Raw genomic sequence first — 57,671 nt, 5'->3', positions numbered from 1 at the left:
CGTTAAAAATTATCTGGATATGTTTGTTGGTAGGTTCTAAGCGCGGGGGACGGGGATAATCCCATACTGATTCTTGTCCGGGTGCAGGTTCGATGCGTTGAGGGAAAACCATACAGGTAGGTAAAAATAAATATGCGATCGCCTCTACTTTAGCGTAAATGCGATCGCCTATCACCCAATACGCAAAAATTGCGGATTTAGCGGACTTCTTTTAAACTGTCAATTTGCTTAGTAAACATCTCAGTAAATAGACTCATCACTGTTCTTTCTTCGCGCACCTTAATATTAACTGTGGTTGACATCCCTGACTGCAATGGTAGTTGTTTACCGTTGAAATTTAGTGCTTGTTTATCTAAAGATATTCGGGCTGGGAAACGATAAAATTTATGGGTTTCATCTGGTGGTAAAGCATCAGATCCAATGGAAATTAGCTCTCCTTTAATATCACCAAATTCGCTGAATGGAAAGGAATCGATTCTCACATCAGCTTTCATCCCTTCCCGCACAAACCCAATATCCTTATTCGTGATAAATACCTCAGCAATATAGTTATCGTTAGGGACTATTTGCAGGAGTTTTTGTGTAGCATTAGCAACAAAACCCGGATTTTTAACTTGTGAATCAAAAACTACACCGCTGACTGGGGCGCGTAGTTCTTGATATCTGAGATTGAGTTGAGCTTGCGAAATTTTGCTGTTAATATCTGCCAATCGCTGTTCGTTTTCCAGGACAATTTTGATAAACTGGCTATCGATATCAGCAATGCGTTGTTTATTTTCCGAAACTTTTTCTAAAACATTTTTCCCAGAAACCGCCACAGTATTAGTTAATTCTTGTCGTCCTTTTTCTATATCATATTTGAGACGTTTGTCTTCTTCTTGTAATTGAGCGACTTCGGCTTGCAGTGTTTGTACTTGTTGTTGTTGATTGAGATATTGTAGCTGAGAAATACCACCTTGTTCAGCTAGTATTTTCAGTTTATCGAAAATTTGCTGTTGAATAGCTAAACTAGATTGTGTATCGGCGATTTTAACTTGATTTTGTGTGAGTTGTTTTTTAGTTTTCTCAACTTCTAATTGTGCTGCATTTGCACGAGTTGCTAATTCTAATTTAGACACTTGTAAACGTTGTTGTTCGTCGACTCCCAGTCCTTGAGTATTGGTTGAATTTCTTAATTCTTTCCGCAACAATTCATTTTCACCAACTAATGCTGCGCGACTTTTCAACAAAAAGACTGCATCTGTTGGTAATCTACTCCGTAAAAATTCCAGTTCCGAGCCGACAGTATAGCTAGAACTCATCAAACGGCGATAAATTTGGTTTTCCCTAATTAGACTATTACGAACTTGAATTAATGAATTAAATTCTGCTAAAGTTGCCACAGTTTCAAAGGTTAGTAGTAAGTCTCCTTTGTTAACTTTTTGACCATCTTTGACATAAACTTCTTTGACTACGCCATTCACTGGTGCTTGCACATCTTTGACAGTTCCTTGGGGTTTTAATTGACCTGTAGCAGGTACAACTTGTTCAATTTTGGCAACATAAGCCCAAACAATGCCAAAACAAGCTAATACGATTAAGGTCAACATAATTGTGCGTGACCAAACCGGAGATTGGCGTAAAACAACAGACTGTTCAAAGTTATCAAATTTTTGATTAATTAAAGGCTGTTGTGAAACTTTATTTGACGATGTTAATACGGGTGATTCTGTTGTAGTTTCTGAAGGATGTTTACCGTTACCATTATTGCCATTGAGACGATTACCATTAATTTGAGTCATAGTAGTTTTACCTTTAATGAATAATTAGCGATTGACTATTGACCAATTACAAATTAACTTCTTGCTGTTGATAAAGGTAATAATAATGACCTTTAGCAGCCATTAATTCTTGATGACTTCCTTGTTCTATGACTCGGCTTGCATCCATGACAACGATAGTATCTGCATGGCTGACGGTGTTTAGGCGATGAGTAATGAAAAATACTGTGCTACCTTGAAAGGCTTTGGCTAAGTTTAAACAAACTTGGCGTTCTGTAGGGTAATCTAAGGCACTGGTAGCCTCATCTAAGACTAACAGTTTTGGTCGTTGGAGTACAGAACGAGCGATCGCAATTCTTTGGCGCTGTCCCCCAGAAAGTCCCGCACCTCTTTCGCCAACGCGGGTATTGTAACCGTTGGGTAAGCCCATAATAAATTCATGGGCGCAAGCTACACGCGCTGCTTCGATAATTTCTTCTGTAGTTGCTTCCGGGTTAGTTAAAGCAATATTTTCTTGTACTGTTCCATCAAACAACAATGTTTCTTGGGGGACTACGCCTATCTGTCTCCTTAAAGAGTAAAGTTCAACTTTGGCAATATCATAACCATCAATTAAAATTCTGCCTGACTCCACATCATAAAGTCTCAGCAGCAATTTCATCATCGTACTTTTACCTGAGCCACTCTGCCCAACAATACCGACAAATTGTCCGGCGGTAAATTCAATATTGATATTAGAAAGTTGCAGTGGCCCACTAGGTGTAAATCGGAAGGAAACGTTGTCAAATTTAATTGCACCGTCAATTGCTGGTAGAGGAATATTACCTCTGTCAGCTTCGCCTTCTTCTGGCGTATCAACAATATCACTTAATCGTTCTAAAGATAAGGCAGTTTCTTGGAAGTTTTGCCAGAGTTGTGCTAACCGTAAAATTGGGCCAGTAACATAACCAGAAATAATCCGAAAAGCGATTAATTCCCCTAATGTCAGTTCGCCTTGTAAAACTAAATAAGCACCTACCCATAAAACTAGTAAACTACTGAGTTTATTCAGAAAGCTACTAGTAGAATTTGCCAAGGTAGAGGTGACAACAGTTTTAAATCCAGCCCCCACATAACGAGCATAACGCTCTTGCCAAGAAAAGCGCGATCGCAATTCAATATTTTGGGCTTTCACTGTCTGAATACCAGACATTACCTCAACTAAATAAGATTGAGTTTCGGCGTTGCGTTCGGCTTTGTTGCGTAATTGTTTACTGATGGTGGGCGAGGCAATTAAAGTAATAACAACAAATATCGGAATTGTCCCTAAACCGACTAAAGTCAGTTGCCAACTGTAAAACAGCATGACAACAATATAAACTACTGAAAATAACGCATCTAACCCTACAGTTAACGCTGTCCCTGTGAGAAACTGCCGAATATTTTCTAACTCATTAATTCTAGTTGACAATTCCCCTACTGGTCGCCGTTCAAAATAGCGCAGTGGTAGCCGTAGTAAATGATCAATAATCTGCGAACCCAAACCCATATCGATGCGGTTTGTTGTATCAACAAATAAGTAAGTCCGCAAAGTACTAATTACAGCTTCAAATAGTCCCACTACTAACAGTAGCACTCCCAAAACATTCAAAGTGCTAATACTGTTTTGGACAATTACTTTGTCGATAATCAGCTGAATGACGAGGGGGTTAGCCAGTTGTGCTAATTGGACAAAGAAGGAAGCAATAAAGACTTCAATTAGCACTCGACGGTAGCGCGACAAATAAGGTAAAAACCACGATACACCAAATCGTTCTTGGGGTGTTTCTTTGGTAGCACTCAGCAGTAATACCCGCATTTGTGGCTGATAGTTACCTTCTTCAAGTTCTAAATGCGCCAGCAATTCTTTTGGTTTACAGCGTACTATACCTTGGGATGGCACACCAACCACAACATGATGTGCATCTGCGGCGTACAAAACGGCGAAATTTCCTCGATAGCGAATTAGTGCTGGTGTAGGAAGACGTTCAAGGGTGTTAGCAGGTAAATCTACTAACTGCGCTTTTAAACCAATTAATTCTGCTAAATAAGCACAAGCTGGAAAAGATATACTACCTTGACGTTTAATTTGCTCAGATAAAATGCGCCGGACAACTTCTCGACGCAAAGGAATTTGTAAATGCTGGGACAACATTTGAAAACAAGCAAAAGTCGCATTTACTTCTCCATTACCGCGAACGAAGGGATATTTTAAATATTTTTGTTGTTTTGGTGCTGAATAGTTTGCTGGAGTAATTTCGTCAGGAGCATAGGGAATATCTAACTCGTCTGTAATAGTTAGTTGAGTGTCATTAATAGCAAGTTCTTCAGACGGAGTATTATAGTTATCTAAAAATGATAAATCTTCTGGAGCGAACCCAATTAACCTTGCGGGAGTTCTTCCCAAAACTTCAATTGAACTATTATCACTTAATTCGACGCGATCGCCTGGAGCCAAATTCTTAATTTCGCCGCCACTAACAAACCAAATACTGTTGCTATCTAGTTTGTTATAGGCAGTTTTACCAGGAGATAAGTAATTTATTTTAGCGCTGAATAAAGCCTGTTCGGATAGTTCCTGAAAATTAGCAACAGCATTAGCTTGCTTGGCTATTTGTACACCTAAAACACTAAAAACTTCGGAGATGTTGCTGTGATTTTGGCGAGTTTTCGCAAATTCTGGATATTGTGATAATAGGCGCGAATATTCGTCAAGGTTTAAAGCTAAACATATCACTTCTGTGGAGGCGATCGCAATTTCACAAGGAACCTGACGCAAGAAACTAATTTCCCCAATTATTGCGCCTGGTTTGAGCAATTTTAAAGTAATTGCTGTTTGTGTTTGCGGTTCGTATCCCAAGAGGCGGACTTGTCCTTCATAAAGAAAGATGACTTTTTGCGGTATGCTTTCGTTACCAATAATTTTCTGTCCAATACGATAGCGCCAAGCTTCAAGTTTTTCCGAGATACTCACAATTACTTCTAACGGTAATTGGTCAAATCCTTCTAAAGTGGCGATAAATTCTTGAAACGCACTTTTAATATATGTCATACTTTAAATTTGATTTATTTCACCCTTTATTGATATTAAGAACTGCTTAAATCTTGACCTTAATCAAGATAATCAAAAAACAATTAATTTATATTATGGTTAGGTTAAATAGCTATATTAGCTAGGAATTAGCTGTACCTCTAACTCCTTTACGCTCTGACTTTCTGATTGCAAATCGGGGGTTCATATTAATTTATATTCTCTCGACAATAAATAATATAATTGCCAACTATACTAAGGAAGGTAGTGTTTTTATAAAATATAAAATATCACAACCTTATATATAAAAATCGTAAATTATTGGTTAAAAATTTTAAGTATTGATTCACTGCAAATGCTGCGTTGCAAGTAGGGAGTGGTGGAGCTTGTTTTATCAGGACTGTGTTCTGTTACAAAACCTGTAGACTGACGATAAAATCGGTTATCCGTTGATGAAGAGAGATTGAGTAACTTTTTCTAATACTTTTAACCCTTGTAAAGAGCCACGAATTAACCGAGTAGCGGCTATAGGTTGACGAATCAAACCCCATGCTAAAGGCAAAGTTTGCAGTGAACCATCAGCACTAATAGCATCTGTAAGGTTAGGAATATCATGTTGACAGTCATCACTAACCACACGTAACACGGTAACAGCTACCCCCATTTGCTGAAAAAATTGCACCGCGGCGAAACTTTCCATATCAACAACATCACTATCGGATGTTTGACCTAAATGAGATTTTTCTGTAGCAGACCAGATGACGCGATCGCTTGTCAATCCTTTCACCAGAGATAGTTGTTGATGTAAAGGAGAATACAACTGAGTAGTGAAACTGCGATCGCATTCTTGCACCTGTCCTTGATAAGTGCAATGTTGATACAACACTACATCCCCAACAGTGTAGCGCTGGCGCAAGCTTCCACACAAACCCATTACCAACACCTTTGATGGCGACACCTGCTGTTTATCCCATTGTTGCAAGTATTTAGTCAAAGGCTGCATCCCTACTGGTATCGATAAAACCTTTGGCATCAACTCTGTATTTTTACGTAAGCTGCGGCACACAGCTTTATACTCCGCACCCTGCGGCACTAAAATCACACTGTTCGTCATCATCTTTGTGTTGAGTATGAGGGAATGAAAGGGGTATAGAGGTGTAAGGGTATAGGGTAGAGAAATTCAAAAATCATAATTGAGCCTTGGAGCTAGTTCTTACCCCCACACCCCATACCTTACAACCTGATACTCTTACATACCTACACCCCCATACCCCCACACCCTTACACCCTTACACCCTCCGCAAAAGTTTTACGTTTTGGTAGTAACTGGAGCATACTCAAAGCTATGCTGGCGAGTCGAGGTAGCAGTTGCGGTTGCAATATTCGCGAGTCAAACTTACTCATTCGCCGTTGGTTTTCTTGAATGCACACTTTGAGAAATTTTTCAAGTGTTAAATCTTGACTAAACACACTAGCTCCGCTGGCGGTGAACCCAGCACCATTGGGGTCAGCTTCACCAAATGCCTTAATTACACTGCTCAAGGCTCTGCCGTAGTACCAGAGAGTTTTCACACTCCGCAGTGGTAAAAACCCATAACCACGTTGAATTTGCAAATCAGTGAACCAGTTGACAAAAAATACAATATGCCGTATCTCTTCATCAACAATTGAGTCAAAAATTGTGAAGATTTGCTCAGGAAGAACTCTGGCTTCACGGGCAATTTCAAATAAGCCAAAGGCAAAAAAAGAATCTAGACACTCTTCAAAACCAAATTCAATGAATGTCTGCTCAAGGTTGGTGGGAATTTCGATGGGTGGACAAGCAGGCATAGGGATGTCATAACGCTCAATAAACACTTTCAGTAACCGAGCGTGGCGAGATTCTTCTTCACCTTGGAGAGCGATCGCCTCTTGTAAAATGCCCCTGTCTAAAGTTTTGGCATATTCACTGACGATAACGCCCGCTTGGCGTTCTTTATTCAAAGCCTGACCCCAAAAAGGAATGCTTCGCAAAAGTTCCAAAGCTGCATTATCCAAATCAGGCCAAGGGAGATGTTCAGGCTCATATTCCCTGTAACTCTCCATAAAACTACGACAGAATAATTCCCTATGGTCAACAGAACCAATTTTCATAAGTAAAATTATGTGTGCTTAAAATTGCCGTTAGAACCAGGATGATGTAGTGAGTAACACAAGTTTGCTCTCAGCATAGAGTAATACATTACTGATTACCTAGTGCAGTTCGGCGTAAATAAACAGACCATCTGGAATTGCGAAAAGGCTTAGTATCACTATTCTTTCTTTTTCCTTTTGACTTTTTACTTTTGCCTTGTTGTACTAGTGCTGATTGCTCAGTATTAATTATTAAGTGTTTAAGTAGAAGAAATTTTTTGACCGTTTATCCTTTATGCTTTTTTAAGAAACTAATTAAGTAAAATTGCCCACCCCAAGAAACTAAACCACCCAAACTTGAGACGATTAATGTAGCATGACAATTAATTGGGACACCAGCAAAATTTTCCAAGATGGTAAAGGTTAGTAGCGCAAAATCTGCACGAGAACGCTTCAATATTTCCAAATTGGCCATTGACTTCTCGTGGTTGACAGTGAGTTTCTGGATTGCTGTAACGGTAGCTGGGCTTTTGGCGTTCAGTTCCCTCAAGTATGCTTTATTTCCAGATATTACTTTTCCGGTGGTGGTAGTCAACGCCACAGCACCACTGACAACAGCAATCGATACAGAAGCCAAGCTCACCAAACCAATTGAAGAGCGCCTACGCTCTGTGGAAGGACTAGATGATCTGCGTTCATCTGCCTATCCTGGTCAAACGGCCGTTAGTTTAGCTTTTGCAGTTGGCACTGATTTAGAAAAATCCACCAGCAAGGTAGAAACTGCGCTTAAGCAGTTAAGTCTACCGCAGGGTGCAAATTACAAAATTATTCCCCTGAACCTGAACGAATCAGCCGCCGTTAGCTACACCATAGAGAGTGCCTCGCAGAATCTCACAGAATTGACCAAGGTAGCACAAGACAAAATTATCCCAGTCATTACCAAAGTACCGGGAGTCTTGAAAGTCAATTTGTTAGGAGCGCCTAGCCCTACACCCGCATTACCAAGCGCCCAAAATGCAACTCCGGCACTTCCCCAAAGCGGAGCCACATTAGTCAGGTTTAATGGGCAAAATGCACTGGCTTTTCAAGTCATCAAACGAGGTAACGCCAACACCTTAGAAGTGGTGAGTCGGGTAGAAAAAGAAGTGCAGAAGTTGAGAACCAACCTCAAGGATGTCAAACTCACCTTAGCTGCGACCCAAGCCGAGTATATTCGTCATGCCACCAAGTCAACCATAGACGCGCTCATCGAAGCCATAGTGTTGTCAATTGTGGTGATCTTTCCTTTCTTGTGGAGTTGGCGAGCCACTCTCATTTCGGCACTGGCGATTCCAACTTCGTTGTTGGCGACATTTATCGTTATGGCGATTTTTGGCTTCAACTTAGAGACAATTACCCTACTGGCTTTGGCCTTGGTAATTGGCAGTATTATTGACGATGCGATCGTTGATGTCGAAAACATCATGCGCCATGTTGAAGATGGTGCAACTCCTCGTCAAGCGGCATTATTAGCTACTAATGAAATTGGTTTGACTGTGACTGCGGCCACATTGACAGCTGTGGCAGTATTCCTGCCTATAGGTTTAATGGGTGGGGTAGTTGGACAATTCTTCAAACCCTTTGGCATCACCGTTTCAGCTGCAATGTTAGCTTCTATGCTGGTGGCGCGGACTTTATCACCAGTGCTGGCTATTTACTGGCTAAAACCTGTATCTGCTAAACCCCGTAAAAAAGAAGCCAAGACATGGTTAGGGTTTAACCATGCTTACCGCAACTTACTGCACTGGTCTTTACTACACCGTAAGCTAGTCGTAGCATTAGCAGTCCTCAGTTTTGTAGGTGGGATAGCCTTGATTCCCCTAATTCCCAAAGGATTTATCCCTAAACTCGATCGTGGTGAGTTTAACATCACTTATACTGCTCCTTTACCACAAATACCAGATTTAGCAGCTTTACAAAAACAGGCGGCTGCCCAAGGTCTTCCCCCCTCTGGACAAGCTTTCCAGTTGCCTAACCCCCTCAACGACTCTCTAGACGTTGCTAAGAAATTAGAAGAAGTTGTGAGGAAATCGCCAGCCGTGGAAACAGTATTTACTACTGTTGGTTCCCGTGAAGGCGAGCCAAATAAAGGCACACTCTACATCAAACTCAAAGAAGACCGCAATATTACCACCGCCGAACTGCAAGACCAATTCCGCACCAGCTTGCCCACATTAAAGGGAGTAACAACCAGTGTCGAAGATATTCAATTTGTTGATACAGGTGGACAAAAACCTTTACAAGTGGCGTTGCGAGGTGATGATTTACAAGCTTTAGCCAAGGCCAGCAAAGCCATTAAAGAACGCTTAGTCAACATTCCCGGATTGGCTGATATTACAGTGACCGGTGAAGCTAATCAACAAGGCCAATTCTTGCAAATTCAGCGTTTGAATAATCAACGAGTCGCCTATATCAGTGCCAACCTTGGTCAAAATTTATCATTGGGTGATGCAACTGACAAAGTTGTGGCAGAAGCAAAAGCTGTCTTACCTCCTGGTGTGACTCTTGATTTAGGTGGCGATTCTGCCAGCTTGGCAGAGGTATTTGGCAGTTTTGCCTCGACTTTGTTGTTGTCAGCCCTGTGTATTGTTGTAGTGCTAATTTTACTCTTCAAAAGTTGGGTAGACCCGGTAGTGATTGGTGTTTCCTTACCTTTGGCCTTGGTAGGGGCATTACTGGCGCTATTGTTTACTAAGAGCGACTTCGGGATGATTTCGCTGATTGGCTTTGTCTTTTTATTAGGACTGGCCAATAAAAATGCGATTTTGCTGGTGGATTATATTAACCAACTACGTGAATCAGGCTTAGATCGCACCGACGCTATCTTAAAAGCTGGGCCAGTGCGTTTGCGACCAATTATGATGACGACTGCTTCCACAATTTTAGGGATGTTACCCATTGCTTTGGGTTTAGGTGCTGGTTCAGAATTGCGATCGCCTATGGCTGTTGCTATTGCTGGTGGCTTAGTTAGTTCCACAATCCTCAGCTTAATTGTCGTACCCGTAGTTTACGCCATCTTAGATGACTGGTTCCCGCGCTTTAGTCAGGAGGCAAAAAATTAATGCAGGCCTTTGTCACAGGGGGAACTGGTTTTGTCGGTTCCCACTTAGTGCGGTTACTACTGCAACAAGGATACAAAGTCACAGCTTTGGTACGTCCTAGCAGCAATTTAGCCAATTTACGCGGCTTGGATGTAGAACTAGTCAAAGGCGATTTGACAGAGCCTGAGATTTGGCAACAAATGCGGGGTTGTCAATATTTATTCCATGTTGCCGCCCATTATTCATTGTGGCAAGTAGACAAACAACTACTATATCGCCACAACGTTATCGGCACACGCAATATTCTTGAAGCCGCCCACAAAGCCGGAATTGAGCGCACTGTTTATACCAGTTCAGTATCAGCCATAGGAGTCGGGCCAGGCGGTAAACCTGTCGATGAAACTTATCAAAGTCCAGTAGAAAAACTGATTGGCAGTTACAAACAGTCAAAATTTCTCGCCGAACAAGAAGCGAAACAAGCTGCCGCTAGAGGGCAAAATGTCGTAATTGTCAACCCTAGTAGCCCAATTGGTTCTTTAGATATTAAGCCTACACCCACCGGAGATATTATCCTGCGGTTTTTGCGGCGAGAAATGCCCTTTTATCTAGATACTGGCCTAAATTTCATTGATGTGCGGGATGTGGCTTGGGGACATTTACTGGCGTTACAAAAAGGTAAGTCAGGCGATCGCTATATCTTGGGACACCAAAACCTCAGCCTCAAGCAACTACTAGAACAACTTGCCGAAATTACCAATTTACCAGCACCCCAGCGCACCATCCCGGCTTGGATACCCTTGAGTGTGGCTTGGATTGATGAGACAATTCTGGCACCTTTAGGAAAAACGCCTTCAGTCCCCATCGATGGTGTCCGGATGGCTCAACAACACATGTATTACGACGCTAGTAAAGCTGTCCGCGAGTTGGGACTACCCCAGTCTCCCTTAAAAGCAGCCTTAAAAGATGCTGTCGATTGGTTTATCGCTGAAGGCTATGTCAAATGAAAGGCAGAAGTCAAGAAAGGGGCTAGAGGCTAGTATTTTTACTCAGCACTCAGCACTCAGCACTTTTTACTTATATAGAGAGGAGTAATAAAAAAGTGGGAATTAATCTACAACAAGCGATGGATATTGGGAAGTATCTGGTAACTCAGCGTTTTTTAGGGCGCAAACGCTTCCCCTTAGTATTGATGCTAGAACCATTATTTCGTTGTAATTTAGCTTGTTCTGGTTGTGGCAAAATTCAGCACCCCGTGGAAATTCTCAAACGTAATCTCACACCAGAAGAGTGCTTCGCCGCAGTGGAAGAGTGTGGCGCACCTGTAGTTTCCATTCCTGGGGGAGAACCACTACTCCATCCCCAAATTGATGAAATTGTACGCGGGTTAGTAGAACGCAAGAAATATGTTTACTTGTGTACCAATGGGTTGTTACTAGAAAAAAGCCTCGACAAATTTCAACCTTCACCTTACTTTACCTTCAGCGTTCATTTAGATGGAATGCGAGAATGGCATGATAAATGTGTCGATCGCAAAGGCGTGTTTGATACTGCCGTACAAGCCATTCGTGCAGCCAAAGCCAAAGGTTTTCGCGTCACCACCAACACCACTATCTTTGAAGGTGCAGATATCAAAGAAATGCAAGAATTCTTTGATTTTCTCGATAGCCTAAACATTGATGGGATGATGATTTCCCCTGGCTATAGCTATGAATGGGCCCCAGATCAAGATCATTTCCTCCAGCGTGAACAAACCCGCGCCCTCTTCCGGGAAATTCTTACTCCCTACACATCGGGTAAGAAAAACTGGAACTTCAACCATAATCCTTTGTTCCTAGACTTTCTGATTGGCGAAAAAGACTATGAATGTACACCTTGGGGAAGTCCTAGTTATAGCGTCCTCGGTTGGCAAAAACCCTGTTATTTGTTAAACGAAGGCCATTACACCAGTTTTAAAGAATTGTTAGACAAAACAGACTGGAGTCAATACGGCCGCGCCAGTGGTAATCCCCAGTGTGCCGATTGTATGGTTCACTGCGGCTACGAACCAACCGCCGCGATGGATGCAATGCAACCGCAAAACATTGCCCGTTCTCTAGGAACAGTGTTTGGTAGAAGTTAAATAAGTAGTCAGCAGTAAAGCTTAAATTATGGGTGCGTTACAGCAAAACGTAACGCACCTTATGGTTCATTGACCTGAGAAAAATAGGTTTTTTATGATAGCTATTTTCATCTAGCAGATTGCATCATCAAACTAGACTATGAAAAAACAGAAGGAATAGAAAATGGCAGAAGCTAAAAATGTACTCGGCACAGATTTACAAATTTGCTGTACTTCGCCTATGACTGGATTTTACCGAAATGGTTACTGTAACACTGGTGGGCAAGATTTGGGAATGCACGTTGTTTGCGCTCAAGTAACCGCAGAATTTTTGGAGTTTACCAAATCACGAGGTAATGATTTGAGTACACCAATGCCCCAATATAATTTTCCTGGATTACGGCCTGGCGATCGCTGGTGTTTGTGTGCCGCACGTTGGCAAGAAGCAATGGATGCTGGTGTTGCACCACCCGTAGTTTTGGAAGCCACTCACGCAAGAGCCTTGGAAGCCTGTTCGTTGACCGATTTAAAACAATACGCTCTTTCTGCGTCCTAAAACGGCAAGTTTTCGATGAATTATATAGCTGTCGGAACTGCGGAATTGCTAAATTTTTACCCTACTGTAATTGATTTTGAAATACAGACGTGCATTAATCACGTCTGTATTTTCTGGTTACTTGCTTTTTAGATTTACGACGTAGTTAAAAATTTGGGTTAACAAACAAAAGACACCACAATCTAAAATCAGCACTATTAAACTTAATCAATTGTACTGAATCAAAGTTATTAACTGGCTTTGACATTTACAGCATTTAATTGCTCAAGCAAGGCAATGACATCGCTGCGACTGAGTTTTTCTTTACCATTGGCTAGAGCATCAATCGTACCATGTGCCAAAGTTAAGGGAATTTGACAAAAGTTTAAAGCAGGGCCAGTAGGCAAAGCTTGAGTATAAGCATCTGCTAAAGCTAAGTTGCGTAAGGCATACTCTTGCATTTCTGTTACTGTCCAACCTTCTGGAAAGAAGTCTACACCACGTCCCATATCTTCAATATGGTTGCGGAGAATGTTCACAGATTGTAAGCCACGACCAAAGCCAATTGCTAGAGTGCGGTTGGTTTGTGTACCATCGTACCAAGTCCATAAATCAGAAAGTAACAATCCAACTGCACCTGCAACCCCAAAGGTGTAACGATCTAAATCAGACTCTGTTTCAATTTTCCAGTTTCTGTCTGCCCAATGAGCCATCCGATCAGCCATTGCTGCGGTTGCATCCCAAATTCGTGGTGCAATAGTCTCAGGGGCTAATAATGACCATTCCCTTACTCTCAGAGTTACTTCTGCTAAGACATCCTCATAGCCACTAAATCCTACTGAGAAAGCATCAACTGCAAAGCCATCAACTCCTGCTTGTAATGTCAAACTAATCTTGTGTAACAGTTGTGCCTTTGTAGAATTATCCAGTTCTGGATGATCTTCAATTTCATCAATGGCACGCATACACAAATATGCTGATGCAACGGCTTCTTGCAATCCTGACGGTAAAATACTAATTGGAATATAAAAAGTTCGACTAGTTTCTTTAAGGATTTGCAAGGCATCACCACGTAAATCCATGTTGTCACTCCCCTCTGAGTTTTTACACCACATGCAGTTGAAAGTTGTTTGATGATCCGGGATATACTTTTTACTCAATCTGAGAATCTTGAGATGCGTTAGTATTTCATCTAAAGATTAATAGTCTTTGTATCATAATTAACGAAAAATTCAAACCTATTAAATTCATGTCTAGTATATAGGACTTTGGTTACTGAAATTTGTTCTGTGTGATTTGATATATTGAGCAAGCATAATTTTTTGCTGTAAATATAAACAACTATGCTAAAATTCGGCAAATTATATAACTTAGTTGTTCAGTAGCGATGCGCCAATTGATACGACCAGATACACCCAGTCTGAAGACATCATAGAGTGCCAGATCAGGTTTCTGCATTGTAAAAATATTCTGAAAAACTGAATAAAATCTCTCAAAAAATGCGTATGCCTGTAGATGTCAACAAATGGCTGACTGTAAACTGCCGAAAAACTTTAACTCCCGACTAAATAGCTTTGCAAAATGCAATATTGCTACTAGACAAAAAATTTTAAAATCAAATTTAGAAGATGAATCTGACTAGTAACGCAAGGTAAAAGTCAAAAGAATTGTATTTCAGACTTCTGCACCATGTTGGATAGTCTATTGATTTACGACGTGGTGTACTAAGTAGAGGAAAATACTTTCAACGAACTTCCCAGCTTCAAGATAATTGGTACTTACAGCAGATTGTAAATAATTGAAGTACACCATTTAAATCTCAAACCTAGGTATCTAGCTTGCTCTGATTCAAAAGTCAGAACTATGAATTTTGCTATTAATATTTTTTGAATCTTTTTACACTAAAACCCCTAGTATACTATAGTGTATTAGGGGTTTTGATAATTAAAATCTGAGGTCACTTATTAAAGTGGCACAGAAACTAATGTTTCAGATTGATATGAGATCCCAGCTTGCTTAAACCGAAGTAAGGCTTCACCCAAGCGATCGCAATCTGCAATCAAACTGATTCGCACATACCCTTCACCTGCAACCCCAAAGGCATTACCGGGAGTCACCACCACGCCTGTTTGTTGTAATACATTCAAGGCAAAATCTGTAGAACTAGTACCCACAGGGCATTTCACCCAGAGATACATAGTAGCCTTGGTTGTGGGAATGTCCCAACCCAACTCACCTAACCCTTTAATCAAAAAGTCGCGGCGGGTGCGGTAACGCTGTTGGACTTCGTGCAAATATACATCTGGCAGTTGCAAAGCCGTCTCAGCAGCCGTTTGCAATGCTGCAAAAATCCCATAATCCAAATTAGTTTTAAGTGTCCGTAAACCTTGGATAATTTGACTGTTGCCGACGACAAAACCCACTCGCCAACCAGCCATGTTGTAAGTTTTGGATAAAGTATGAAACTCCACACCAATTTCTTTTGCACCCGGAATTTCTAACAAACTGGTGGGTTGATAGCCATCAAAAGCTAACTCGGCATAACACAAGTCATGCACCAGCATAATTTCGTATTTCCGGGCAAAGGCGACAATTTCCTCAAAAAATTCTCTCGGTGCAGTGGCCGCGGTGGGATTACTGGGATAATTGAAATAAAGAATCTTGGCTTTTTGGGCTACTTCTTCGGGAATCGCCGCTAAATCTATCAACCAATCGTTCTCTGGTTTGAGAATTAAGTTATGGACTTGCGCCCCAGCAATTACAGGCCCACGAAAATGAGCGGGATAAGCCGGTGAAGGCACTAAAACTACATCACCAGGGTTGATATAGGCCATTGCCAAATGTCCTAATCCCTCTTTAGAACCGAGTAGCGGTAAGGCTTCGCTATCAGGATCAAGTACTACACCATAGCGGCGATTGTACCAATTGGTGATGGCACGACGAAAACTAGCAGTACCTTCAAAGGGCGGATAACCGTGATTTGCCGGATTTTGCAAAGCGGCGATCGCTGCTTCTACCACTGGTTGTGGTGTGGGGCCATCGGGGTTCCCCATACCCAAATCAATTAAATCCAGTCCTTGTTCCCGTGCCTTTGCTTTCAGTTCATCTAAACGAGCAAATACATAAGCGGGCAGTTTCTGTATGCGTTCTGCTGGGGCAATCCAATTCAGTGTCATTGATGTACCACTTCTTGATACAGTTGATTTGTGAGTGAAATTTCTCTCAGATACTACAGTTGACGGCTGTGGATAAATTTGAGAAAACCATGAGTTAGCAAAATCCGACTTTGATAAAAATTTTGGGTCTGGGTAATATATTTGGCAAAAAATCAAGCATAAAATTTCATCCTGCAAGCTGGAAGTTATTTACTCCTGAATTTGCTCTTCCATTGCCCTAGCAGCAACCCGATTGCTACATTCTCTACTGTCGGTTGGTGCCGTGGTAGAAACCATTGCGGCCATCAGCTGTTCTATCCCTACCTTGAAAGGTAAGCGATGAATGTCCGAATTAGGTGCGAGAGAAATTTCCGCCGCTGTTTTTAACTCGCTTAATTTGACATTGCCTAAGCCCAAATCATCTAATTTTTGAGGCAAGCCAATCTCTGCATAAAATTTCAACAACTGTTGGCGTGCAGTGGTGGCTAACTGATTACCCAAAATCATTTCTTCTAAACGTAGTTGCACCAAGATACCAAATGCGACTTTTTCTCCGTGAATGCTGCTGTGTCCGGCAATGTGAGTTAAGCCGTTGTGTACAGCATGGGCGGCAACAGTCCGACACTGCGCCCCACCCAGTCCGCCAATGACTCCCGCTAGTAGAACGGTCGCATCGACAACTTCTTGCCAAACTTCACTGCCTGGTTTTTGTAGCGCAGCGGCTGACTTTTGAAATAAAATATCCCGCAAAACTCTGGCTTGTTGGACTGCGGCAATAATTAAAGTCTGCTGCAAGTGTCCACTACTCACAGAGGCTTCATACCATTTAGCGATCGCATCACCAATCCCGGCGACTAATGTATGTTGTGGTGCTGTTTGAATCAAGTCGTAGTCCAGAATTAATAAATCGGGACAGCGAGACAACGCCACATCATACAAAAAAGCCCCTGTCTCAGAATACACATTAGAAAGGGCTGTCCAAGCTGCACAGGTAGCTGCGGAAGTGGGAATTGTCACCACTGGTAACTGTAACTGATGGGCAACTAATTTAGCTGTATCCAAGGCTTTCCCGCCCCCAACACCGATAATTAGATCAGCTTTGTGTTCTTTCGCTGCCTTCCTTAAAGATTTCAAACTCGCTTCCGAACAATCGGCACCATAGGATGCTTGAGCAGTATGCAACTGTTGTTGTTCTAAAATTGGTTGTAAAGTATCTTGAGTGAGGGCTAGAGTTTGATTGCCAGCAATGATTAAAGGACGACTGCCTAAAAGGGCAATCTCTGCTGGTGATGCTGACAAGACTCCAGATCCACGGATGACTTTTGCCGGAGCGATCGCCAGTGCCGATAATGAATTAGATGTTTGAGTAGACAAGGTAGTAGTTGATTGATGGGGCATATAACTAGTTAGGCAAAACCTGAATTTGTATTGATGCTAGTAGGATTACATAATATTTCCAGAAGGCTGCCGCCTATCAACAAAACTCACCATCACTTACGACCAGCACCTACTAAAAATTCTTCCATTGATGGAATTGGTAAGTATTATCTTAATCTAAAAATAATCCTTATTGTATAGTCAAATACAAAAAAAATTAATGTCTTCTTGAACACAAAATTATGACTTTGCTAATAGAGAATATACTTATAAATTTGATTAAAACGGAAACAATCTCAAAAACGCGATGCTTTTGGGTATAGGGGTGTAAATGAACAACCAACACGTATTATCGAGAGCCGAGCTAGTTAGCACATTATCTATAACCCCTACACCTTTCTACATCTGCGTAAATCTTGAGCTTGGTTAAGCGGTAGGTTTTGGCAATTGAGCAAATTTATCTGTATAAATCTCAACCGATATCTCAGTATCTTCCCTTGATTCTAGAGATTGTTTGAGTTGACCAAGATAAAGTGGTACAGAAAGCCCAGGTTCTGGGTGTATAACAGTACGGGCGCGAACCGTCAGATAATTGTCACTTCGCTTACCCAAGCGACCATAAGTATATAAATTACTAGCGGCTTGACGCAGGGTAGCCTCTAACTGTGAGGGGGAAATGGTTGGTGAAATAGCAATTACGGCTTGTGTCGCACCGTTATCATAAACCAGCGTAAATTTTCCGGCTCCGGGAATCACTGTCCGACTTAGCGGTACTACAGAAAGTGCAAATAACCCGCCTGTTAGTACCAGCATAAAGCCAGTTGTACCTACCAGCCGAAAGCGGATGCCCCACTTAAAAACAAAAGACAGTATTGCTAAGGCAGCAAATACTAATGTGGCAATACCCGACCATTGGGTGAATTGAAGAAAATCAGCTGTTGAGAACATACAGATTGGCTACTTGGGTATCTTCACATTTTACAGACACACCCATTTTACCGAGTACTTATACCATTTCACTTTAAGTTTGATACAAATAGGCCGCAGGGGAGCAGGGAGCAGGGGGAAAGAATTAAAAACCAATGAATTTGCATCAAGATTTTCGTGAAATGGTATTACACTTATGCTGTTGTTTCTTCTCTAGTTATTGTGCAACTCTACTCGGCAGAATCTTAGGAGGGTGTACAAGTAATAGAGACAACACCTTTATCGGAAACTGCGAACTTTACTCTATATTCTGCTAGACAAGTCTCGACTAAATTACCGTTTCTAATTTGAATTTTTTCTGAAAGTTCACAGCTAGTAAACTGTCCTTTTTCATCAAACACAATATAACTTTTGGCTTTGCAAGGAAAATTAGATGTTCCAGCAACAGGACTAGAAACTTGAACATTCATCTTCTGAGCAAGCAAACAAGTTGCCAAGGAATTATTTGGATAATAAACCACAGTACCTGGTTCACAAGCAATTGCAGCTTGAGCAGGTAAAGAAATACCAAAATTAATCGTTAGTAAACTTGATGCAATCGTTAATAATGCAAATCCCTGAAAAGGTAATTTCATATAATATTGTCCATCTTGAATGAAATTAAAAAATAGTGCTTAACTGATAAAAAATAAAACATACAAAAGGGCATCTAAAGATTAGATGCCCGTCATGTAGGAAACCCCCAAAAGGGTTGTCCTTACACCTTCCCAACTATCAGCAACAGTGATTAATTTATGAGTGATCACAAACTAATCACACTTACCTGTAATTTTATTAACTAATAGTTACTAATGCCGACAGTGTAACTACGTAAAATAATGCAAGCAATTAAATGCTATTTTTGAGCAAAATTGCTTATATAGATAGTACAAGCGTAAATCAAGCATCCAACACAAATAGACTAGACAAGTGCATTCATTTAACCCTTCAGACTTGTTGTACTAGTTTTCATTTGGCGAAAGCTTGTAATTTTGATGAGAATGAAATACAACTCCACAAATAGCTGATAAAAATAACCAGGAGAGTGTATTAACTCGAAAATCAAATAAAGTGACATCCACTGTATTAAATAGTATCCATTGCCCAAATACCAAAAGATAACTGAAGAATATTAACTTATCGGTTTTAGGTAAATAATTGGATTGGCGCAAAAATTGAATGCCTGCAATTAATATCCAAGCTAGTAAAGCACAAAACACAAGAGTAGTAGGAAATCCCGTTTCCGCCGATAGCATTAAAAACAAGTTATGAGGATGACCTAAATCAATGTGCATCTTGGCTTTGTAGAGTGCGGAGAAACTACGTAAACCCCAACCAGTGAAAGGATGCTGTTGTGCTAAAGACCAAGCAAACTCCCACTGAGTTTTTCGCATTAAAGCCACTGGTCGATCTGGATACATTTCATCGTTTAACCGCGCCCAAAAGAAAGCCGGGACAACTCGGCGAAAAATTTGGGCAATGGGGGAAGGGGCAAAAGCTGCTAAAAGAGTAGTAGTTACAACAGCAACAACGCTACCAACCAAGATGCGCCAACCTTGATATAGTGCGTAAGCTAAACAGGCAATTATGGCGATCGCCCATCCGTTGCGCGAGTTGGTTAAAATTAAGGCGGCAAAACTGGCAATTACAGTCAGGGCAAGAAAATAGAGTTGAGAATTTTTTTTCTTTTTTAATTGCCATTGTTCTAGCAATAGCCCCAACCCTACAGTAAAGACGATCGCTAGATAAGCAGCCAAGAGGTTGGCGTGCATAAATAAAGCCGCCATTCGCCCTGGCGGTTCTCCTCCAGGTGCGATCGCCCAATCTAAAACAATCCACAAAAACTGTAATTTTAAAGCCCAAGCTAAAAACAATTGTCCAAAGCCCATAATGATTACTGGTACAGCACCAATTACCAAAATCCAAGCTATGTGGCGCAATTGAGCAATAGTCTGAATTAAACTATTTAAGCCGGCAAAAACAAAAAAGTAAGGTACTAAATTAAATAAACCTAAAAAAGCATCGGTTTGATTCGTTGCAAATCCTGCTGTAATTATCAGGAATAAAGTAAACAGGGCAAATCCCCGGTTGATCGGGCGGCGAATAATTGTGCGGGATTTTTGCAGCCAAGTGATTAAAGCTGCCAAAGCCATCGCCACAAACCCTAAAAACGGCGCAAGGGGAAAAATTAATAGCCCAATTTGGCAAGAATTCCAAGCAAATTGGCTTTTAGGGTTGGGATGATCAAAAGCAAGTTTCAAGCTGGCTCCCAACATTCTGTGCGAGTGAGACGAATTTGTGCTAGGGCAAAAATAGTCGGGATAATGCGACCATAATTAGTGGCGATCGCTCTCCAACCTAAATCTGCTAAAAACCAAGTCCACATAGCTGGCCCGACAAAGGCAAACATTGTGCGAACTGCTCCATAACGCGCTGCACTCAACGTCATACCTCGTCGCGCCATTTGCAAGGCGAAGTATGTTTCAAACTGAGTTTTTGCTACTGTTGAACCTGTAATTGCGGCTTGTTTCGCTACTTGATAGGTAGCAAAATGCAGCGCAAATTGTTGAGCAATTTGTTTGAGAATAAATGGTTGAATTACAGAAGTCACAGCTAAAGCACTACCACCCTTAAAAATTAATCCCAAGGGGTCACGTTGCAACATGATTGGTAGAGGTTCTTTAAGTTCTGTTTTCACCAAATGACGCTGTACTTTGACTGTCAATTTTTGTTTTTCTTTTTCCGGCAGTTTTTTCCATACTTGCCCAAGCAGATGTAAAAATACTTCTGCTTCTAAATCAACAGTTGTTAACTGATGGGAATAAGGAATTTTTAAATATTTACAAACTTGAATTAGCGCTTGGCGGTAAGTTACTTGGTTTGTACGTCCGCGCAATACTGTTACCCCATCTGCTGCCAAAAACCGAAAACGCTCTTCTAGTGAGTCTAACCAAGCTTGGCGGCTCTGGCTTTGAATTTCGATAGGTTCAGGTGTCTGAACATAATCTAGGGGATTGAACTTTCGACTAAATAAAATTGCTGTTAAATCTTGCAATTCATCATCGGTTGCTAGTTCTAAGGCCGCCCTGAGTTCATCCAATGTTCCTTCCTCCCTTCCGTGCAGCTTATCTGTACTTTATTCTACTATTAGCGTTTGGCGGTCTTTAGTAGTCTTTTTATCCTTCACCATCTGTAATTTGTCATTGGATAATAACCAAAGACTCAAGACTCAGGACTATTAACTAATGATAGATGTTGCAGTGATTGGTGCTGGCATGGCGGGTTTAGTTTGCGCCCAGCAGTTAAAGCAAGCGGGATATTCGGTGTTAGTTGTAGAAAAGTCCCGTGGTTTGGGGGGACGAGTCGCTACACGCCGTTTACATGAAACTTGGGCAGATCATGGGGCGTGTTATCTGAAACCCCAGGGTGAATTTTTCCAAGAGTTTGTCGATTTATTGCGCGATCGCCAAATTATCACAGTGTGGAATCATCATGAACTCCCCAACGCTGCACCGCGTTATATTGCACCTGCGGGGATGAGTGCGATCGCTAAATTTTTGGCTCAAGGTTTGGATGTGTTCTTGAATCAACGGGTGATGGCGATTCATCCAACTCCCGAAAATGCTTGGCAGTTAATTCTCGAATCTAGTCATGAAGAAATCACGGCCAAAGCTATTGTGCTGGCGATTCCTGCACCCCAAGCTGTGATGTTGTTAGAACCCTTGGGAGAAAATTTATTAGGAACAGACTTTTTAAATAACCTGCGGGCGGTAGAATTTGCGCCTTGTATCAGTGCGATCGCCGGCTATCCTGCTGATTCCCTACTCCTACCAGATTGGCAAGCCCAAAGTTTTACCAATGATCCCATTTTGGGATGGATTGGTTTAGATAGTAGCAAGCGTCCCCAGCCGCCACAACCTGTATTTGTCGTCCAAAGCAGTGCCAAGTTTGCCCAACAGCATCTAGAAACTTCAGACTTGCAACCTGTAGGACAGGAAATGTTGCAGCAAGCCGCCCAAACTCTAGCTCTTCCTTGGTTAGAAACACCCTTATGGCTGCAAGTACATCGTTGGCGTTATGCCTTTCCCAGTCATCCTTGGACAGAAACTGTTTTATCTGCCAATACTTCCCTACCTTTGGTTTGTTGTGGTGATTGGTGCGGCGGTAATCTTGTTGAAGGCGCAATGCTTTCTGGACTGGCCGCGTCCGTTGCAATTAATCATCATTTGCATCAATTAACTCTCACTAGTGTGAACTTTTTCAAAATTTTTACCTTTTAATTACATCTATCGTTAGACTGGTTGCTCTGCGTAGCCAGGTCTTTTTTTTCAGGATTTGCTACACTTCTACCTCAATAATTTGTTTTTTTTAATACATAGAGTTAAATAAAAAATTATTTAGAGACAATAGGTAATCAATCAATAAGTAATGTAAATTACTTAGCAAGGTTTACTTTCTTGAATATTTCCGTCTTAAGGATGTTGTTAATAAAAAATTAAAATTGATCCCCTAATGATTATGATGCGTTTTGTGTAGATTTTCGCCAGAAAAATAGAAATTTGAAATAATTAGCATTGTGGATATAAAGTTTCGGTACTGTACTATTTAGTGGGAATTTATAGACATAGGCTAGAAGTTTAAAGTATAAAATTTAACTTAAACAACTCTAGCTAAATGTCGAATTTTGTACCGATATAAAAGTAAAAAGTTGGGTATAAAAACCAATTTAGGCTAAGTAGTTTTGGCTGATGAGCAAAATTCAGTGAGTCTTTCAAGAATCAATTCTTTCAAAGAAGACTCAACCGTATTTAAAAGGAGATAAAAACTTATGAAAACAGTAGTCAATTTAACACGCGAATCAGTAGTCAGAGAAATTGGCAGTGTATTAGACACATATTCATATCATCCTTATCAAGAAACCTTTGTAATTCCTGAATTACGTCAAGAACTGATTAATTTCGTGATTAGCCGCATTCCCTGTTTTTATAACGAGGAATTTGACCGAGAATTTCCGCTACAAAACATCATCAAAGATTGTCCAATAGAGCAAAAATTTCCCCGTAGTCCATTAGAGCATAAACTACATTTACAAAACTTAATTCATCAAGGCATTTTTGCAATTATGCAAGATAAATCCGCTTGGATTAATCATCATTTAAGTGGCACAGTTGAGCCTGGTTGTGAACCTTCTCAATGGTTTGGTTAAATTATGAATCTTACACTTTATCTTAGCTGTTAAGCTTGGGTCGTAAGTTTTGATAATCTATAACTAGTTAAAAGGCTAAAAGTAAGGAGTTATTGCTACTCCTCGCTTTTAGCTTTTAGCTTTTCACGGATATAACCTTTCTGGATCTATCCATCGGGAGTTAATTTTTCTGGCAATCAGGGAACCGCTATAAGCTAAATTTATAAAGGGTGAAGTGCGATTAGTAAACTTAACCAATGAAAACTATAACTACACTGTTTAACGCAGAACGTAACCAACTACAGATAGAGATTGATAATATAACTAGTGTTGAACAAATAGTTAAGCTAGTTCAAAATCGACTTGATAATTTAGAAAGAATTTATATTAGCGAGCTAAATTTAACTCAAGTACGTTTAGCATCATTTTTTTTAGATATGCTACGACAGTCAATCGCTACTTTGACTGTGGTTAACCAGTCTCAAGTTATTTTAAAAGAGCAAAAGCCAATTACTAACCTAGCAGCAAATTTTGACCCCAACAGAGTCATCCTAAAACTGCTCAAAGCACTTATTTATATAGGTATTTTCGGCTCTTTATTTTCTTTAACGAAAATTACCCTGAGTGCGTGGATGGGTATATTACTAACTTCACTGCTTCTCGGTTTAGAAGTTGTGCTGCAACTGGACAAGAGTAATGTTACCTCTACGGAATCATTAGAGATACCCCAACCTGTGCTGCGAGTGGATAGCAAACTGCTTTTAGATAACTTAGCTGATGCGCTGAATACTATTGATCTAGCAGTGGCTAGATTTGCCGAAGGAAACAAACTAGAAGACGATCGCACTTTAGAAGAACTACCAGAGTTACTGAATTTTCTTCAAAGGCTGATGGGTGCATCATTTCTCGAACAACCGCAAATGGCGATCGCTTTAACAAAACTCCTCCCGCAAATTCTCATGTCTCAAGGAATTCGCGCTCAACTTTACCAACAGCAAGCACCCCAAAGTGAACGGGAGTATTTTGATTTTGAGCCGAGCATCGACCCAAACACCAAAGATTACGTTACCATCACACCTGCCTTGTTAAAAGGCGATCGCTTACTCCGGCGTGGTCGAGTGATTGAGCCAGCATACTCTGAGGCGAGAGAATAGCAGACAATAAAAGTATGAGAATTTTAGAAACAATCGGTTTTGATTTGGGACATGGTGAGACAGCCGTAGCCAAAGCCATAGTCGAAAGCATCGAACCGCCCCAAATGCTAGAAATTAATAACAAGAAAAATCAAATTACTGCTTTAGGTTGGCATCCCAAACTCGGTTATTTGGTAGGGGAACAAGCCTTAATTCAAGCTGGCGTTACCCAACTAAGTATATCTTTTAAGCAAAAACCCAACCACGATCCCAATTACAAAAAAACAATCTCAACTTTTCTCGCTACTTACTACCAAAAACTCCAAGAAAGCAAACAAATAGAAGGCGAGGAAAGTAGTTATTTTTACATTGGTTGTCCTTCAGGATGGTCAATGAGCGATCGCCAAGCATATCAAAAACTACTTCAAGAGGCTGGTATTCCCCACCTCAACGTCATACCCGAATCCCGTGCGGCTTTTATGCAGGCCAAAGAAGCCGGAAAGTTGGAGTATGAGAAACTCCTAGCATCGGTGCTAATTGTGGATATTGGCTCTTCAACCACAGATTTTACCTTGGTAAAAAGCTTACATGAAATTCCGTTAGATTTTGGTAGTAATACTTTAGGTGCATCCTTAATTGACAAAGCAATTTTTGCCCGGACTCTTGATAAACATGAGCAAAAACCATTACTCGAAAAAGTATTTCAAGAATATCCCCATCACCAAGCACGTTGTGAATTAGCCTGTCGCAAAGCCAAAGAAGATTATTTTTCTAATGAACAGCTATATAACGACCCGCAATCTTTTGCCCGTGGCTTTGAATCCATCAACGAACAAATTTATTTTATCCCCCAAGTCAACAAATTGATGATGGAGGAAATTCTACACCAACCTTTACCCGAACTAGGAAATAAAAGTTGGATTCAAGCATTTCATGATGCTGTCAGCGAAGCCAAAACCAAGCTACAACAACTTGAGACAATCCCAAAATTAGTGCTGATGACTGGTGGTGCATCGCGGATGAAATTTACCCATCAAATTTGTCAGCAAATGTTTCCCGAACCTGAAAGCCAACTCCGCCCCGATCCTGAACCAGAACGCTGCATTGCACTGGGTTTAGCGCGAGTTGGAAGATGGGATCTGCGGGCGGCGGCTTTCCAACAAGAAGTGAATCAACTTTTGGATTCTCAAAAACTCACAGAATTAATTAGTAGGCATATCCCAGAGTTAGTTGAATTGTTAACTCAGCCATTAGCAGAAAACTTGATTGATCACGCCGTCAGACCAGGAGTAAAAGACTGGCAAAAAAATAAAATTCGCACTCTAGCTGATCTGGAAACATCAATGAAAAATCGCGCAGAAGAGTGGTTAAAAGGTAATGTCGCCCAGCAAATAATTAATAATCAATGTATTCGTTGGTTTAACAACAAAATTCAACCAGACTTAGCAGCCGTTACCGACCCCATCTGCCGAAAATTTCAGATACCTAGAAGTAGTTTAAGGTTTGAAGATAGCATCGAACCAGCTTTTGTCAACCCCGAACTACGAATTGGTGATGCTATTTTGGCTGACACAGTGGCGTTTATCGTCAACGTCGTCATTGGTGGTGGTACTGTTGCTAGTATCATTACTCTGATTCTTACAGGACACTTAACCTGGCCGATCGCATTAGTCTACGGTGCTTCGGTCATGGCCGCAGGTATGGAACTCAATCGCAAAACTGTCCAAGAAACAATTAAGAAAAATATCGATATCCCCAGTTGGATTCGTTCTAGTTTAATGAACGATCAGAAAATTGCAGATATGTGCGTCCAAATCAAACCGGAATTAGAAAATGTCTTTCGAGAACAATTAACTAATAATCAAGCAGCTTTTGAACAACTCACTCAAAAAGTTGAACAAGGTCTACAAAAAGCACTTTCTATGAAAGTTCAAGAGGCGGTTATTTTAATTCAATAAGAAAGTAAAAATACGGGATGAATTTGTTTCACGCAGAGGCGCATAGGGGAGAAGGAGTTGAACATTTAATTACCTGAGATTTTATTTCTTACAGGACTTACGCAAAATTATGAAAAAACGAACCGCAAAGGGCGCAAAGGACACAAAGTTATAAGAGTTTGAGAGAGTTCTTGAGTAAGTCCTATCTTAATTCATCAACGCCTCATAAAAATGCCTATCTGCGTACCCTCTGGGAAGCCGCTATCGCGTCTATATCCGCGTGCATCTGCGGTTAATTTTATTGCATTTTTTTAAGTAGAGCGTGATGATTGATAGTTCAGGAATCAAATCGTATTACCATATCAAAGACTAGAATCTCAGTTATCAAAAGCATCTATGCCGAAACGCCTTCTAGTTGTTGAATCTCCTGGGAAAGTCAAAAAGCTCAGTCAGATTTTGGGTGCTGATTGGATTGTGCGGGCTAGTTGTGGACACATCCGCGAACTGAGTGATACGGGGGAAGATTCTTTAGGTTTCGTCATTAATGATGGTAGTGTTAAGTGCAACTATGTACCCCGTGACCAACGCTCTAAAGAAACTATCCAGCAGCTAAAGGCAGTTAGTAAGCAGGTTGATGAAGTTGTTCTCGCCACTGACCCAGACCGAGAAGGTGAAACAATTGCTTGGCATTTAAAAGAAGTGCTGGGATTGCGAGAACCGAAACGAGTTATTTATAGTGAAATTACAGCATCGGCGGTACGAAGTGCGATCGCTAATCCTCGTAAACTGGATTTTAACTTAGTTGGTGCTGGGTTATGCCGCGATTGTCTTGATAAGCTTGTAGGCTACAAAGGTAGTCCCTTGGTTTGGGCGTTAAACAACGGTGCGAAGAGTGTCGGGCGAGTGCAAAGTGCGACGTTGCACCTAATATGTCAGCGAGAACGGGAGATTGTCACCTTTGTACCCCAAGACTATTGGAGTGTTTGGGTAGACTACGCTGAAGGGTTCCGAGCTTTTTATAAAGGTACAGCCAATTCTCTCAGTGATGCACCAGAAACAGAAACAGAAGCCCACGATGATGCAGCGGGTAATAATAACACTCAAGCGCCAGAATCTAAGCGGGTTCTTTCAGAAGCAGAAGCCATACGATTAGTTGAGGAAGCACGTCAGCATCCCCATCAAGTAGTTCATGTTGAAGGTAAAACTGTTTATCGTCAACCACCACCACCATTTATTACTTCCACCTTGCAACAAGCAGCAGGTTCCAAGCTGAAATTAGCTCCTGATAAAACGATGGTTTTAGCTCAAAAGCTGTATGAGGCGGGGCTAATTACATATATGCGAACAGATTCAGTAATGTTAAGTCCTGAGTTCTGCGCTGCGGCTCGTCAGTGGTTGGAAGAACATGATCCGCAGAATGTACCGCAGCAAGTTGCCAAGCATCGCAGCGCTAAAACAGCCCAAGAAGCCCATGAAGCGATTCGCCCTACCGATGTGTTTCGTCCATCAGTCCAGCTACGTCAAGAATTACCTGCTGAGGAATTTGATTTATATGTGATGATTTGGAAAAGAGCGATCGCATCTCAATGTCGGGCTGCTCAACTCTGCAAGACTCAGATTATCACACACTCTGGTTCCTTGTTATGGCAAGCCAGAGGCCAAGTAGTCGAATTTTACGGTTACGCTCGCTACTGGAATAACCTCAGCAAAGATTTTGTTTTACCTGTTGTGCAGCAGGGACAAGCATTAACTCTAGAGAATGCGAATTCGGAGAAAAAACAGACTCAGCCGCCACCTCGTTACAGTGAACCGAAATTAGTACAACTCATGGAGCGCAAAGGCATTGGTCGTCCTAGTACATTCGCTCCTACTGTCGCTACTTTAAAAAAGCGGGGTTATGTGGAGTTAACCAAGGGTAATCTTCAACCCACAACTTTAGGGCTAGAAGTGGATGATTTTTTGCAGAAAGCTTTGCCAGATTTACTAGAAGCAGAGTTCACAGCCAAAATGGAAAGCGCCCTCGATGCGATCGCCGCAGGCAAACAAAGCTGGCAGCAATACTTAACAACTTGGAATCAAAATTACTTCGCCCCGGCTTTAGTAAAAGCCAAAACTGTTGTTATAACTCCATCAAGTGCCAAAACATCATTAGCTAAACGCAAATATGATACATCTAAAACACGCTGTCCTGAATGTAATAATTTTCTCGCTAAAATTCCCAGCAGCAAGGTCAAGAAAAAATATTTCCTCAAATGCACCAGTGGCTGTGCAAATATAGTCCTATTTTGGAGTGACTTCAGCAAATCTTGGCAACCACCACGCACCCAAGAAACCAAACCAGAAAATCACTCCCAACCGCCTGCTAAGTTAAGCTCATATCCCTGTCCAGTCTGTAAAAAACCACTAGAAGAGTATAGCTACACCAAAGATGGACAAAATAAAACCATGCTGCGTTGTTCTGCTGCATCTCGTCAAGATAAGAAGCATAAAGATGTGGCTTATTTTAGTACAGCCAAAGGTTGGTGGAGTCCGAAGTTTGGCGAGTTGAATTCAGAGGGAAAATAAGTCCCTTATACTCCTACACCCTTACACCCAAAATTCTAGAGCTAGACTAGGGGAAGCTACAAAAAAAATTGGTAATGCAGTTTGCTCCCTTTTTCCCTTTTATTTATCGGATTCTTCAACCGAGTTTTCCTGATTGTCTTTGGTGTGGCGATCGCAACTCCAAAGCGATCGCCCTGACTTTTGACGATGGCCCCCATCCCCAATACACCCGCCAAGTATTGCAAGTTTTAGACCGCTACAATATTACCGCCAGTTTTTTTTGGTTGGGTGCTTGTGTTAACCGTTCACCAGAGGTTGCTAAAGCCGTGTGCGATCGCGGCCATTGGATTGGATTGCATGGTTACGATCATCGTTCCTTTCCTTTACTTACCCCCAATGAACTCAAGGAAAGTTTAGCAAAAACCCAAGCGGCTATTTACGATAGTTGTAACCTCCTACCTGAACAAGTACGCGATGTTCGGCCTCCCAATGGTTTATTTACACCAAAAACTTTAAATTTATTCCGTCAATGGAATTACCGTCCGGTAATGTGGAGTGTTGTACCAGAAGATTGGGTCAGTCCGGGAATTACCACTGTAGTGCAGCGAGTCAACCAACAAGTACAAAATGGTTCACTCATTGTTTTACATGATGGTGTTTGTGGCGGACAAGACGTAGCTGCAACAATAGAAGTCTTGATTCCCCAATTACTACAACAAGGCTACCAGTTTGTAACAGTAGATAATTTATGGAGATACAATCAAACTAATTAAAATTGAATACTTGAAAATTACCGACAGATTATCTCTTGCCAAATACTTTTGAGAGATTATCTATCGGTTAGTCCAGGGAATTTACTTAAGGGCTACGTTAGCTACTCGTGGCTTGACGCTTTTGAGTAACTTCACTTTCAGAATTTATGGTTGAAGCTGCTGCTTCAGTTCCCAATATCTGATGTATTTCGTTTATAGAACTTGGTTTCGCTACAGGTTCTTCTAATGGTTCATTCACATATTCTATTAGGTCTTCTACTTGGCAATCTAAGGCCTTGCAGAACCTAATGATTCTTTCAATGTGGTCTGTCCCAGTTCTGCCGCTTTCCCAGTTTTGAATAGTGCTTTCAGTTACGCCAACAAGACGCGACAATTCAAGCTGGGTCAGCCCTGCTCTCTCACGAAGCAAAGCAATCCTCGGTTTTGGCTTTTGTTTCACAGCTACAGCACTTTTATCTCAATATATAGTGCTAGATCCTAGCACCAAAAAAAACCTGCGCCTAGAAAATCCCTAAAAAAACTTTATTTTCAACCATCTTCCTGAAAAATTTGGACTATAAAGAGGTCAGGGTGTCAGGATACAGGGGAGATATGCTCTACTCAGTACTATTGACCATTGACTATGAACCAATCAAAGACACTTTTGTAACTGTCTTTCTAAATCGGCTCGCAACCACAAGTCGCCTACAGACCAAACCCATAGCTGATTTGGTGCTTCCACAAAATTCTCTGGTGTATGGGTAACGATCGCATCTAGCAATTGATCACTGACACAAACTAACTCTACAGCAGATTCAAAATCTCTCAAGGGTAACGAGCGTGCTAGTTGCAAAATTTGCTGGTCAACAATACAAATGTGAATTTTTTCGCGCAACCAATCAATAACTATCTCCGCAATTTGACTGTTTTGCAAGCGACTAGTGTAAGCGGCTATTTTTTGCCAGCCAATATCTGTTAAATACAACTTAATTGATGGATGCACCCCATCGAGTAATTCTCTGACATCTTCTGTCAATTTGTGGCGATTTATCAAAGCATCTAAGATTAAATCGGCATCAACTAAAATCCTGAACACTTTCAACTCCCAATGATGGACTGAATAAATGCAGCTAAGAAGTGGTTAGTAACCATTCAATATGCTCCCCTAACAGTGAAGCGTAGTCAGCACTGAGTTTTTGTAGTTAACCCGCGATCGCTAAAATTCAGAATAAAGGTGCTGCTAATATAAACGAGCATTAGTCGTAGTAACTGGAACTTAAACTTACATCATCAAATACAAGGGAATTAATCATTATTTCAGATTTGATTTTCCTTTTGTTTTGGCAAAATATTAAGATAAGTAACTTATCTGTGATAAAACTATAAAAAAAGAAAAGCGATCCATTTCACATCACAATCAACTTAAATACGCATAAAATAAAAGCAAGCTTTAACATTGCTCTGTCTAAATATTGACTATTAGCAAGAATGACGGCAGATGATTTGATGAGTTCCAAGTTGAAAATTTTTTTGCTATTTATAGCAAAATGCTGCTGAATCCCCACAGTTTGATCAACACAAGTTCTCGCTGAGTGCTGAGTAGGAACCCAATAATTTTAATGCTTTGGCTATAGTGTCTAGTTTTTTAAGGCTTGAGTAACAAGTAATACAATTGTCCATTGCTAACAGTAACACCAGCGCGATCGCCTGCAACTTTCCCAGTACCCAAAAAATAATCCACTCTACCTGCACCTTTAATGGCTCCACCTGTATCTTGATCAAGCACATAACGGCTAACAATCTGATGTTCCATCTCACCGTTACTCGTGGCAAAAGGAAAAGCCGCGCGAATTAAACCTAAAGCACCAGGAGGCATGAGAGACTTATCTGTAGCGATTGAGCGTTCTGGTGTGAGTGGGACATTAATCGAACCTTGGGCTGGTGCGCCGTGGTTTTCTTGAAAAAACACAAAACTGGGATCACGGGGGATATATATATTTAATTCTGGGGGATGCTGTTGAAAATAGTCGAGGATGATAGGCATTGTCATCCCCTGTAAAGGCAATTTGCCATCATTGGCTAGTTCTCTGCCAATACTTTTATAGTTATAAGCTGTATTACCTGCGTAACCTATAGTTGTTTTAGTTCCATCGGTCAATTGTAGCTGCGCCGAACCTTGAATTTGAATCATATATGGTTCCAGGCGATCGCGGAACCAAAATAACTCTAATCCGCGCAATTTTCCTGACGCTCCTTGTAAGCCATCAGCACCTTCTAATTCTAAGCGGGTAGGATGAGGCTGCGGCCAGGAGTTGAAATCAGCAGGTAATCGATAAACCGGATAGCGAAATTCCGCTGTGGGAGAGCGACTAGCCTGATACAGTGGTTCATAATAAGCGGTAAATAAAACTGTGCCTTTTTCGTCTTTACCAACAGACTGGTAATAAACAAACTCGCGTTCGATGGCTTGATGTAATTCTTGAGCAGATTGAGATGTGAGGAGGAGTTGGCGGAATCTGGTTAAGCTTTTGATGATGCGATCGCGGGTAATTCCCGTGACTGGATATTTTTGATAAGCTGCGATCGCTCGTGATGTTTGCAAATATTGTAAACTGCGATCAATAGAAGTAATTAGGGCTTGTTTATCTGCTAATTGATTGTTTTCTGGTTGATATAAAACTTGATCGAGACATGAGAGATCATCTTGACAACAACTAACAGGCGATCGTTGAATCAGAACTCGCTGGGTATTTTGTAAAGACTCTGGGATCTCCCATTTTTTCACTCTACATCCTGGTGAACTCAGTTCTCGATATCCCAATGGCTGCATCCCCACCAGAAAAATCAACATAATGATTGGTAGACTGAGGATAGTTTCTAATCTATATTTCATTGATGACAAAGTGCTGAGTATTCAATAATTTCCTTATTTCTTTGTCCCAACTTCTAACTCCCCCACCTACTCATTCATATTGCGGTAAGTTGCAACAGCCGAAGGCGAAATCCGGTTAAGGTAACGGAATATCCAGTATTTAAAAATCGTATCTAAAATTACTGGAAATGTCGCAATAAACAAAAAGATAAAATCTCGATTAGCAGGTAAACCCCAATGACGAGATATCCCTTCTAAAATTACTTCCCAGCCGTGGGGAGAGTGGAATCCTACAAATACATCGGTAAACAAAATAATAATAAATGCCTTGGCACTATCACTCAAGCCATAAACAAGATTATCAAAAAAATCTTTTAGTACGGAAATAGATTGCTTACTAACCAGCAGCAACCACACAAAAGCAACTACCGAGAAAATATCTGCAAAAACATTTTTAATCGCATTAGCACTTTCGCCTCGAAATTCTTCAGCAATTTCTGCTGCTTTTTCTTTCAGTTTATCTTCTATTGCTTCTGGATTCAGCGTTGGTGTCAGTCCAATTAAATTTTCAAATTTAAGTCTTTCCTCAAATCTTTGTAATTCTGCCAGTGCTTCTTCTTCCATTTCAAAATTGATGAAGACATTTGCTGTTTCATCTTGTCTAAAATGGCTAATTAATGGCCCAACAATCAAAGTTTTTGATAGTTGATGTGCTAAAAGAGGTACAATAATTAGTAATAATATAAATCTGATCGATATAATGGTTCTTCTTTGAGCCTGACGAAAACTTTGAACAACATCTTGCTCTGAATTAGGGTCTAATTCAACTTGTAAACGACTAATTGTACCTAAAATTGAGCGCGGCAATACACCTGTTGTATCAGCTTTTCGCCGTGGTTTTAGTTTTTGTTCTATATTTTTATTGGCTGATGGTGTCGTCAATGGAGCAGGTGATTTTTGTGTAGCGACCTCATCAACTTTGACTATTTGTGGTTGGGTAACTATTGCAGAATTAATCTCAGGATCAGCTACAGTATATTTTGATATGACTTCATCAATAAATCTTAACTTTTCTAAAATGATGTCAGCACTGGGATATTCTATCCCGGTTTTTCGGGCTGCTTTTTGATTAGATTCGTTAGAAAACCAACGGCTGGCTCGAAATTCCGTCAAGCGCATCCTGGCAATTTTTAATTGTTTTTTTAGATCTAACTCAAAATAATCCATCATGCTGCTGCTGTAGCTGCTTGAGTCAACGTCTATCTTCTGTCCGTTGAAATGCTCATCTTCTATGGATTTAATTTGTAACGCTGCTTGATAAGCCTCATCAAGAGAACGCTGTGGCGTTAATAAGTACCAACGGTAAGCAGCTAGTAAGTAAGAGTAAATTTTTTGAGTAAAAACAAAATTATTCATTTTAGGCAATTATCCAGCCTTTTCTAGTGATTCTTAACCCTAAGTTAACGCACAAGATATACTAACCAAATCTAGAAGGAGAAAGTTTGTGATTTCGCATTCTGTTTGGATTGTCGGCAATAGCCGCAGTGGTAAGACAACTCGTTTAGTAGAACATTTTTGTCGTTGGCTGCAAATAGAAAATCATAACTTTGAATTATTTTATACTAAAAAAGCCGGAAAAAAATCAGACAATTCCATCTCGAAACCTTTAGGTTTGAAGCAAACAGAACCGGGAGTTTTGGTCTTAGCTGCCAATGATGATAATCGTCGAGAATTATCTGACAAAATTGTTACAAAAACTTTAGGAAAATACCCTATTCGTGCTAAAACTCCATTAGGTTTTTTTCAGGATGAAGTTATTTTATTTTGGCCTTTACTAATTGAGTTGTTGCATCTCAAGGCACAATTTCCGGTAAGATTACGCCCAGAAACGGAACAGGAATTAGCAACAAAACTCTGGCGTGAGCAATTAGATGCAGAAGTATTGCGTCGGGTGGGAGTGAATGAATACCGTTTAGTGCGGCGGATTTTGGATTTATTGCAACTAGCTGCTTATAGTGGCACACCCTGTGAAGGAATTGCAGAGGTTTTGCAAAAAGGTTTAGAGGAAAATGGCATAAATCTAGAGCCGGAATTTCTGGCATCTTTGCTGCTAGATTGGCGTAACTGGTGTTTAGAGCGAGGCTTACTCACTTATGGGATTATAACTGAACTATACTCTCAGCATTTGTTAAGCGATCGCCATTACCAAGAGCGCCTGACCCAAAGGTATCAAGCCATACTAGCTGATGATGTTGATGATTATCCAGCTGTAGCCCGTCAGTTATGTGAAACACTTTTAGAACGTGGCGCAATTGGTGCATTTACTTATAATCCTGATGGAGCTATCCGCTGGGGATTAGGCGCAGATCCTAACTATTTGGAAGGTTTAGCCAGGCATTGTCGCTTAGAAACTTTGTTTGCACCCGTGGAAGAGTCTTTGGCAGAGCAACTAGCTACACCAATAGTAGAATTTATTACACAACCACTGGTAATGTTAGAGTTACCAGCAACAGTACAATCAATTCAAACTACATCTCGTGCTGAACTACTGCGAACTACAGCCGAGGTCATTGGCAAAGCTATCAAATCAGGACGAATACAACCAGAAGAAATTGCCATCATTGCACCTGGTTTAGATGCGATCGCTCGTTATACTATCACCGAAATTCTCACTAAGCAAAACATCCCCGTTGAATCACTCAACGACCAACGCCCCTTGATTAGTTCACCAATGATTAGGGCATTGTTAACCATGTTGGCATTAATTTATCCAGGTTTGGGGCGCTTGGTAGACCGAGATGCAGTTGCTGAGATGTTGGTAGTGTTGAGTAGGAGGCAGGAGGCAGGGGGAGAAGTAGAATCTTTAACTCCGCAACGCCACTTGCTTCAAGTCGGGGAACCCGCCCAACGCAGTGGCTCCTCAGTACTCAGCACTCACATCGACCCAGTACGTGCGGGTTTAATCGCTGATTATTGCTTTGTACCTCATCCTGACCGACCTAATTTATTACCAGTCACATCTTTTGAGCGCTGGGATAGAATTGGCTATGCCGCAACCACAGCTTATAGTCAGATATTACAGTGGATTGAAAAACAGCGATCGCAACAAGAACAGCGTTTAATACCTAGCCCCATTTCTCTGTTGTATCTAGCAATTCAAGACTTTTTTTGTAAAGACAATAACCCCCCCTACGACCAAATGGCCGCATTGCGAGAACTGCTAGAAACTGCCCAACATTATTGGGAAATTGATACTAGGTTGAGGCAGGGGGCAGGAGGCAGGGGGCAGGAGGCAGGGGGCAGGAGGCAGGGGGCAGAAGAAGTATTAATAAATACTCAGCACTCAGCACTCAGCACTCAGCACTCAATACTCAGCACTCCCTTGGCTGAATTTATTCAACTCTTACGACGTGGTACTATCACCGCCAATCCTTATCCCTTGCGTCCTATTGGCTTGTCAAGAAAAGCCGTCACCTTAGCAACTATTTTCCAATATCGTTCGAGTCGGCGATCGCACCGTTGGCATTTTTGGCTAGATGCGGGTTCACCATTATGGGCAAAAGGTGGTGCAGCTACCTTATTCGGTGCGCCGTTATTCTTACGAGATAGATTAGGCGAAGCTTGGACAGCCCAAGATGAAAAAAATACAGAACAAGAAAGATTACGCAGAATTTTGACAGATTTACTCTCGCGTGTATCTGAAAAAGTGTATTTGTGTCACAGCGATTTAGCCGTAAACGGCCAAGAACAATTAGGGCCTTTGTTACCCTTAGTGCATACTTGTGTATCTGTTATTTCTGAGGTGGCTTGATGAGCTTCTCTAACTCTTCTTTCTCCGAGTCTCTAAAGATATCAGCTTCGAGTCAAAATGCGATCGCAGGCTTTAGCAGAATATCAGTAGCGATCGCCAGAATCGTTAGAATATTAACTACAGTGAAAATGTATATCAAACCTTAGAGTTAGAACCAATGGTATTGTTTGGATTCGGTAAAAAAAAGCTGGCTCTCCCTACTGCTGAAGAAGCTTTGCCAGGACGAGCAAAAGAAATGCCAGTACCTGCTCATCACTATGTAAATAACAATCCCCTAAAACCACCTTTCCCCACAGGTATGGAACAAGCTGTGTTTGGACTGGGCTGTTTTTGGGGTGCAGAACGTAAATTTTGGCAACTTCCAGGCGTTTATACCACTGCTGTAGGTTATGCAGCGGGAATCACACCCAACCCTACCTACGAAGAAGTCTGTACAGGGATGACTGGCCACAATGAAGTGGTATTAGTTGTGTTTGATCCTCAAGTTATTAGTTACGCGCAAATACTCAAAGTTTTTTGGGAAAGCCACAACCCCACTCAAGGAATGCGCCAAGGTAACGACGCTGGTACACAATACCGTTCGGGGATTTACGTCTATTCTGAAAGTCAAAAACAACAAGCTGAAGCATCCCGCGAAGCTTATCAACAAGAACTAACCAAGGCGCGTTATGGCGAAATCACCACAGAAATCTTAGATGCGCCAGAATTTTACTACGCTGAAGCTTATCATCAGCAATACCTAGCCAAAAACCCCAACGGCTATTGTGGTTTAGGCGGGACAAACGTTGCTTGTCCTGTAGGTGTATTTGAAGCAGAAGTGAAGTAAGCAGTCAGACAGTAGTCCCAAGGAAAAAATGGCGTTGCTGAATCAGGAGATAAAGCCTAATATACTTAATTCTCTCTGCTCCTCTGGGTGAGGCAAAATCCTTCAACTAATTAGCAACGCCATTTATTTATGCAACTTCTATGCAAGTTTTGACCTGTAGGCTGAGTATTGATGAAATCTAAAAGTAATTTAGACTATGTACTACAAACTATTGACTATTCAGTGTTTTTAAAGCCCGTGACGAGGATTGAACTCGTGACCTCACCCTTACCAAGGGTGTGCTCTACCACTGAGCCACACGGGCGAAATTTTGACAAATTCTAGATTTTGAATTTGAATAAACTCAAAATCTAAAATTGCAGGTGGGCCGGGCTGGATTTGAACCAGCGTAGGCGTAAACCAACGGATTTACAGTCCGTCTCCATTAACCACTCGGACACCGACCCGTATGTCCCACGATTTACAATCTTAGCAGCAGATTTAAAAAATAGCAAGGGGAGTAGGAAAAATTTTAGTAAGTTCTTTAGAGATGTCTGTAGGGTGAGGATAATTATATCCACCCCACAAACAGATTGACTTGCGTTGAAATTGCCTACTTAGCTCAAAAGTTCGCCAGTTTCTTGCAAAGAGTGCAAGCGTTGGTAAATACCTTCGTGGCGCAAAAGTTCTTCGTGGCTACCAACTTCGGCGATTCTGCCTTGTTCTAACACTACAATCTTGTCAGCTTCGCGGACTGTACTCAGACGGTGAGCAATCACAATTGTGGTACAAGTTCCCTGAATCGATCGCATCGCCAATTGAATGGAACGTTCTGACTCATAATCTAAGCTGGAGGTAGCTTCATCAAAAATTAGCACGTCTGGTTTAACTAACAACGCTCTGGCAATTCCGAGGCGCTGTCTTTGTCCGCCAGATAATCTTACGCCACGTTCCCCAACAACAGTGTAATAGCCTTGGGGTAACACCTGTACTACCTCATCAACTCTAGCAATCTGACAGGCTTCTTGAACCTCTTCAAAGGTTGCGTTTGGTCTACCGTAGGTGAGGTTATCCAAAATTGTGCCGTTAAAAACGTCTACCTCTTGGTGAACGATCGCCAATCTGCGTCTATACTTACCTACATCCAAGCTGCGAATATCTTGGCCATCAATCAAAATTTGACCATCTTGGGGTTGAAAATACCGCAATAGCAGTTTGACTAAAGTCGATTTACCAGAACCAGAACGTCCTACTAAGGCAACTGTTTGGTAAGGTTCAATCAGCAAGTTAATATCTTGCAAAACTTGTCGATTGGCAAGATATCCAAAACTGATATGAGAAAATTCTACTTTGCCAGTAAATTTATAAGATGATTCGGTGTCATTGTCTGATATTGAAAAACTAGATATATCAGAGCCTGTTGGCTCTTGCAGAAATTCATGAAACCTCAACATAGAAGAATAGCGTCGCGCAAAAACTTCTGCTAAGGTGCTAATTGGTTCTAATTCGGCATAAGCCATACTCGAAAGTGTCAAGGTCATGACAAAATGACCAAGAGAAATTCTCCCGTCTACCGTAGCGGCTAAGGTTAAACCTAAAATCGTAAACACACAAAATTGAATGACTGTCTTTTGCCAAGCTACTAGTTTTGTATAATTTTTGTGGATACGATAATCAACTACTGTTAGTTCACGATTTAAACGTTGTTGTTGCCGTTTTAATTCCCTAGCTTCTGTAGCAAATGCTTTCACCGTTTTGATGTTAGTGATAATTTCAGAAGTTCGACTTTCGGTATTTTCCATGTATTTATCCAAGCGTCCTTCGTGCCAAATTATTTGCCGTAGTTCTTTCAAACTAAAGACGAGGATAATAACAAAAGAAATCAGATATAAAATAGCAATTCGCCATTCAATCAATAAAATAAATCCAAAAATTCCGATTACACGCAGCAGTTTAGGAATTAACTGTCCGGCAATTTCTGGATATGTCCAAGTATGGTTAGAAACACCTCTAGCAACTCTACCAGCAATACGTCCGGGGTTATTTACATCATAAAATTCTAGGGGAAGAGAAAGGATTTTTTCTAAGGCTGTTTGACTTTTATCTCGGCGTGACCTTAAAGCAATATCCCAGTGAAACCAAACCGTTAACCACGGTTGTGTAGGCGCTCTCACTACCGTTACGATAAAAATTAAACCTAGTAAAACCGCTAAAGATAGTGTTTTACCAACTGGGTAATTGGTAACTTCGGAGATAGATGCGATCGCACTTTGCAGAGGTTTATCTAACGGTTGGCTAGACACAACATTTAATATCTGACCAATCGCATAGGGGACAACCAAATCAATAATTTCGTAAATGCTCGATGCGGTAATACTGAGAACACTCTGTTTCCAGTAAGGACGAAAATAAGTGAGAATATCTCGAAATTTTGCCATGATCTATTCTGTCCAAGAGCGCGATCTTGAGCTTGGACAAATATACTACATAATGTATTACGCAATAGTCAAGAGCTAATCTAAAAAATCATTCTTCTGGATGAGGTGAAAGTTCTACAGAAAAAAATTCGAGGCGATAGCGATACAGCGCCACAGGTCGAGAACCCGCCTGAAAGTAATCTGGATCTTGGGGTGAAAGATAGACCGCAGTAACTTGATCTGCCTCAATTGTGGGATTATTTGTTGGCAATTTATGGTAAGCAGTTGTCGACTCTACAGAATTCAAATAAGGGCGAGAAGCACCTTTAAATATTTGTTGAAATACTTCCGCAGTGATGTATATATGCTCAGAAATACTTTCTGTAGCGCGTGCTGTCACAATAGAGACTAATTGCCGTTCCCCGCGTAACAATGTAATTTGCCGATTCGGAGACTCTGGATCTACTTTGACTGATAATACTGCTTGCTCACCTAAATATGCTTTCGCTAAATTCAAGCTATTAAAGGCTCTATCTGCTACTAAAATCGGTGAAAAATTATTGATTTGGGGAATAAATTTTAACCCACTAATAGCTGTTGGTTTTTGTTGAATAAATCTGACAATAAAACTGATAGGTTGATTAAGTTGTTGACGGTTACTTTCAAAACCGGGTGTAACAATATCTGGCGCTAAAGGTGCCGCTAAATCGACCAATGTACTTGTAACTTTCCAAGTACCAGCCATCCATTCAGGGTAAGCTAAATCGCCGGAAGCTGGCTGTACAGAAGTTAATTTTTCCCATTGGGGAAAGTTAGTCAAGCGTTCTGATAACTCACCTGCGGCTGCATTTCCACACCATCCCAGCAAAAATAAAACAATTAAGCAAAAACTGCAAATTGCCTTCATTTTAATTCGTAATTAAATATTATGTAATCTGTCTATTCTAGGACTGACGCAACACCGATAATATTATTGTGACCGGAACGAAGTGTAGGGAAGCAATCCCAGCATTAAGGGAGATTACTTCGCTATCGCTCGTAATGACGAAATTACGTTATTTTTGCGTAAGTCCTGTATTCATTACACCAATAACAATGTTGAGTTTTGCTGTCGCTCTACCCCACCTAGAACAAATGACAAATGACTTATAACTCTATTGGTAAAGGCTGCCAAATTTCGCCATATTTCTCTTTTAAATCGTGCCAAGCTTCTATTTGACCAGGTTCATACTCTCCTGGTTTTCCCCATTGCAGAAATAGGCTTAAAGCAGGTTCTTGTTTATCATCTAAAAAGCGAATTGCATAAGTTGTAAAGTTACCTCTTTTCGCTTCACCTGTTTCAAACTTCACCTGAGTAATTTTGTCCATATTGAGATGAAATTCAAAGCCTTCGGTGTGCATATTGGCATATTTACCTTTAGGCAATTCAGCATAAAAGAGTTTTTCGATTTTACCACGCGCTTCTAATACAGCAGCACTGCTGGTAACAATTAAACGCAAAGTTCCCAAAGCTTCACAAGCTTCTAAAAATTCTTTTAAATCTGCACTCATAATTAATTGTCCTTTGTCATTTGTCAGTTGAAAATTTTTGACCATTGACCATTGACTAATAACTATTTTTCGTATTTTTCATAAGCAGCTACAATTCGCTGAACTAGGGGATGACGCACTACATCTTTTTGGGTGAATTCGCAAAAACCAATGCCTTCCACGTGTTTTAAAATGTCTAAAGCAACTGATAGACCTGATTGTTGATTATGAGGCAAATCTGTTTGTGTAGTATCGCCTGTAATCACCATCCGCGAACGAAAACCCAACCGCGTCAAAACCATTTTGATTTGTGCAGGTGTAGTATTTTGGGCTTCATCCACTATTATGAAAGCATGATTTAGGGTACGTCCGCGCATGTATGCGAGTGGTGCAACTTCAATGATGCCGCGTTCCATTAAATTGGGGACTTTTTCAGCATCAATAAATTCGTAAATTGCATCGTAAAGTGGACGGAGATAAGGGTTAATTTTTTGCTGTAAGTCTCCTGGTAAAAAACCCAATCTTTCACCGGCTTCTACAGCTGGACGAGTTAAAATCAGTTTTTCTACTTGGTTGGCGAGGAGTGCTTGAACGGCGACAACAACAGCCAGATAAGTTTTACCTGTACCTGCTGGCCCTGTACAGAAGGTAACGTCACGTTTGCGGATAGTCTCAATGTACTGTCGCTGACGAAATGTTTTGGCGCGGACTTCATCACCGCGACGGGTTTTAGCAAGAACATCTCGACGTAATTCTTGTAATTCGTCTTCGCGATCGCTATCTAAGGCTTGACGGGCTGTTAAAATATCGGCATTGGAAATATTGTTGCCTTTAATCCAAAGGTCTTCTAGCGATCGCACTAACCGCGATGCTAAATTAATTTGTGCATCTGTACCAGTAATCTGTAATTCCTGTCCGCGTAGTACTAACACTGCGCCTGTTTGCCGAGACAGGATTTTGAGATTTTCTTCACCATCACCTGCAAGAGCGATCGCACTGGGAATATTTGGCAGCTGAATTTTTAAAGCATCTGCCATAGTTATTTCTTAAATATGTGGGGAGTTATTTTTAACAACGGTCTCAGTATTTTTCAGATTTTTAATTAACTTTATTTTTACATTATTTTCTAATGATTCGTCATTTTTACTAGCTAATGACTATCTCAGATAGTTATTTTTTGCTGTTTTTTCTCGCAGAAGTAGAGACGCGATCGCGTCTCTACTAGGTTGAGGTTGAAATTAATTAAGCTTTCAAACCCTTATTACCGAACACCTTTACGTGCAGCCTCTGCTTTACGCTTGCGGCGCAAACTGGGTTTTTCGTATCTTTCCCGGCGTTTAACTTCAGATAATATCCCGGCTCTTTGAATTTTCTTTTTAAAACGTCTTAGTGCCGAGTCAATTGTTTCATTTTCACCTAGACGAACTTCAGCCACTCCCTATTTTCACCCCCTGACAGAGATATTTAGAAGTTGCATTCAAAAATAGCATTTAGAAATTAGGTCAATGAGAGGAGGCACAATGCAGAAGGATTAAGTTTCAGACTTCATCTTTCATACTTCATACTTTTTCTCCCTCATCTTCCTTTCTTTTTAGTTTAAACCTAGCGGAAACGAGGTTTAGCAATAGGTCTAGGCCCGTTGTTCCCGCCTCTTTCCCTAGTTTTTGGGAGTGGCGGTCGCTCTTCGCGGTCTTCATCAAAAGACATACCGTCTCGCCCCATAGCACTGCTGCCATAGATATCCAGGTAGACTGATTGTCCAGCAAGTTCCGCAGCGGCGGCAATTACTGTCCGAATCGCCTGAATATTGCGTCCGCCTCGACCAAATACTTTGCCTTTATCTTCACTGTCAAAGGCAATGCGAATCCAAGCCTTTTTCAGGGTGTGAGAAATTTCACAATCAACGCTTAAAGTCTTTGGAGATTCTAAAAACGGCTGCATCAAAAATTTAACTAATCCAACGTAGTTGGGATTAGTTGTCAGAAGAAATTGTGTGTTTTCGTTATGATGCGGGTTTTGCACTGACCTGTTCAAGAACATTAGCTTTTACTAGGATGCGACGTACTGTGTCAGTGGGTTGTGCGCCTTGTTGTAGTCGCTTGACGATGCTGGGAACGTCTAGTCTTACTTCATCGGTTCTGGGGTTGTAAAAGCCCAGTTCTTCCAAAGGACGACCATCGCGGCGAGAGAGGCTATTCATGGCGACAATACGGTAGCTCGCTTCCCGCTTTTTTCCGTATCGCTTCAAGCGCAGTTTGATCATGTTGAAGAATCGTTCTCCTGTTTATATGGATTTTTGGCAGCGGATAGATGAGGGAAATAACTGGGCGAAAGTGCCTTTGTTAATAAATTCCCATACTGAAATGCCTATTTTAACACTTGATTAGTGTTTACGGCTATTGACTAATAGTCAAGGGTCAAGAGTCAATAGTCCAAAGTGGTTTGACAATTGACTCTTCCTTAAAGATTGCCAAAACCTTTTTTCTTTTTATCTTTGGGTTTTTTCTTTTTGGTGCCGCCACCGCCACCACCAGTGTAACCGCGCCATCCAGGTGCGGAGGGACGGTTGCCTGCGCCGGCGAAGGGATTGCCCATACCACCACCGCCAAACATACCTCCGGGCATACCGGGGAAGTTACCTTTACCCATTTGCTGCATGAGCGATCGCATTTTTTGGAAGTCTGACACCAGCTTGCTGACATCGGCTTCTTTGTAACCAGAACCACTCGCTACCCGTCGTCGTCGGCTGGGAGAACTTGCCAATAAATCTGGGTCTTGGCGTTCTTGCTTGGTCATGGAGTTAATCATCGATTCGCAGCGTTTTAGCTGGGTTTCTCCCTGCTTGAGTTGATCATCAGAAAGCTTGCCCATACCAGGGATCATCTTGAGAATGCCTCCCAAGGAACCCATATTTTTTAACAAACGCAGCTGTTTGAGAAAGTCGGTAAAGTCAAACTTTGCTGACAGAATTTTCTCCTGCATTTGCTCGGCATCTGCCAAGTCAATTTCTTCTTGGGCTTTTTCTACCAAGGTCAGCACATCGCCCATACCCAGAATCCGTGATGCCATCCGGTCAGGGTAGAAAGGTTGTAGGGCTTCGACTTTTTCCCCAATACCAACAAATTTGATTGGTGCGCCAGAAATCTGCCGGACTGACAACGCCGCACCACCTCGGCTATCACCATCTAACTTGGTGAGAATTGCGCCTGTAATTCCGATTTGTTCGTGGAAGGTGCGGGTGAGGTTGGCAGCTTCTTGACCAGTCATTGCGTCCACCACTAACAAAGTTTCGTGGGGTTGGACTGTGGCTTTGATGCGGGCTAATTCTGCCATCATATCTTCGTCGATTTGCAGACGACCTGCGGTATCGATGATGACTGTGTTTACACCTTCGGCTTTGGCGCGTTCTAAACCTTGGCGGGCGATTTCTACTGGGTCAGCGTCACTGCCCAAATCAAATACTGGTACGTCAATTTGTTTACCCAAGGTGATCAACTGATCGATCGCAGCTGGGCGATATACGTCTGTGGCGACTAATAAACAGCTACGATCTAATTTACGCAAATGTAAAGCTAATTTGGCGGTGGCGGTGGTTTTACCAGTACCTTGCAACCCAGCCATCAGCACAACGGTAGGCTTTTGTTCAGCTTCCTCTAGGGGAATGTTTTCTTCCCCCATCACTTGCACTAGTTCATCGTAGACAATTTTGATGAACTGCTGGTCAGGGCGCACGCCAGAAATTACCTCGGCTCCCTGCGCCTTGGCTTCAACTTCGCTAATAAAATCTTTGACTACCTGGAGGTTGACATCTGCTTCCAACAAAGCGCGGCGGACTTCTCGCAAAGCGTCTTGAATGTTGGATTCCGAAATTTTATCTTGACCTCGTAGTTTTTTCCAGGCGGATTCTAAACGGTCTGCTAATGCGTCAAACATATCTTAGTTACAAGTAGTTAGCCAATAGGGAAGCCTGAATCGCCAAACAGCGATGCAGAATTTCCGGTAGAATTTGAACGTGCTATCTACCAGCTTAGTAGTTTTCACTCCGACTTGAACAACTGGATACCTACTGATGTTGGGGTGGTCAACCGTATTTTGTGTAGAAATTCTGATTTGGGCGGTATGTGGCAGTGTGTGCGATCGCTGTTATTAAACAAGACTTGCTTGCTCAAAGTCGTTTAATTCTAAGGCTTTTTTAACTATTTCTATTAGTGAATTCATGTCAACAGGCTTGCGGATAATGCCTGCTACTCTGGCTTGGCACTTCTTTCGGATTTCATCTTCTTCATGGCCACTCAGTAACAAAATCGGTAAACACTTTAAACTGCGATTTTGCTGGATGTGGTGAGCCACTTCATAACCATCCATCCCAGGCATTGTGACATCCAGAACTAGTAAATCAAATACTTGCGTTTCTATTTTTGCTAGTACTTCTGTTCCGCTAAATACTGTTTCAACTTTATAACCATTGGTTTCTAAAATTGTTTTTAATAGCAAACAAGTTATAGGGCAATCATCACATATAAGAATATATTTATTTGTCTTGTTCATTTGTTCATGTAAAAAGTCTAAATTTTTTACTCTATTTATTAGAAATAATTTGTATTTTTTTCAACAATCAGTACATTTTAATATATTATTTCCTATTGCTTCTTGTCTATTGTCTATTTACACCCATAGTTTCACAAAGCATATTCTGATTTTTATTCATAAAAACTTCATGTTTTTTATCATAAAATTCTTCGCAATAAAATATATCCGCAGAAGGGAATTCACTTATTACCAAAGGCGTAAATTTGACTAAAAGCTATAAATAAATAAAAACTTTCTCAGAAGAATATAAAATAAAAACTTTTAATTGGAGACATTTGTCACTAAATTTTCTACTGTATTAGCATCATTTGGTAATGCGGCTGTTAAAACTTCGCTACCGTCACTAGTAACTAAAACATCATCTTCGATGCGGATACCGCGAACATCAGCGAACTGAGATAAACGCTCCCAATTCAAGACATTTTGATATTTGGCGCGATTTTGAGGATCATTTAAAATCGCTGGAACTTGATAAAATCCCGGTTCAATTGTGACTAACATTCCTGGATGTAGGGGACGATTGAGACGCAGATAGCTGAAGCCAAAGCGATCGCTCCTTTTCCTACCATCTTCATATCCGGCTAAATCTCCCAAGTCTTCCATATCATGCACATCTAAACCAAGTAAATGCCCAATTCCGTGGGGGAAAAACAGTGCATGGGCATCTATTTCTACTAAATCTTCCGGTTTGCCTTGTAAAATGCCTAAATCAACTAAACCTTCAGCAATGGTAGTTGCAGCTAATAAATGAATATCCCCATACTCCACCCCTGGGCGAATTTTGGCAATGCAAGCATCATGAGCCGCTAAAACAACATCATAAATATCTCGTTGCGTGGCGGAAAACTTACCAGAAACAGGCCAAGTCCGGGTGATATCAGCCGCCCACCCCATTTCTGTTTCTGCACCCACATCAGCAAGTAATAAATCACCCGATTGCAGTGGGTGATGATATGCTTCGTTATGCAAAACTTCGCCGTGAACGGTAACAATACTGTTGTAAGAAGTTGTCATATTCTGGGCAATAATTACCCCTTCCATTGCCGCGCGGACTTCTGCTTCTTGTTTGGCTTTGGGGGTGGCTACCATACCTGCTTTGTGTGCAGCCACACTCACAGCCGCAGCTTTACGTAATTCGGCTAACGCCCCAGCATCGTGGGTGAGGCGTAAGGTAACAATTGCCTTGGCTAATTCTAAATCTAGTCCTGCCAAATCGGATGGTGAAGCAATATCCCTATGCAAAACTTGGGACTGCACAAGACTGGTGCGATAGTTCTGCACCGGAATTGAGGCTGCATTACTCCCCCGATGTTTCAACTCGGACAGGGTTCTCGCTACATCTGCGCCTATTTTCTCGGCAATTTCTGCACGTTTGGGTGTTTCACCGTGCCATAAGGCGCTACCTGGTTCGGGATCATCGATGAATAACTCTAGTTTGCCTGCTTCTAGACGAATAGCGGCGTTGGGCAAAGGCAAGCCGGCAAAGTACAGAAAATGACTGCTGGCGCGAAATGTATAGGTATTAGCTTTAAAGTTGCGGGGGCTGTTGCTTCCTGACCAGAGAATTACCGGGAAATCAATTAACTGGGCGAGTTTTTGCCGTCTGTGGCGTAGGGTATCGGCAAAGGAACTAGAAATATTGTATGCAACCATAAATAATTAAAAATAAGGATAAATTCTGTTATTTAGTCTTTATCATCCTGATCATGATTTTTATCGTCATCTTGATCATGATCATCATCTTTGTCCTGTTTTATAGCTTGCTCAGGCTGTGGTTGAGGTTGATTGTTAGATTGCTCTTTTGGTGTTGCAGTTTGTTCTGGTGGGCTGTGTACTTGGATCACGCAGCCAACTAATCCTGAAGCAAGGAACGCTAAATGGATGGTAGCAAAGATACCTCTAATAATGGTGATTCTCAAGTTTTTATCTTGATTTAACATTACTCGCGCTGTGAGATACGTTATCTAAGTATCTACGTTACAGCGTAAACACATAACGTTTATCTTTGATAATCCGTAAATATCTCATACAGTTTTGATAAATATATATAGCTGCCATTTCTAGAGTAACTCTATGAGACAAATCATTACTCAGGTTGATGCTTTTACCAATAAACCTTTTGCGGGTAATCCTGCGGCTGTCTGTGTTTTGCCTGCACCAAAAGACACTGGCTGGATGCAGCAGGTAGCGCAGGAGATGAATTTGTCGGAAACGGCTTTTTTAGTCAAACAAGAGGATGGCTTTAATCTGCGTTGGTTTACGCCAGCAGTAGAAGTCCCGCTTTGTGGTCATGCAACTTTAGCCAGCGCCCATGTACTGTGGTCTGAGGGACATTTATCAAAGGATGAAGCGGCTCGATTTCATACCAAAAGTGGGTTACTGATTGCCAAGCGCCAAAATGAATGGATTGAGCTAGATTTCCCTGTAAATCACTCGCAAGCGACGAACGCACCAGCAGAAGTCAGTACAGCTTTAGGTGTAAATTATCAAGCTGTATATCAAAATTCTCTCGGTTATCTCGTAGAAGTAGAATCTGAGGATGTAGTACGGCAAATGCAGCCGAATTTTCAACTTTTGAAAACATTACCTGTACATGGGGTAATCGTTACTAGTAAAGCTTATCCAGGCTCAGAATATGATTTTGTTTCGCGCTTTTTTGCCCCAGCAATTGGAGTTGATGAAGACCCAGTGACAGGCTCTGCTCATTGCTGTTTAGCAACGTTTTGGCGCGATCGCTTGAATAAGAATACTTTCTTGGCTTATCAAGCATCTAGTCGGGGTGGTGTCGTCAAATTATATTATGATGGCGGCGATCGCGTACTCCTCTCAGGTCAAGCAGTCACCATACTACAAGGTGAACTTACTAGTTGTTGAAACAAAAAATAAAATTTAGCGGCAACATTGTAGTGATTTACACTTAAAAAACTTGTATAATCCAAAGTTAAGTATCATCTAACACTCAAACTTAGTTAATGCCCCTTTAAGGATTTGTGAGTCAGTATATATGTGCAAATACCCGTTTAAAACGTATACAGAACGGATAGTTCAGGTATCAGAATCAATTATTAAAAATTTTCAACGCCACTAAATCATCGGTCTAACTCCAATCAATGATGAATCATGGTGGCTAACTCTTCTAGGCTATTTTGATCAATCGTATTTCGCCGACTTTTGAATGAGCATTTTGTAACCAGCACGATACAAAAATAGGACTTACACAACAAGATGCTTCGCTTTGGAGGGAATGAGGATTTTAAACCTTAACTACCCAAACTTTTGATGTCTTGTTTGAAGATTTCAGTCCCGCAGAAATTAGATTAACTCTAGTGTTGCGGCGAATTTTGGTATCAACTTGAACTTGCTATTCATCTCGATAATTTTTTACACATGGATTACAATCAACAACTGATTCATTTAACCGAAATCTCAGCCACCGATGTTCCATCTGGAGGAGATTTTAAGTATAAATGTCGTGTACAGATACTTTCAGAGCAAGGACAATCTATTTTGTCCAAAGATCTGTTTTCGCGGATGCAGCCCAGCTGGCTGTTAAATTTAACTAACTACAAAGACTGCGCCATTACCATTACACTGTGTTACCGCCAAGGTGATATGACGCAACCTTGGCAAGATGCAGGGACAGTGACCTTTGCGGCGCAAGATTTTTTGCATGGACACAACTCAATTGAACTAGAATTTCCCATCACCACCTGGAGTCTAGCACCCTACTTAACCCTGAAAACACGGATAACCCAGACTATTGGTGAAGCACATAGCAGCACCGTCAACTTATTAGCCAATCAGCCAAGCCATACGCGTGTTCAACTCAAACCAACCCCAACAACCGACAAAGAAGTAGAAATTCCCGCAGCTATACCCCTGACGCCCAATGAAGAAGTCATCGTCAAAGATGTCTGGAATAAAATGCGGGCTTGGAAAGAACTACAAATGGAAAAGTTCTTTAAACGGCTGTTGCTAGAAGAACCAGAACTAGAACATATTTTTGGTGAAGCGATCGACAGTATGACAGATTACTTTTATGAGTTATTTGATTACTGTATTCACCAACTCCAGCCCCACACCCAAAACATCATTTCTGAACCTCTCACAGGTGTGCCTTATGAAAAAGGCGATGACTTCGATACAGTAGAAGATTACGGGGCTTTGTTTGCGGATATTGGGATGCGTCCCCACCACTGGGTGAAAGCGCGACAAGTGTGGATGTGGATGTTACCTTCGATTCCTTACATTGAAGAATACGATCGCCAAGATTTAGCTAAAGGTGTCTACTCTGCCCTCTACAAGTTTTTCAATACCCACATCATTGTCCCAATGGTAGAAGCAGTCCGTTGTTATGAAGACGCTTTACCACCAGAATTACTCCAGGAGATGACAGACACTTGGCAGGTATTTAGTCAAAACAAGCAAGAAATGGGGATGGTATTTTATCAAACCTTGTTTGAAAAGTATCCCTTTGTGTTGCCAATTTTTGGCAGGGCGGATATCGATTACCTGTCTTTGCACCTGTTTCAATCATTGGATTTTCTCATGCGTTGCTTGAAAAGTGAAACCACTGATGAACTGTTGCTGGAACTGCGGTTATTAGGACAAATCCACGGCAATGTAGGAGTACCATCTTGTGCATACCCTGCCATTTCTGACACCATGTTTGTCTTATTTGAAAAGTATGTGCCGAATTTTACCCCAGAATTAAGGCGGGCATGGCAGACATTATTTAATCGTGTCACCAATGTGATGAAGTTGCCCAAGCTGAATGAAGAAAGGTTATTAAAAAAAGCCAAGCAATTTCTCGAAGTGATTGCGACTGAACAAGGTTGGGAACCAGAACATCAAAAACTACGTTGGGCAGAAATTCAAGCAGAAGTTCAAGCCACAGGTACTTACAGTCATACCTACGAAGAACTCGCCTATGGCGCACAGTTAGCTTGGCGGAATGCTTCCAAATGTATTGGTCGGATTCAGTGGAATAATATGGTGGTGCGTGATTGCCGTCATGTGACCGACCCTGATGAAATGTTCAAAGAATTAGTTGAACATTTGCGTTTAGGGACGAATGGCGGCAATATTCAAGTGATCATGACCGCATTCCGTCCCAAACAACCGAAAGAACGTTGGGGGCCTCGCCTGTGGAATCCGCAATTACTGCGTTATGCCGCATACGAACAACCAGATGGCAGTGTAATGGGCGATCGCGCTAACTTAGATTTAACTCAAGCAGTGATCAAACTAGGTTGGCAACCACCATCACCCCGCACCCCCTACGATATTTTACCGATAGTGATTGAAGTGCCGGGAATGGAGCCAAAGCTTTATGAATTCCCCCAAGACGAAATTTTAGAAATAGACATTGAACATCCCAGCATTGCCGAATTCAAATCTTTAGGATTGCGCTGGTATGCAATTCCTGCTATCAGTAATTTCCGTATGGATATTGGTGGCATTACTTACGCTTGCGTCCCCTTTAATGGCTGGTACATGGGTACAGAAATCATGCGTGATTTCATGGAAGAAGGGCGTTACGACAAACTCGAAGACATCGCCAAAGTACTGCAATTAGATACCAGTTCCGAGCAGACCTTGTGGCGCGATCGCGTCGCCTTAGAACTGAATGTTGCCGTCCTGCACTCCTTCCAAAAAGCGAAAGTAACAATGGTAGACCATCAATCTGCCTCGCGCCAGTACCTCGCCCACGATTTGCGAGAAAAGAAAGCAGGTAGAGAGTGTCCGGCTGAGTGGGGTTGGGTGGTACCACCAGCGGGCGGTAGTGCTTGTCCGGTTTGGCATCATCAAACACGCGACTTTTATTTAGAACCTGCCTATCACCATGCAGCTGATCGCTGGGCAGTAGAAGATGGAATTGACCTGGAAAAAATCACGACTTTTGCTTCCGAAGACGACAACAAGCAAGACAGGATCTTGATTTTGTATGCCTCGGAAACTGGCACAGCCGAAGGTTTTGCCCGGACTGTGGCGCGGCAATTAAGTCGCTATCGTCCCAAGGTGATGGAACTAGATGAGTATAACGCCGACCTTTTAGCTTCGGAGAAACTACTGCTAATTGTCACCTCCACCTTTGGGAATGGAGAAATGCCAGGGAACGGCAAAAAATTCTTGTACTGGTTGAAAAAGCAACCACCCGGTTCGCTAATGAGTTTAAATTATTCTGTGTTGGGGCTTGGCAGTACCGTGTACGAACACTTCTGTGCAGCGGGAATTGCGGTTGATAAAGCCTTAGCTCGTTCAGGGGCAAACTGCATTGTTCCCTTACATAAAGCTGACGAAATCAAAGGACAAGCCGACACCTTCAAGCAGTGGCTGAGATTAATTAGCCGTGTCTTAGGTGAAGATGCCACAGCCGCCGATGCGACTACGGCTCATGCGCCGCAATTGCAGGTGAAATTGTTAAACGCCGCCGAAGTTCTCAACCTTTCTTGTGTAGTAGACAGTGGCGATCGCGGTATAGCCGTACCTGTAGTTGCTAATCAAGAACTGCTGCAAGAAGTAATTCCTGGTAGCCGTTCTACCCGATTTATCAGCTTTGATATTGCCAATACCAACCTGAATTATGAAACAGGCGATCATGTGGCCGTGTATCCTTGTAATTCATCAGCCTTGGTACAGCGAATTTGCGATCGCCTCAATGTCACCCAAGACACCTACTTTAGTGCAGGTTACGTCACCGCCGATGGTCAGGAAACCGAAGATAAACCCCCAATTCCCGTACCTACAACCGTCGGTCATGTGCTGTATGAAGAGTTAGATTTAGCTTTGCGGGAACCATTCAATGATTTATTGGCATATTTACACTCCGCCACGCCAAACCTCACAGAAAAACAACGCCTAGAAACTTGGTTAGAAATTCTCCGCCAAGGTGAAGACCATCCCGACAGCATCGCGCTCACCAAAAATATCACCGACAATTACATGAGCGTGGCTGACTTATTCGATGAATTCCCCGCCGCCAAAATTACCCTCGCCGCCTTACTAGAGTTACTCCCCAGACAGAAACCCCGTCTGTACTCAATTTCCTCCTGTCCCTTGCTGCATCCCCAAGAAATTCAAATCACAGTGGGAGTATTGCAAATTACCACTGATGCAGGCAAAGTCCGTCAAGGACTGTGTTCCAACTACCTAGCTGGATTGGAACCAGGCACAAAAGTACGAATTGACGTTCGTACCTCCACCTTTAGACCACCTAGCGACCCAGAAGCAATCATGTTGATGGTAGGGCCAGGTACTGGGGTTTCGCCGTTAATTGGCTTTTTGCAATACCGAGAAGCACTGTGGCAACAAGGACAACCTTTGGCAAATGCAGCTTTATTCTTTGGTTGTCGTAATCAGCATGACTTCCTCTATCAAGAGCAATTGCAGACATGGCACAATCAGGGCGTGCTGTCAGAATTAAATGTGGCATTTTCTCGCCAAGGCAACACCAAAACCTACGTACAAGATTTGATGCAGCAGCAACCACAAGAAATATGGCAAAAGCTGAGTCATCCTCAATGCCATTATTATGTTTGTGGTGATGCCAAGATGGCCGATGATGTTTATCAAGTTATGTTAGCGATCGCCAATACTGAAGGTGGTTTATCACACCTAGAAGCTGTGCAGTTCTTTGACAAAATGAAACAAGAAAAACGCTTCACATCTGATGTTTGGGGAGTCACACTCAACTACAAACAAGCCATCAAACAAGTTCAGAAAGATAACTATTCCAAAGCCCAAAGATGGCTGGAGCGTGTCAATCAATCAGCCGATGATCATGTACAAGTTCCAGAGGTAGTAACACCATCAATTGCTTATAATAGTTGAGACATGATGACATGATGATTTACTGTTGAAAATCAGTAAAAATTAGCTAGATATTAGATACCCGACTTCTCAAAGAAGTCGGGTATTTTGTTATTCATGAATTATTGAGATTTTATTTATTTTTGTGATTGAGCTTCGATTTTCTGATAAATTGAATTTCAGAAAACTATCATATATTCCCTTGAGTTATCTATTAACTGTTTTTTGTTGATTGCCACAGTAATATGTAAACGTTCCAAATAAAAACTGAGGCATGGAACAAACTATATTTTTAGACTTTTTAGCCAGCCTACAAAAACTGTTCGTAGGTTACATTCCGGCTGCTATTTTCGGCAGTTTTATTGGATATTTCATTGGCATAAATGTTACAGTGTATCAGATTTTTAGAAGAATATTTCAGATACCTAATAGCATTCCACCTTTAGCCCTACTCCCAATTGCTCTGATCTTATTTCAAGATAGTGAACCTGCTGCGGTAACGGTGATATTTATTGCCACTCTCTGGACAATTATCATTAATGTGGCAATAGGTTTACAACATTTTCGTAGACAGAATAATAACTTTCGGGCTGCAATATTTCATGTATTTCATGCACTGAAAGTTGGCATTTGGGTAGCGTGGTTTACAGTTATTGCCATAGAAATGTTAATTGGCCCTAGAGGCTTAGGCTTTCTTCTCTGGGAAGCCTACAAAGCTGGTAATACTAATAACATCATTCAGTTTTTACTCTACATCGGTATTATCGGCACTTTGTTAGATCAGTTTTTAGATTTCATGGGGTCTCTATTGGCACAGATGATTTCTGAGAGCAAAAAATCTACTTAATCTTTTATTTGGGTTTACGAATTGCACTTTGCCAGTTAATAGTTTGCTTGGCTGAACGTTCTCCTAATGAGCGCGTTGCTATCACTTCAATGTCAACATTGGTACCAGGACTTAGGGCATCCTCTGGTATTTTTAACTTGCCTAACGCCAGAATAAACCGATTATAGTCACGGGTGACAAATTCAGATGGAACATCACCTGTATAAACAGTTTTATAGTCAGAAAAACCGCCAAAGTTATCCCGCGCCCGGAATTTCACGCGAAATTTAGTTTGAAGCACATCAGATTTTGCTGCTAAATCGACTATTTTTAAGTTGAGGTTTTCTCCTGCACCTGCAAATTCAGCTATGGCTAACCGAGTCACATCTTGTTTGAGTATTGCGTGGTTAACGGTATAGGTTGTCAAATTATTCTCACTTTTACTGTTACCATCAACCCACAAATCTTCAGCAAAAGTCACTTCTACTTGCTTACTATCATTTAAAGTGACTGTTACAGGTTGATTGCCAAAACTTTGACTCGGTTGTTTTTCCTGCCAAACAATTTGAAAAGACTCTTCTAAACGCTGGGCAAATTCGCGGTACTCATCAGCAACCATAGAACCAGGCGCAAGTAATGAAGTTGCACCTGTACGCAGATTCCATTTATTTTTCGAGAGTGGGAATTGTTTACCAGTTAATTCCGCAATTGATAAGTTGATGCTAGGAGTCTCAGCGGCCAAGGGTTCTTTACTGTTAACAATACTCAACACTCCTAAACGCCCAGTACGACCATCGCTACCATCACTACCGTTGCTGCCATCCCGTCCATCATGACATCTGTAACGCTTCTTGGTACATTTGTAATCAGAACTGCCGGGAGTGCCTTTGCAGGTTTCCACTTCCCAACTGCGCCTGCGACAATTACACCCAGACGTACCATTACCACCGCGTCCGCCGCGTCCGCCTTCACCTGGGGTAGCGCGAACGAGAATTTTGCGTAAGTCGGCTAAATTAGTGTAATAGGCCGTGAGAGAACCGCCATTTCCCCCATTTCCACCTTTACCACCATTACCACCCGCAACGCCATCGGCTGCATGAATATCACGATTTCCCTTCTCTGGTTGATAACCGCAGTCAGGGCGATAACCATTTTCACCGTCTTCCCCATCATCGCCATTTTGACCTGATAAATCGAGGTTAACTGATGAACCATCGATAACAATGGTTTGATTTTGACCGTCGCGGCCATCTCTACCCGATCGCCCACTTGTCCCCGCACTTCCATCTCTGCCATAATCCCGATTAGCGAGGTAGTTGTTATTAGCGATCGCTGGACATAATACAGAACCAGATGCAGGTAACAAGCTCGTAAATAAGCAAAATGTCAGCAAAAGTGGCAGCTTACCCCTCAGACTGTTGGACATCGGCGGAGACCTAATCGTTAGTGATATTTACTGAATATGACGTTGTATGACAGGAATTTGCTCCTGATTTCTACTCATAGAATATTACAAATATGAAGTGTGAAGTATGAAATTAGGCAGCATCCCACGTTTTTGAATAGACTGCCTTGAAAATAAAATGGTGAATAGATTTTGTTTAGTGCCACCATCAACGCAATCACGCCCAAAAAACACGAATATAGAACTAAAACCTATTAGTTTATAATTTAAGTAAAAATTCTTGGTAAGTAATAATTTCGGTATTTTCAAATATCTTAATTACTAATAAATCTTGATCGCCAGTGACTAAAAAATTAGCAGCACTATCTTTTGCTAATGCTAAGAGATAATTATCTTTGGGATCTCGACAAATAGATACTTCTGTTGTAATTGTTACAAATAAGCCAATAGCTCGTAAAATTTGAATTAATTCATCAACTTTATTGCGCGGAAAATATTTTTGTAACTTAGGACGTTGAGTCACTAAGATAATTTCTTCTAAAATTTCCTCGGAAATCACTACTTGAATCGTTTCTTCAATTAAAAGATTATTTAATTCTTTTAATCCCTTACCAGTCAGAAAGCTAATCCAAAGATTAGTATCAATAATTATCGTGATTGCTTTGTTTGCTGGCATAAATCTGAGAACGCACGTTTTCTACTTCCTCTGTAATTTCCTCTAAAGATAATTCATTAGTTTGAAATACTTCTAGTAACTGGGTTAACTTCTTATTCAATGTTTCCTTTTCTAGTTCTTTGCTGAGTAAAAGCTTTTCGGAATCAGACAGTTGTTTGACCAGAGTAAGAATTTGTTCAAATGTCAATGGTAGTTGATATGTATTTTGTAACATAGTGTCAAATATTCTTTTATTCCTAATTATATGTTTATTATTATTTTTACAGATTATAGGAATACAAAAAGATTCTTTTTTATATATGGTTTCGTTTTGCATTTTATATCATCCATAATTATAGTTTAGCTGAATCAAATTCAATACCACGACGGGCAAAATATTTATCAATGTTAATCTGCACAAATAAATCCTTGAGTTCTTCGGCAATCTCTTGAGGTGGATTTCCTGATAAAGCTATGGCAATTAAACGTTCTGCTGCTGCCATTTCTCCACAGTCAATTGCTAAGGTTGCCGCACTACGATGTAAGACTGAACATGTTGGTTCTGCTTCCAGATTACTAACGATTAATTCTGCTGCTAACCGTTCTTTTTCAAATGCTTGTTTAGAGAGTTGTAAAGCTAAAACAGAGTCGCCTTTGAGTTTAGCGACTTGTGCCATTTCAGCAAAATCCATTGCTTGTTTATGTAAATCTTGAATCTGGTTCATTTGTTTACTACAAAACACAAGGGTTTACTAAACTCAACAATCACAATGTAAACTGGTAGACTACTATCAACAGAGTTTACTTGTTCCAATTTTTGTTTAGCTTTGCTTCCTCTCCGCGACTCTGCGCCTCTGCGTGAGACAAAATCACCGCCGAAACCAAGAGCGAAGCCAACGCCGCAACCACGCCCAAAAACCACGGTCATAAGATATCAGTTTTCATCTTCTCAACTGGGAACTGATTAAACGCCATAAAAGTAGCAGAATCAACCATACAAGGGCAAAGGGAAAGGCTATTAACCCAAAAATAAAACACAAAATTAACTGTAACTTCCCACGTTGAGCGAATTTTATTAGTGATTTTAGCCACTGAGGATAAGGCATTGCTTCTAAAGGAAGCTCAAGTTCTTGGAAAATCTGCTGGGCTTGATACGAGGCTGCAAATCCTTCTTGAATCCTGCCACACTGATGATAAGCATTGCTCAAACCGATTAAGGATTCACCTTCGCCGTGACGATCGCCTATCTCCCTTTTGATTTCCAA

The 57,671-nt window shown here is 41.3% G+C and carries 48 protein-coding genes, 2 tRNA genes and 1 pseudogene (1 of these 51 running past the window's edge); 16 read left to right on the top strand and 35 right to left on the bottom strand.

What is annotated here, in order from left to right; translation table 11 throughout:
- From NCWK1_RS20200 to NCWK1_RS20180, 5 genes are all read right to left on the bottom strand, one after another.
- Positions 1 to 112: the start of a DUF427 domain-containing protein gene (locus tag NCWK1_RS20200; RefSeq protein WP_103125996.1), read on the bottom strand. The gene continues 386 nt to the left of window position 1, outside the view; the window shows 112 of its 498 coding nt (coding positions 1-112); it begins with the start codon at positions 110 to 112; its stop codon lies off the left edge, out of view.
- An 85-nt stretch (positions 113 to 197) separates the two neighbouring features.
- On the bottom strand, positions 198 to 1,781 hold the full coding sequence (locus NCWK1_RS20195; protein ID WP_103125937.1) for an HlyD family type I secretion periplasmic adaptor subunit: 1,584 nt from the start codon (positions 1,779 to 1,781) through the stop codon (positions 198 to 200).
- Positions 1,782 to 1,827: 46 nt separating this feature from the next.
- Complete coding sequence (locus tag NCWK1_RS20190) at positions 1,828 to 4,830, bottom strand: peptidase domain-containing ABC transporter (protein WP_096578597.1); 3,003 nt, start codon at positions 4,828 to 4,830, stop codon at positions 1,828 to 1,830.
- Between the two features lie 421 nt (positions 4,831 to 5,251).
- Positions 5,252 to 5,923, bottom strand: coding sequence for a 5'-methylthioadenosine/S-adenosylhomocysteine nucleosidase family protein (locus tag NCWK1_RS20185; protein WP_096578599.1), 672 nt, complete (start codon positions 5,921 to 5,923; stop codon positions 5,252 to 5,254).
- 167 nt (positions 5,924 to 6,090) lie between these two features.
- Entirely contained in the window at positions 6,091 to 6,942 is an 852-nt protein-coding gene (locus tag NCWK1_RS20180) for a ferritin-like domain-containing protein (RefSeq protein WP_103125936.1), read from the bottom strand.
- Between the two features lie 392 nt (positions 6,943 to 7,334).
- Between NCWK1_RS20180 and NCWK1_RS20175 the strand changes: the two genes are divergently transcribed.
- The 4 genes from NCWK1_RS20175 to NCWK1_RS20160 all read left to right on the top strand — a co-directional run bounded on the left by NCWK1_RS20175 (position 7,335) and on the right by NCWK1_RS20160 (position 12,655).
- The gene (locus NCWK1_RS20175) at positions 7,335 to 10,022 is read left to right on the top strand and encodes an efflux RND transporter permease subunit (protein ID WP_103125935.1); all 2,688 of its coding nucleotides are present in this window, start codon (positions 7,335 to 7,337) and stop codon (positions 10,020 to 10,022) included.
- Positions 10,022 to 11,005 (top strand): hopanoid-associated sugar epimerase, encoded by a 984-nt coding sequence (hpnA, locus tag NCWK1_RS20170; RefSeq protein WP_103125934.1) that lies wholly within the window; start codon positions 10,022 to 10,024, stop codon positions 11,003 to 11,005. The genes NCWK1_RS20175 and hpnA overlap by 1 nt, the downstream gene beginning before the upstream one ends.
- Positions 11,006 to 11,100: 95 nt before the next feature.
- Positions 11,101 to 12,120, top strand: coding sequence for an adenosyl-hopene transferase HpnH (gene hpnH, locus NCWK1_RS20165; protein ID WP_096578607.1), 1,020 nt, complete (start codon positions 11,101 to 11,103; stop codon positions 12,118 to 12,120).
- A gap of 163 nt (positions 12,121 to 12,283) precedes the next feature.
- Positions 12,284 to 12,655 carry a DUF2237 family protein gene (locus NCWK1_RS20160; RefSeq protein WP_103125933.1) on the top strand — a complete coding sequence of 124 codons (372 nt, stop codon included), beginning with the start codon at positions 12,284 to 12,286 and terminating at the stop codon, positions 12,653 to 12,655.
- Positions 12,656 to 12,885: 230 nt separating this feature from the next.
- Here the strand turns inward: NCWK1_RS20160 and NCWK1_RS20155 are convergent, their stop codons facing one another.
- From NCWK1_RS20155 to NCWK1_RS20125, 7 genes are all read right to left on the bottom strand, one after another.
- Positions 12,886 to 13,716, bottom strand: a complete 831-nt coding sequence (locus tag NCWK1_RS20155) for a squalene/phytoene synthase family protein (RefSeq protein WP_096578611.1) — start codon at positions 13,714 to 13,716, stop codon at positions 12,886 to 12,888.
- Positions 13,717 to 14,598: 882 nt separating this feature from the next.
- Complete coding sequence (locus NCWK1_RS20150; RefSeq protein ID WP_096578613.1) at positions 14,599 to 15,810, bottom strand: aspartate aminotransferase; 1,212 nt, start codon at positions 15,808 to 15,810, stop codon at positions 14,599 to 14,601.
- 189 nt (positions 15,811 to 15,999) lie between these two features.
- Positions 16,000 to 17,187 carry an iron-containing alcohol dehydrogenase family protein gene (locus NCWK1_RS20145; RefSeq protein WP_096578615.1) on the bottom strand — a complete coding sequence of 396 codons (1,188 nt, stop codon included), beginning with the start codon at positions 17,185 to 17,187 and terminating at the stop codon, positions 16,000 to 16,002.
- A 405-nt stretch (positions 17,188 to 17,592) separates the two neighbouring features.
- A complete protein-coding gene (locus NCWK1_RS20140; protein ID WP_096578617.1) occupies positions 17,593 to 18,114 on the bottom strand; it encodes a Ycf51 family protein in 522 nt (173 codons plus the stop codon).
- Between the two features lie 224 nt (positions 18,115 to 18,338).
- Positions 18,339 to 18,728, bottom strand: coding sequence for a hypothetical protein (locus tag NCWK1_RS20135; RefSeq protein ID WP_103125932.1), 390 nt, complete (start codon positions 18,726 to 18,728; stop codon positions 18,339 to 18,341).
- A 366-nt stretch (positions 18,729 to 19,094) separates the two neighbouring features.
- Complete coding sequence (locus tag NCWK1_RS20130; RefSeq protein WP_103125931.1) at positions 19,095 to 20,408, bottom strand: O-antigen ligase family protein; 1,314 nt, start codon at positions 20,406 to 20,408, stop codon at positions 19,095 to 19,097.
- Positions 20,390 to 21,232, bottom strand: coding sequence for a YaaW family protein (locus tag NCWK1_RS20125; RefSeq protein ID WP_096578623.1), 843 nt, complete (start codon positions 21,230 to 21,232; stop codon positions 20,390 to 20,392). The genes NCWK1_RS20130 and NCWK1_RS20125 overlap by 19 nt, the downstream gene beginning before the upstream one ends.
- A 145-nt stretch (positions 21,233 to 21,377) precedes the next feature.
- On the opposite strand from NCWK1_RS20125, the gene NCWK1_RS20120 reads away from it, so the two are divergent.
- From NCWK1_RS20120 to NCWK1_RS20095, 6 genes are all read left to right on the top strand, one after another.
- The gene (locus NCWK1_RS20120; protein ID WP_103125930.1) at positions 21,378 to 22,412 is read left to right on the top strand and encodes an NAD(P)/FAD-dependent oxidoreductase; all 1,035 of its coding nucleotides are present in this window, start codon (positions 21,378 to 21,380) and stop codon (positions 22,410 to 22,412) included.
- Positions 22,413 to 22,960: 548 nt separating this feature from the next.
- Entirely contained in the window at positions 22,961 to 23,338 is a 378-nt protein-coding gene (locus NCWK1_RS20115) for a hypothetical protein (protein ID WP_096578627.1), read from the top strand.
- Positions 23,339 to 23,574: 236 nt separating this feature from the next.
- On the top strand, positions 23,575 to 24,471 hold the full coding sequence (locus NCWK1_RS20110) for a hypothetical protein (protein ID WP_103125929.1): 897 nt from the start codon (positions 23,575 to 23,577) through the stop codon (positions 24,469 to 24,471).
- Between the two features lie 14 nt (positions 24,472 to 24,485).
- Positions 24,486 to 26,408 carry an Hsp70 family protein gene (locus NCWK1_RS20105; protein ID WP_103125928.1) on the top strand — a complete coding sequence of 641 codons (1,923 nt, stop codon included), beginning with the start codon at positions 24,486 to 24,488 and terminating at the stop codon, positions 26,406 to 26,408.
- A 375-nt stretch (positions 26,409 to 26,783) separates the two neighbouring features.
- A complete protein-coding gene (gene topA / locus NCWK1_RS20100; RefSeq protein ID WP_103125927.1) occupies positions 26,784 to 28,952 on the top strand; it encodes a type I DNA topoisomerase in 2,169 nt (722 codons plus the stop codon).
- A gap of 74 nt (positions 28,953 to 29,026) precedes the next feature.
- Positions 29,027 to 29,704, top strand: coding sequence for a polysaccharide deacetylase family protein (locus tag NCWK1_RS20095; protein ID WP_096578635.1), 678 nt, complete (start codon positions 29,027 to 29,029; stop codon positions 29,702 to 29,704).
- Positions 29,705 to 29,801: 97 nt separating this feature from the next.
- Here NCWK1_RS20095 and NCWK1_RS20090 read toward each other — a convergent pair whose 3' ends face one another.
- From NCWK1_RS20090 to NCWK1_RS20075, 4 genes are all read right to left on the bottom strand, one after another.
- The gene (locus tag NCWK1_RS20090; RefSeq protein WP_103125926.1) at positions 29,802 to 30,143 is read right to left on the bottom strand and encodes a helix-turn-helix transcriptional regulator; all 342 of its coding nucleotides are present in this window, start codon (positions 30,141 to 30,143) and stop codon (positions 29,802 to 29,804) included.
- Between the two features lie 192 nt (positions 30,144 to 30,335).
- On the bottom strand, positions 30,336 to 30,779 hold the full coding sequence (locus NCWK1_RS20085) for a hypothetical protein (RefSeq protein ID WP_103125925.1): 444 nt from the start codon (positions 30,777 to 30,779) through the stop codon (positions 30,336 to 30,338).
- A gap of 549 nt (positions 30,780 to 31,328) precedes the next feature.
- Positions 31,329 to 32,576, bottom strand: coding sequence for a murein transglycosylase A (mltA, locus tag NCWK1_RS20080; RefSeq protein ID WP_187308194.1), 1,248 nt, complete (start codon positions 32,574 to 32,576; stop codon positions 31,329 to 31,331).
- Between the two features lie 66 nt (positions 32,577 to 32,642).
- Entirely contained in the window at positions 32,643 to 33,971 is a 1,329-nt protein-coding gene (locus tag NCWK1_RS20075; protein WP_103125924.1) for a proton extrusion protein PcxA, read from the bottom strand.
- A gap of 88 nt (positions 33,972 to 34,059) precedes the next feature.
- Here NCWK1_RS20075 and NCWK1_RS20070 point away from each other — a divergent pair, with 88 nt between their 5' ends.
- The 3 genes from NCWK1_RS20070 to msrA are packed head-to-tail and all read left to right on the top strand — an operon-like array spanning position 34,060 to position 37,192.
- A complete protein-coding gene (locus NCWK1_RS20070; protein ID WP_103125923.1) occupies positions 34,060 to 36,366 on the top strand; it encodes a PD-(D/E)XK nuclease family protein in 2,307 nt (768 codons plus the stop codon).
- Positions 36,366 to 36,512 (top strand): hypothetical protein, encoded by a 147-nt coding sequence (locus NCWK1_RS29680; RefSeq protein ID WP_187308192.1) that lies wholly within the window; start codon positions 36,366 to 36,368, stop codon positions 36,510 to 36,512. The genes NCWK1_RS20070 and NCWK1_RS29680 overlap by 1 nt, the downstream gene beginning before the upstream one ends.
- A gap of 11 nt (positions 36,513 to 36,523) precedes the next feature.
- Positions 36,524 to 37,192: a peptide-methionine (S)-S-oxide reductase MsrA gene (msrA, locus tag NCWK1_RS20065; RefSeq protein WP_103125922.1), complete on the top strand. Its 669-nt coding sequence runs from the start codon at positions 36,524 to 36,526 to the stop codon at positions 37,190 to 37,192.
- Positions 37,193 to 37,424: 232 nt separating this feature from the next.
- On the opposite strand, the gene NCWK1_RS20060 is transcribed toward msrA, so the two are convergent.
- The 13 genes from NCWK1_RS20060 to NCWK1_RS20000 all read right to left on the bottom strand — a co-directional run bounded on the left by NCWK1_RS20060 (position 37,425) and on the right by NCWK1_RS20000 (position 47,648).
- Positions 37,425 to 37,496 (bottom strand) — tRNA-Thr (locus NCWK1_RS20060).
- 59 nt (positions 37,497 to 37,555) lie between these two features.
- Positions 37,556 to 37,638, bottom strand: a tRNA-Tyr gene (locus NCWK1_RS20055).
- 150 nt (positions 37,639 to 37,788) lie between these two features.
- Positions 37,789 to 39,609 (bottom strand): ABC transporter ATP-binding protein, encoded by a 1,821-nt coding sequence (locus NCWK1_RS20050; RefSeq protein ID WP_103125921.1) that lies wholly within the window; start codon positions 39,607 to 39,609, stop codon positions 37,789 to 37,791.
- 88 nt (positions 39,610 to 39,697) lie between these two features.
- Positions 39,698 to 40,495, bottom strand: a complete 798-nt coding sequence (locus tag NCWK1_RS20045) for a DUF6816 family protein (protein ID WP_103125920.1) — start codon at positions 40,493 to 40,495, stop codon at positions 39,698 to 39,700.
- 239 nt (positions 40,496 to 40,734) lie between these two features.
- Complete coding sequence (locus NCWK1_RS20040) at positions 40,735 to 41,139, bottom strand: ChuX/HutX family heme-like substrate-binding protein (protein ID WP_103125994.1); 405 nt, start codon at positions 41,137 to 41,139, stop codon at positions 40,735 to 40,737.
- A gap of 62 nt (positions 41,140 to 41,201) precedes the next feature.
- Positions 41,202 to 42,155 (bottom strand): PhoH family protein, encoded by a 954-nt coding sequence (locus tag NCWK1_RS20035; RefSeq protein ID WP_096578652.1) that lies wholly within the window; start codon positions 42,153 to 42,155, stop codon positions 41,202 to 41,204.
- Between the two features lie 224 nt (positions 42,156 to 42,379).
- On the bottom strand, positions 42,380 to 42,553 hold the full coding sequence (rpsU, locus tag NCWK1_RS20030; RefSeq protein WP_015114573.1) for a 30S ribosomal protein S21: 174 nt from the start codon (positions 42,551 to 42,553) through the stop codon (positions 42,380 to 42,382).
- A 167-nt stretch (positions 42,554 to 42,720) separates the two neighbouring features.
- Entirely contained in the window at positions 42,721 to 43,158 is a 438-nt protein-coding gene (locus tag NCWK1_RS20025; RefSeq protein WP_096578656.1) for a KH domain-containing protein, read from the bottom strand.
- Positions 43,121 to 43,381, bottom strand: coding sequence for a 30S ribosomal protein S16 (rpsP, locus tag NCWK1_RS20020; RefSeq protein WP_096578659.1), 261 nt, complete (start codon positions 43,379 to 43,381; stop codon positions 43,121 to 43,123). Before rpsP ends, NCWK1_RS20025 begins: the two co-directional genes overlap by 38 nt.
- A 197-nt stretch (positions 43,382 to 43,578) precedes the next feature.
- The gene (ffh, locus tag NCWK1_RS20015) at positions 43,579 to 45,051 is read right to left on the bottom strand and encodes a signal recognition particle protein (protein WP_103125919.1); all 1,473 of its coding nucleotides are present in this window, start codon (positions 45,049 to 45,051) and stop codon (positions 43,579 to 43,581) included.
- Between the two features lie 213 nt (positions 45,052 to 45,264).
- Positions 45,265 to 45,666, bottom strand: a complete 402-nt coding sequence (locus tag NCWK1_RS20010) for a response regulator (RefSeq protein WP_103125918.1) — start codon at positions 45,664 to 45,666, stop codon at positions 45,265 to 45,267.
- 303 nt (positions 45,667 to 45,969) lie between these two features.
- A complete protein-coding gene (locus tag NCWK1_RS20005) occupies positions 45,970 to 47,361 on the bottom strand; it encodes an aminopeptidase P family protein (protein WP_103125917.1) in 1,392 nt (463 codons plus the stop codon).
- Between the two features lie 32 nt (positions 47,362 to 47,393).
- The gene (locus tag NCWK1_RS20000) at positions 47,394 to 47,648 is read right to left on the bottom strand and encodes a hypothetical protein (protein WP_103125916.1); all 255 of its coding nucleotides are present in this window, start codon (positions 47,646 to 47,648) and stop codon (positions 47,394 to 47,396) included.
- A 133-nt stretch (positions 47,649 to 47,781) separates the two neighbouring features.
- On the opposite strand from NCWK1_RS20000, the gene NCWK1_RS19995 reads away from it, so the two are divergent.
- The 3 genes from NCWK1_RS19995 to NCWK1_RS19985 all read left to right on the top strand — a co-directional run bounded on the left by NCWK1_RS19995 (position 47,782) and on the right by NCWK1_RS19985 (position 54,367).
- Positions 47,782 to 48,582, top strand: a complete 801-nt coding sequence (locus NCWK1_RS19995; RefSeq protein ID WP_103125915.1) for a PhzF family phenazine biosynthesis protein — start codon at positions 47,782 to 47,784, stop codon at positions 48,580 to 48,582.
- A gap of 513 nt (positions 48,583 to 49,095) precedes the next feature.
- Positions 49,096 to 53,541, top strand: coding sequence for a nitric oxide synthase oxygenase (locus NCWK1_RS19990; RefSeq protein ID WP_103125914.1), 4,446 nt, complete (start codon positions 49,096 to 49,098; stop codon positions 53,539 to 53,541).
- A gap of 253 nt (positions 53,542 to 53,794) precedes the next feature.
- Positions 53,795 to 54,367, top strand: a complete 573-nt coding sequence (locus NCWK1_RS19985; protein ID WP_096578673.1) for an ABC transporter permease — start codon at positions 53,795 to 53,797, stop codon at positions 54,365 to 54,367.
- 4 nt (positions 54,368 to 54,371) lie between these two features.
- Here the strand turns inward: NCWK1_RS19985 and NCWK1_RS19980 are convergent, their stop codons facing one another.
- From NCWK1_RS19980 to NCWK1_RS19955, 6 genes and pseudogenes are all read right to left on the bottom strand, one after another.
- On the bottom strand, positions 54,372 to 55,772 hold the full coding sequence (locus NCWK1_RS19980) for a hypothetical protein (protein ID WP_103125913.1): 1,401 nt from the start codon (positions 55,770 to 55,772) through the stop codon (positions 54,372 to 54,374).
- 238 nt (positions 55,773 to 56,010) lie between these two features.
- Positions 56,011 to 56,427, bottom strand: a complete 417-nt coding sequence (locus NCWK1_RS19975) for a putative toxin-antitoxin system toxin component, PIN family (RefSeq protein ID WP_103125912.1) — start codon at positions 56,425 to 56,427, stop codon at positions 56,011 to 56,013.
- Entirely contained in the window at positions 56,393 to 56,641 is a 249-nt protein-coding gene (gene vap15, locus NCWK1_RS19970; protein WP_103125911.1) for a type II toxin-antitoxin system VapB15 family antitoxin, read from the bottom strand. The genes NCWK1_RS19975 and vap15 overlap by 35 nt, the downstream gene beginning before the upstream one ends.
- A 118-nt stretch (positions 56,642 to 56,759) precedes the next feature.
- Positions 56,760 to 57,131: a hypothetical protein gene (locus NCWK1_RS19965; RefSeq protein ID WP_103125910.1), complete on the bottom strand. Its 372-nt coding sequence runs from the start codon at positions 57,129 to 57,131 to the stop codon at positions 56,760 to 56,762.
- The gene (locus NCWK1_RS19960) at positions 57,128 to 57,334 is read right to left on the bottom strand and encodes a hypothetical protein (RefSeq protein ID WP_103125909.1); all 207 of its coding nucleotides are present in this window, start codon (positions 57,332 to 57,334) and stop codon (positions 57,128 to 57,130) included. The genes NCWK1_RS19965 and NCWK1_RS19960 overlap by 4 nt, the downstream gene beginning before the upstream one ends.
- Positions 57,335 to 57,347: 13 nt before the next feature.
- Positions 57,348 to 57,671, bottom strand: a pseudogene (locus NCWK1_RS19955) (tetratricopeptide repeat protein); the annotation flags it as partial.

The organism is Nostoc cycadae WK-1 (assembly GCF_002897135.1).
GTDB lineage: Bacteria > Cyanobacteriota > Cyanobacteriia > Cyanobacteriales > Nostocaceae > Nostoc_B.
Note: the sequence above shows the minus strand (reverse complement) of the source record. Positions and strands in the feature narration are given on the sequence as shown.

Coding starts and splice junctions, on each gene's coding strand:
- NCWK1_RS20195 (WP_103125937.1), bottom strand. CDS start 1,781: ATGACTCAAATTAATGGTAATCGTCTCAATGGCAATAATGGTAACGGT.
- NCWK1_RS20190 (WP_096578597.1), bottom strand. CDS start 4,830: ATGACATATATTAAAAGTGCGTTTCAAGAATTTATCGCCACTTTAGAA.
- NCWK1_RS20185 (WP_096578599.1), bottom strand. CDS start 5,923: ATGACGAACAGTGTGATTTTAGTGCCGCAGGGTGCGGAGTATAAAGCT.
- NCWK1_RS20180 (WP_103125936.1), bottom strand. CDS start 6,942: ATGAAAATTGGTTCTGTTGACCATAGGGAATTATTCTGTCGTAGTTTT.
- NCWK1_RS20175 (WP_103125935.1), top strand. CDS start 7,335: ATGGTAAAGGTTAGTAGCGCAAAATCTGCACGAGAACGCTTCAATATT.
- hpnA (WP_103125934.1), top strand. CDS start 10,022: ATGCAGGCCTTTGTCACAGGGGGAACTGGTTTTGTCGGTTCCCACTTA.
- NCWK1_RS20160 (WP_103125933.1), top strand. CDS start 12,284: ATGGCAGAAGCTAAAAATGTACTCGGCACAGATTTACAAATTTGCTGT.
- NCWK1_RS20155 (WP_096578611.1), bottom strand. CDS start 13,716: ATGGATTTACGTGGTGATGCCTTGCAAATCCTTAAAGAAACTAGTCGA.
- NCWK1_RS20150 (WP_096578613.1), bottom strand. CDS start 15,810: ATGACACTGAATTGGATTGCCCCAGCAGAACGCATACAGAAACTGCCC.
- NCWK1_RS20145 (WP_096578615.1), bottom strand. CDS start 17,187: ATGCCCCATCAATCAACTACTACCTTGTCTACTCAAACATCTAATTCA.
- NCWK1_RS20140 (WP_096578617.1), bottom strand. CDS start 18,114: ATGTTCTCAACAGCTGATTTTCTTCAATTCACCCAATGGTCGGGTATT.
- NCWK1_RS20135 (WP_103125932.1), bottom strand. CDS start 18,728: ATGAAATTACCTTTTCAGGGATTTGCATTATTAACGATTGCATCAAGT.
- NCWK1_RS20130 (WP_103125931.1), bottom strand. CDS start 20,408: ATGTTGGGAGCCAGCTTGAAACTTGCTTTTGATCATCCCAACCCTAAA.
- NCWK1_RS20120 (WP_103125930.1), top strand. CDS start 21,378: ATGATAGATGTTGCAGTGATTGGTGCTGGCATGGCGGGTTTAGTTTGC.
- NCWK1_RS20115 (WP_096578627.1), top strand. CDS start 22,961: ATGAAAACAGTAGTCAATTTAACACGCGAATCAGTAGTCAGAGAAATT.
- NCWK1_RS20110 (WP_103125929.1), top strand. CDS start 23,575: ATGAAAACTATAACTACACTGTTTAACGCAGAACGTAACCAACTACAG.
- NCWK1_RS20105 (WP_103125928.1), top strand. CDS start 24,486: ATGAGAATTTTAGAAACAATCGGTTTTGATTTGGGACATGGTGAGACA.
- topA (WP_103125927.1), top strand. CDS start 26,784: ATGCCGAAACGCCTTCTAGTTGTTGAATCTCCTGGGAAAGTCAAAAAG.
- NCWK1_RS20095 (WP_096578635.1), top strand. CDS start 29,027: ATGCAGTTTGCTCCCTTTTTCCCTTTTATTTATCGGATTCTTCAACCG.
- mltA (WP_187308194.1), bottom strand. CDS start 32,576: ATGAAATATAGATTAGAAACTATCCTCAGTCTACCAATCATTATGTTG.
- NCWK1_RS20075 (WP_103125924.1), bottom strand. CDS start 33,971: ATGAATAATTTTGTTTTTACTCAAAAAATTTACTCTTACTTACTAGCT.
- NCWK1_RS29680 (WP_187308192.1), top strand. CDS start 36,366: ATGAGCTTCTCTAACTCTTCTTTCTCCGAGTCTCTAAAGATATCAGCT.
- msrA (WP_103125922.1), top strand. CDS start 36,524: ATGGTATTGTTTGGATTCGGTAAAAAAAAGCTGGCTCTCCCTACTGCT.
- NCWK1_RS20050 (WP_103125921.1), bottom strand. CDS start 39,609: ATGGCAAAATTTCGAGATATTCTCACTTATTTTCGTCCTTACTGGAAA.
- NCWK1_RS20045 (WP_103125920.1), bottom strand. CDS start 40,495: ATGAAGGCAATTTGCAGTTTTTGCTTAATTGTTTTATTTTTGCTGGGA.
- NCWK1_RS20040 (WP_103125994.1), bottom strand. CDS start 41,139: ATGAGTGCAGATTTAAAAGAATTTTTAGAAGCTTGTGAAGCTTTGGGA.
- NCWK1_RS20035 (WP_096578652.1), bottom strand. CDS start 42,155: ATGGCAGATGCTTTAAAAATTCAGCTGCCAAATATTCCCAGTGCGATC.
- NCWK1_RS20025 (WP_096578656.1), bottom strand. CDS start 43,158: ATGTTCTTGAACAGGTCAGTGCAAAACCCGCATCATAACGAAAACACA.
- rpsP (WP_096578659.1), bottom strand. CDS start 43,381: ATGATCAAACTGCGCTTGAAGCGATACGGAAAAAAGCGGGAAGCGAGC.
- ffh (WP_103125919.1), bottom strand. CDS start 45,051: ATGTTTGACGCATTAGCAGACCGTTTAGAATCCGCCTGGAAAAAACTA.
- NCWK1_RS20010 (WP_103125918.1), bottom strand. CDS start 45,666: ATGAACAAGACAAATAAATATATTCTTATATGTGATGATTGCCCTATA.
- NCWK1_RS20005 (WP_103125917.1), bottom strand. CDS start 47,361: ATGGTTGCATACAATATTTCTAGTTCCTTTGCCGATACCCTACGCCAC.
- NCWK1_RS20000 (WP_103125916.1), bottom strand. CDS start 47,648: ATGTTAAATCAAGATAAAAACTTGAGAATCACCATTATTAGAGGTATC.
- NCWK1_RS19995 (WP_103125915.1), top strand. CDS start 47,782: ATGAGACAAATCATTACTCAGGTTGATGCTTTTACCAATAAACCTTTT.
- NCWK1_RS19990 (WP_103125914.1), top strand. CDS start 49,096: ATGGATTACAATCAACAACTGATTCATTTAACCGAAATCTCAGCCACC.
- NCWK1_RS19985 (WP_096578673.1), top strand. CDS start 53,795: ATGGAACAAACTATATTTTTAGACTTTTTAGCCAGCCTACAAAAACTG.
- NCWK1_RS19980 (WP_103125913.1), bottom strand. CDS start 55,772: ATGTCCAACAGTCTGAGGGGTAAGCTGCCACTTTTGCTGACATTTTGC.
- NCWK1_RS19975 (WP_103125912.1), bottom strand. CDS start 56,427: ATGCCAGCAAACAAAGCAATCACGATAATTATTGATACTAATCTTTGG.
- vap15 (WP_103125911.1), bottom strand. CDS start 56,641: ATGTTACAAAATACATATCAACTACCATTGACATTTGAACAAATTCTT.
- NCWK1_RS19965 (WP_103125910.1), bottom strand. CDS start 57,131: ATGAACCAGATTCAAGATTTACATAAACAAGCAATGGATTTTGCTGAA.
- NCWK1_RS19960 (WP_103125909.1), bottom strand. CDS start 57,334: ATGACCGTGGTTTTTGGGCGTGGTTGCGGCGTTGGCTTCGCTCTTGGT.